This is a genomic window from Tamilnaduibacter salinus (assembly GCF_003096655.1).
GTDB classification, from domain to species: Bacteria; Pseudomonadota; Gammaproteobacteria; order Pseudomonadales; family Oleiphilaceae; genus Tamilnaduibacter; species Tamilnaduibacter salinus.
Genome location: NZ_QEKQ01000008.1, coordinates 172,260 through 219,306, shown reverse-complemented (window position 1 = coordinate 219,306; position 47,047 = coordinate 172,260). Strand labels below are relative to the sequence as shown.

Here is a 47,047-nt window from a genome sequence, read left to right as displayed (position 1 = left end):
CGCTTCAGTGATTAGGCAGGCGCGCGGCGAATCCTCATCAGGGCCAGAGGCGGCAACGCCGCCTCGTCAACAGGCCGGATATATGGCAGCAACCTATCCCTCATCAGACTCTGGAGCCTTGCAAACGGGGAGGAGACCATATATGGATTCCGTGGCCGAATCTTCTTTTTTCCGGGTCTTTCCGCGGTTTCCGCGGCAAAAAAAATCCCTCACTCCCGGTCATACGCATCCTCAAACCGCACAATGTCGTCTTCGCCGAGGTAGCTGCCGGTCTGGACCTCGATGAGCTCCAGTGGGGTCGTCTCCTGGTTGCTCAGCCGATGCATCTGGCCTTGGGGGATGTCGATGGACTGGTCGACGTCAAGCCGGAAGGACTCGCCTTCCCGTTCGACGGTGGCAATACCGCTCACGATGACCCAGTGCTCGGCGCGATGGTGGTGCTTCTGGAGAGAGAGCGACCCGCCGGGATGGACGGTGATGCGTTTGACCTGGAATCGCTCGCCACTGGCGATCTGATCATAGTATCCCCAGGGCCGATGAACATGCCGGTGCTGTCTGTGCTCCTCGCGTCCGTCCGCCCGCAGCCGCGCCACCAGTCCCTTGATGGACTGAACACGGGCGCGATCGGCGACCAGGACGACGTCGTCGGTTTCAACAATGACGTGATCCTCAACGCCTAATGCGGCGACCAGCCGCCCATCCGAGTGGATGTAGGAGCCCGTGACGGATTCGGTGATGACGTCTCCTCGGCAGACATTGCCGTTCGCATCTTTTTCCTGAAGATCCCAGAGCGCCTCCCACGAACCCACGTCACTCCACCCGGCATCCAGCGGAACAACCACCGCCTCTCCAGTATGCTCCATGATCGCGCAGTCGATGGAATCCGCCGGGCAGGTGTCGAATGCCTGGTGCTCGACCCGGATGAAATCCAGGTCGGCGGAACGCGCTTCCCACGCTTGGCGACACGCCGCCAGAATGTCCGGACGCCACTTGCCAAGCTCCTCCAGATACCGATCAGCGCGGAACAGGAACATACCGCTGTTCCAGTAGTACTCGCCGCTGTCCCGGTAACGCGCTGCCGTCTCGGCATCCGGCTTTTCCACGAAGGCATCGACCCGGGCACCCGCGCCTTCCTGGACACCGGCGCGAATATACCCGTACCCCGTTTCGGCACTGCGGGGCGTCACTCCGAAGGTCACCATCTTGCCCGCCCTGGCCAGTTCATCCCCTTCCCCGACCGCTTTCAGGAAAGCCTGGCTATCCGACATTGCATGATCCGACGGCAACACCAGTAACAGCTCACTGGGTGACCGGGCTGATGCGTCCAGAGCGGCCAGAGCAACGGCCGGCGCGGTGTTACGACTTTCCGGCTCCAGCAGCACGCTCCAGGACGTCGTCGGCATCTGTTGATTCAAATGCTCCGCCACCAGAAACCGGTGCGCTTCCGACGTCACCGCCAGCACGGATGGCTTTGGATCGAGCCGCTGCGAGCGTGCGACCGTTTCCTCCAGCAGCGACTGGCCGCCGGTCAGGGGCAGGAATTGCTTGGGAAACGTCTCCCGGGACATCGGCCATAGCCGTGTACCAGAGCCGCCGGCCAGTATGACGGCAATCATTGGATGTCAGTGTCCATTCCGGTTCCTGTTGTCTGTTGAGAATCAACGCCGCCAACCATTGAAAGGGCATTGCAAACGCTAACGTAGCCGAACATTTATGTTCGGAGCGGCCGACAGGCCGCCGAGCGCTACTCCACACCCCGTTGTTTGCAGGGAGCCTCACGGCTCCTCCGAACATAAATGTTCGGCTACATTAAAGAGGGCGGGACCTTTTACAACACCCTATGAATATTCGGCGACATTGACGACGGCGTCTTCACCACTCATCCGCCCGGTGAAGCGCCAACGAAAAAAGGCGCCACGCGGGCGCCTTTCTCGAAAACGATTCGTACCGGTGACGATCAGTCCTGACGCCAGCTCTGAACCGTTTCCTTGCCGTGCTTTTCCCGCCACTGTTTCAGGGTCTTGTGGTTGCCGCCGCGGGTCTTCACCACTTCCCCGGTATGCGGGTTCTTGTAAATCTGCAGCGGGCGCTTGGGGCCGGAGGCGCCGGCAGACGAGGCCTTACCCGGTACAACGGAAGGGTCAATCGCACCCAGAACCTGGAGCACGTCTTTCGCGGACTTGTTGTATTCGTCCATCAACCCACGAATCTTCTCTTCAAACTCCAACTCGCGCTTTAGCGTTTTGTCCGCTTCCATCTTGGTGATTTCCTCAGACAGCTGCTCCATCAGCTGTTTCTTCTGGTAGTAATCACTAATCTTTGCCATTGTTTCTTTGCCTTTTCAATCCGGTTTGATTGTCTGGAAATCCTGAACCCGTGATACCCGATCCGAATCCCTGGACCCGTCACGATGGAGACTTTTCAGAATACGGTCATTCATCGTATTTCACTGGTTTTTACAACGCCCCACAAACTTAAATAAAGTTACGTCGATTTTCAAATTAAAAAATAAAACGCTGTTAATCGAGGTGCATTATTGGCGGCGATCCGAGCAATGATTTCGGAAATTCAGACCCACATTGAACCCCACGCTCGCTATTATTCACCCGGAATCAAAACCCGACGATATCCAATAGTCTCCAAACGATCCCGAAGGGTCTCTTTGGCAGGACGCTCGCCATGAACAAGACGGATTTCTTCCGGTGGCCGTTTAATACCCTGAATAAAACGAATCAGATCGTCCTGCCCGGCATGGGCCGAATAACCACCGACCTGGTGAATACGTGCCCGGATCTCATAACGCTCACCATCCAGTTCAACCCAGCCACCCGACGGACCATACTCCAGAATGTCCCGCCCCGGCGTGCCGGCGGCCTGATAACCAACGAACAGGACATCGTTACGCGGCTCCGACAACATGGCCTTGAGGTAGTTCACCACCCGACCCCCCGCACACATCCCGGAGCCGGCCAGAACCACGCAGGGGCGGTGTGAGCCGGCCAGATAATCGACCGCTTTTAGATGGTCGTCGTGGTCATCAATCACCGTCAGCTGATCGAACGACAACGGGTGACGGCCGGACTGGACCAGCGTCTGGGCCTCGTTGTCCCAGAATGGTTTGAGTTGGCGATAGATCCGGGTGAAGTTGGCCGCCAGCGGTGAGTCAACGACGATCTCGAGTTCGTTCCAGTTCAGCGCGTCACCGCCCTCTTCCGTCATCACCGGCGATACGCCGAACTCCACAATCAGGCTCTCCAGCTCGTACAGCAACTCCTGGGTCCGGCCGATACTGAACGCCGGCACCAGCACCGTCCCGCCATCGGCCAGAGCGTTTTCCAGCACCGTTTTCAGACGATAACGCCGGGTCGCACGATCCTCGTGATTGCGGTCCCCGTAGGTGCTTTCAATCACCAACCGGTCGGCTCGCCCCGGGGCAGTCGGTTCGGGCAGCAACGGCGCATGCGGCGCGCCCAGGTCACCACTGAACACGACCCGCTCGCGTTGCTGGCCACTAAGGGCGTCACACTCCACATAGGCCGACCCGAGGATGTGGCCGGCCGGCTGCAACCGAACGTCCAGCTGTGCATCGGCTTCATCAAAAACCGTGTGCCACTGGCCATAGGACAACGGCACAGTGCGCTCCCGAATTCGGTCCAGCACGCGTTCAATCAAGTCCCGGTCGCGGGTGAAGCCGATCTTCAGGGCGTCTTCCAGAATTTCCGGCAACATGATCGCCGAGGGCTCCGAACACAGAATGGGCCCCTCAAAACCGGCTGCCAACAGGTAAGCAATGCGCCCCACATGGTCGATATGCACATGAGTGACCACCAGCGCACGGAGGTGCTCAATGGGAAAGTCAACGGCAAGGTCCGAAGCGCTGGCGCCACGTCCCTGCTCCTGGCCCTGGAACAGGCCGCAGTCGATGAGGATACCAGCCCCGTCGACCGTCAGTTCATGGCAGGAGCCGGTGACGCCGGTCGTGGCGCCGTGGTGGGAGATCTCTATCACAGGATGTCCTTATCGTTGTTTCCAAGGCGTGCTCAAAGTCGCTCCCAGTCATCAACTGGTCTTTCAAAACGCGTACTACAGTCGCAGGCGTCTTACCTTGGCTGAGTCCTCGGTCCCGGCGACCTGACCAGCCGCTAGTTTCTGATTGGCAACCAGATCGCAGGTATCCCCCGATGACACATAGCCCGTCGGCGCTTCCTGCAACAATTCGATGACCGTCTGGCACTCAAACTGTCGACTGGCCTGCTGAAGGCGCTCCAGAAGCAGATTCAGCTCGGACCAGGGCATTGAGACTTCACGTGCCTTCATGATCCGCGGGTGTGCCGTACCCTGAGGGTCATCGCCAATCAGCAATTCCTCGAACAGCTTTTCTCCGGGACGAAGGCCGGTGAAAACGATCTCAATGTCACCATCCGGACGCTCATCGGTTTTCTCGGTCAGCCCCATGAGGTGGATCATACGCGCTGCCAGATCCGCAATCCGAACAGGCTCGCCCATATCCAGAACAAACACCTCTCCGTCACGCCCCATACTGCCGGCCTGAAGAACCAGTTGGCTGGCCTCCGGGATGGTCATGAAATACCGGATGATGTCAGGGTGGGTGACGGTGACCGGCCCGCCATCCCGGATCTGATCCCGGAAAAGTGGTACGACCGACCCGGAAGAACCCAGCACATTGCCAAAACGCACCATGGAAAACCGGGTCTGCTTCTGACGCTCGGCCAACGCCTGTAACACCAGCTCGGCCAGACGTTTACTCGCTCCCATCACATTTGTCGGGCGCACCGCCTTGTCAGTCGAGATCAGGACGAACCGCTCAACCCCGGCCTCAATCGACGCCTCTGCGACACTCAACGTGCCGAAGACGTTGTTCTGAACGCCCTCGATCACGTTCTCCTCGACCAACGGGACATGCTTATAGGCCGCAGCATGATAGACCGTGCTGACGCTAAAGGCCCGCATCACCGCTTCACACCGACGCTGAAGCTTCACCGTACCGAGCACTGCGTGAAGATCGACACCCAGCCCTTCAACATGGTTAATGGTCGACAACTCCCGCTCGATGTCGTACAGGGCGTATTCCGAGCGCTCGAACAACACGAGGCACTGCGGGCGGTGTCGGAGTATCTGGCGGCAGAGCTCAGACCCGATCGACCCACCGGCTCCTGTGACCATGACGCTTTTGCCCTCGATATCCCTTGCGACAGACTCCGAATCAGTAATGACCGGGTCTCGCCCGAGAAGATCCTCTACGTCCAGATCTCGGATGTCATTGATGCGAGCCTGACCGGCAACAAGCTCCGACATTGAGGGAACCGTCTGGACAGGAACAGAGAGCGATTCAAGGCGGGTGATCAGAGAACGACGGCGACGGGCTTCGGTATCGTCCAGGGCCAGCAATATCCGGTCAACTGAGTGCTTACGAATTGCTGACTCGACGTGGTCAACGCTGAACACCGGAAGCGCATTGATGAGAGTTTTGTGCCCGCCTGGTTCAGTGGTCACAAAGAAAACTGGACGGTACTCAGTCCCTTGAGCGAGAGCTGAGGCCAACTGAAGCCCCGTTTCTCCCACACCAACGATCGCGACTCCCTCCAGATGCCGCCTCCGGGAGTGACTGACGAGCATGCGAACGCCCAGGCGAGTACCACCGACAAACGAGAAGGCCATGGCGCCATAGAGAACAGGGACTGAGCGCGGCAAAAGCGTCTGCGTTAAGTAACCAATGACAATCATCGATAGCGCGGAAACAAACACACCACCGATGATCGTTACGAGCGCGCGATCGCTCATGTAACGGATCACTGCCCGATAAAGTCCCAGCTTCACGAACGTTGCCAGCGTAACAATCAGCGTCAGGGCAAGAGTCATCGCCTGGCCGCGATCTGGCGTCCAGTTGAGATTCTCCAGACGCAAGGCGTATGCGCACCACATCGCCAGTGAAAGGAAGCAGGCGTCAGAGAGGAGAGAAATCAATCGTTTCTGGAAGCGGGGAAGCCTAAGAAAGAAATCAAACACGTCATTCATCCTGTTTTTGGCGCCGCCAAAACCACAGCGGCGCTATCGTCGTACCTGGTCACCGCTCCCTCTCCCCAACGCAGTCGCAATCAAATAGCGAAAGTAAGACCTTACGCTCAGGGATTCCAGCATCGTCGCGTCTGTCTCTGCCAGCCGGTCAGGAGTAGACATGTCAATACCACTAATCTGAGCGAGCCCGGTGATACCAGGGCGAGCCGCAAGGACACCCTTTTTGTTACGGCTTTCTAGTAACTCCACTTGATTGAAAAGGCAGGGACGTGGCCCCACCAAACTCATCTCCCCCTTTAAAACGTTCCAGAGTTGCGGCAACTCGTCGAGCTTCGTGCTACGAAGAAACTTTCCAAACCGAGTAATGGAGTTACCGCTAACCAAGTGGCTTGCAACGGATTCTGTATTCACAGGCATCGTCCTGAACTTGATCAGGATAAACACTCGTCCATCACGACCAACGCGCTCCTGACGAAACAGTGGAGCCCCGGTGTCAAATATCCCAACCAAATAAATGACAAGCATGACTGGACCGCCCAAAAGCAGGCCCATCGCTGAGAGAAGCACATCCCAAAACCGGATCAACTAAAAACCCCTCGTCTACTAAAGGAAACATCGCCTTAGGCTCTCCTCAACGGAATACGGGGGGACCCAACCAAGAGCCTCCTCCACGTCAACACCATCAACAACAAGGGAGTCAAGCAGCGACTGCGCAGCATTTTTCTGGCCAGTTGCAACAAGAATCGTACGCAGAACACTCACAGGGAATGGCATAAGCCTTGGCTTTCTCCCCATCGCATTCCCGATTCTGCGAATAAAATCAGTCGTTGAAAGGTCCTCACCGTCTTTTACAAGAAATACTTTCCCAACCGCATTCGGATGATCAAGGCACCGGACGATTACATCCGCGAGATTATACACCGAGATAAACGATCGTTTGTTCCGCACCGTTCCCAATGGCAAAGGGATGCCATTGCGAACCCAGCGCGCCAAACGATCAAAATTACCGGGTGCGCCAGGGCCGTACACTAGAGGTGGGCGAACAATCACAATTTCCATATCTGAGAACGCCCCGGCATCCCGCAACGCCTCTTCCGCCCAGAATTTTGAGCGCGCATAAGCCCCGTGGGGCTCAGGATTTTCATCGGCGATGAAGGGTGAACGCCCACGTGTACTGGCACCACTGACGCCGACAGAGCTGATGAAGATGAACCGCTTAACACCTGCTTCACTGGCCTGGACAGCAAGGCGCTTCGTTCCGAGGCCATTCACCTGATGCACCTCGTCCAAATCGCGCGATAAGTTGTGAGCACTGGCGGCGAGGTGAATAACGACGTCCTGCCCGGCGACAGCATCGGCCCAGTTTGTTCCTTCTCCAATCTCGCCGACAGTAATCTCATCATCACGTTCATCGCTTGTTGGAGTCCTTACTGCCCTCAACAGCTGTGTGTCAGGGCGTTCAGACCGAATCATCCGACAGACATGTCTACCCACAAAGCCTGAGCTTCCGGTTACTAAGACCTTCATGACAGAGACTCCGACTCGCCGTGCTGATACTTGTTGCGGGCGTTCATCGCGTAAGTCAGGCATCGCCATACGCTTTTCAGACGTCCGTAATGCAGCCGGTGGCGGTAGATATGCCAAAAATAAGTCAAAGTCCGCCATTTATTCGATGAGACCGAGCCTGACCTGACACGGTACTCCGCCAGGGGCTGGTCTACGCCGTGAACCTTGCCACCTTCAGAGAGGATATCGAGCCACAACGCGTAATCTTCATGCCCACATTCCGGGAAATACCGTTTACCCAATCTGGCGCGATCGTAAATGGCCGTCAGACAACCAATGGTATTGTGTCGAACCAACTCCGAGAACGATGCTTGCTGGGGCACAGAGAGCTTTCCGATTCTGTTCCCGGCGTCATTGATGACCCAGTATCCACAACAACCGAGAGGCGCACCACTCTCCGTAAGCGCCTCCACCTGAATCTCCAGCTTCTCTGGCAACCAAGCATCATCGGCATCGATAAATGCCACAAAACGCCCTTGAGCCCTCTCTGTCCCCACATTGCGAGGCTTGGCCGGGGATCCGGAATTCTCCGGAAGCTTGATGACGCTAATCCTCGAATTATTTTCGTATTCTTCGACAGCAGCAAGGGACTCATCAGAAGACGCATCATCAACGATTATCAACTCCCAGGCTGGGTAGGTCTGAGCAATCACGCTCTCCACTGCCTGACCCACGTATGCCTGCGCATTATGAAGCGGCATAATGATCGACACCAATGGCTTTTCTTCCAGCACAACCTATTTCTCCACTCTCGGCGACTTCCGGCATCCCTCCAGTCCCGACCTGACGTGCCGGAGCTGAAAATGCGGTCCTTCTTTACTGATCCTTTTGAGCAGCATAAAAACCAACAGAAGGACTCCTCCCTTCCAACCGAACATTCGCTTAAGCATTGCCCCCTTGGCGAACGCCAGCTGTTCCAGCCCGTTTTTACCTGTACCACTGGATACCGCCGGATGCGATACGACAACAACCGGATGCTGCGTTATGCGGACCCCCCGCTTCAGGTTGTCCAGCAGCATGATGTTTTCTCCCCCCGTGTTGAACGGAGTTCCAAGGCCAAAACGCTCGTCGAAGAGCCGAGGAAACCGATCACGAAGCGAAGCGCGAACGGCAATCTCAACCGAGCACACACTCATAATGGAACGAACAGAGTGCTGACGCGTGACCGAAATCGCGTTGCGCGGGTTCAGCAAGCAGCCCTGATCACTGTGCGCCTGAAACGTCATTATCTCCGATTCGGGGTTACGGTCAGCCTCTTCAATCACCCTTTCGCATGAACTCTCATAATACCGACAATCGTCGTCTGCCAGCAGCACCAACGGCGCTGAGGCATTTGCGAGAGCCAAATTTCGACTCAAAAGCAGTCCCACCGTATCGGAGACAACAACAGACACCTGAAAGTGGACCGCATGTTTCAGGAGCACCTCCTCAAGGCGGCTGGCAACCAGGTCATTGGAGTTTTGCAGTAGAATGAGAAGCTCAAAGTCACTTCTCGTCTGACTCTTCAGGTCGATCACTTGTTGTTCAAAGGACGCAATCCGTTTCCCGACAGTCGACAAGGCCACCGTCAACGACACATGACGCTGGTTGAATGTTCGACGCCGGACGACCGTTCTATCGCTCATTCAAATCACAACCCTGCGGCTTCGTTAGTCTCAACCAATCCCAAATATTGGCGATCGAAAACGCTGCAACCGGAATTAGAAAATAGAAAAGTCCTGACCGGTGCCGAACAGCAGCCCCCGCATGCACCTCAAAAAGGCCAATGAGCATGATGGCTCCAGCGACGTAAACCAAAATGCGAACGTTGCCTCTAGAAGAGAGCAGAGCCAGGAAAACAACTATCATTTCAAAGAAAAGGGACAAAACCAGAGAAAAATGAGCAGACCAAGACCAGCTCCCAAGAACCGGGAATGGCGACACAATCAGCTGGAGTGTCAGAACAGGCAAGTCCCGAAAAAGGTCAATCAGGCTTAACCATTCAACAAAACCGTAAGAGAGTTCCGAGTCACCCAACCTGGAATTCCTCACTGACTCAAGCATCGAAACAATGGACCCACCGCCCATAGCCAGCGAGGCAATTGCTATCGAGGCCAAGACCGAACACCATACGGCAAGACGAATACTCGGCATGTCTTTTGGTAAAAACAGAACCAGAAGTGGAAATGTGATCGACAAATAGTCGACACGAACAAGCCCAACAACAATGCTTCCTACAACAAACCATCCGATACCAAGGAACCGTGATGCGTTCACCAGCACTGCACCATAAAAAGCACCGGCCAGACCAAATACAATAAATGACTCCCTCAGAGGAACAGTCGCATAGAGGAGCGTCGCCGGGTACATAACAAAAAGCAGCACAAGAAATGGCGTAAATGCCGTCGGAATGCTGTGTCCGCTGTAGGACCACCACCTTCTGAAGGCACGATCAAAAAGCACGCCGGCCCAGATGAAAAAGAAACACTGAATCACCATGTAAGAGATGATGTTTTTGGCCGAAAGGAATGCGGGAACACTGGAAAAAACGTGAAAGAGCCTCAGGTCAAATGCTTTCTTTGGCTCACTGATGCCCTCAACAACGCTGGAATAATAAACGGCGTCCCTGAAAAACGGTCCCCAACCGCTCATCATCAGGAACGTAAGGAAGAGCAGGACCCAGAAACCGACAAGCCAATGAAGAGAATCGAGTTCCGACTTCCATGAAAAGCCAGTTCCAAGCGCCAGTAAACCAGAAAAAAGAACTACCAGAGCGGACGCGTAGATCAGACTGAGTGATGTTATGCTGTCGATCCAGTAATACTGCTCAATCATGCAAGTATCCGGGAGTACAGGTTAGAGAGATCAACCGGAACAACTTGCTGCCATGACGAAGCCTCAGCCTTTCGACGGGCATTCCCGGAGAGCACCTGGATATCGGAACCGGCAAGCTGAACCATGGCATCTGACAACGATTCAGTCGTCCCCTCAGGATCGAAAACCCCTTCGACACCGGCGCTCATCAACATCCGGTTTCCTCTCGTATCACTCGCCACGACTGGCAGTCCTGCCGCGAAGTACTCCAGAGTTTTCAATGGAGGACCAGAATCGTAGACGCTAGGGCCGATGTAAGACAAAGCACCATCATACACGGCCAGCATTTCTGCGATCTTAGAATGGGGGAAGCGGCCGAGAAACCGGACGCCATTAATGCCCTCGCGGCTAACAAGGTCCATCAGTGCTTCCGTATCATCCCCGTCTCCAATCAAGTCGAGCGTCAAATTCATCTTCTTCGATGCCAACGCGAACGCCCTCAGCATCGTCTCTAACTGGCGCCGACGGTCAATACCGCCAACGTAGACGAACCTGAAAGGGCCGCTCGTCAAGTGTGAACGTTGAGCGAATTGCTTGACATCAACGCCAATCCGGGTGTGACAGGCGCTTTTTGCCACCCACTTACCGAAAACTGTGTCGACAGAGCCAATGGAGTGCCCTGCGGTCGCATCATAACCCAGGCGTTCACAGTTATTGAGCAGGCGCGATACGCTTCGCCTTAGACCCGTTGCCAATAGAGGCCCACGCACATCAACCACCCACTTTGCTCCAAGATCACCACAGTGGTATCGGTACCAGCCGAACCCCCGGTGAAAAAACACGTGAACAACATCGGGGCAGAAGTTTCGGACCACTTCACGAACTTTCTTCGCTCGACATCGACCGCCGCCCGCCATCGAAACATCAAAAACCCGGATACCCCAGGGCATTTGCGGTGCAGCGCCGGACCAATCACCAACGACCGCGACCTTGGCACCCAATTGAGCCGCAATTACGGGATAGAAGTATTTCGAGGCTGTCCCCGTAGTCCCGATCGGGTCATGCCCAATGAACAGAATACGGATCCCATCAAATGCAAACGGAGGCTTACTTCCACTCATCAAAGGACCTTTGCGTCAACGCTTCCAACCGCCTCAAATCCTCAGAAAAGGTCTGCCGAAACCCTTTCATCCAATCCTCGTTGGGCTGTGCTGTGGAATCTGGCGAATTCTCGGGCACCTGGTTCAATTTCCGAAGTCGCTTGCGAAGTCGCTGACCCGCTTCGCCAAGCAGTTTCCGCGTGATCCATCGAGGAAGCGGAAGCGGAACATTTAGCAGTCGATTCAGCCACCGGAATCGCGGCTCACTCGCAGGATTCTGTGCGCCACCATCGAGCGCCTCCAGTGGCTGATCAATTGACAGAAAGCGCAACACACTATTGGTCGTTCCGAGTGGGTCCGCACGCAGTTGCTCCTGCTTGATCACCAAAAACTGATCAGCCCCAAACGCCCGGAACCAGGCTTCCAGTTGTTCTCCATAAAGACTGTCCGAACGATACCGCCACCATTCGTCCGGATCGTTATCTATTCGCTCGCTCTCTGCCTTAATGGCCTCCTCAAAAGACAAGACCTCTTTACCATTTCGAACCCGATGCTTGTAATGAGAGTAGCTGCGTTTCACGGGATCCCTTAGCACAACAACAAACCTTGGAGTGCTCTCACCGTAGCTCTCCTTGATTCGAGAAATGGTTTTCCCGTAGAGGTGCATATAGCCAGGCGTCGCGTCTATCCAGACCTTCTCTTGCTTCGCCTTAGAGAAAAACTGATCCCGAAAATACACCAGCCCTCTCGAATATCGCTCATCACTGTCAAAAAAATGCGCCTCTTTATCTTTTGCAAGCAGAACATCCGGATGCTGGGAAAGGTAGAATGCCAGGGAGGTTGTCCCGGACTTAGCGGCACCAATTAAAAGGCATTCGGGCAGTAGCTTTTCCATCTGACGCTCCTAATACCCGACAGCTAAAGTCGGAAAGCCATCGTTTCAATACCGAGTTTTCGAGCAGCTAACGTGCGAAGTATGAAGTTCCAGGTGACCATGGTGGCCGTCGTCGCACAGGCTGCTCCAATCACACCGTAAAGGGGGATGAGAGCTGCGTTGAGTACCACATTCACGACAACGGCTAACATCAGAACACGGGCAACCAGGCGCTCATAGCCACTCATACTCAGCAACATACCAACCGGCCCAAACACTGCGCTGACGAACCGGCCAAGGATCAGCACGCAAAGCGGCGCATAAGCACTCTCATATTCCGCGCCGAACAACCAGCGAATGATCGTATCGCCGAATGCCAGAAACAGAAGCGCCGGCAGCAGCGCAAGACCAGAGGACAACCTCGCACTCAGCGTCATCAGCATCTGTATTCGTGGGTAATCTGAACCCCGGTGAGCACGGGACAGGTAGGGCGCTACCACCAGATTAATGGCCTGCAAACCAAACGTAACGAGCAGCGCCCCCTGGGCCGCTACACGGTAGAGACCGACCTCTGTCTGCGCCGCAAGCACACCCAGGAGGATAATATCAGCGTAGCGATTGATCACATGGGACGTGGCAGTCACCCCCATGGGAAAAGCCGAACGCCACCAACCAATCTGCATTTGTCCTGAAACGGTCAAAGGCGGTTCTTCGGTAAGCCGCGCACGAGGAACCGACATCAGGAGCATCACCGCACCAATAAGAAAAGCGACCATCGCAGACAATGCGTGGCTGGCCATGGCGTCAGTTGCACTGACCTCTTTCCCCATTTGTAGCCAAAGAAACAGAACCAACACGATCAGGAAGGCTGGACGGAGTATCTCCTCTGGAAGCTGCCCCAGATAGACCCGTCTCAAGCCGCGCAACGCTCCGGCACGCAAACTTCCCAGAGAAAGCAGAGGAATCAGTAACGAACTCCAGAACACCAGCTCCGCGTTCTCCGAACTCAACGGCTGTTCGAACAGCAACGACGTCTCGAGACCAATCAGCCAATAGATACCCAGAACCAGGCCACCCGCGCACAGTATGGCCAGAGTCGCCCAGCGCCAAAGAGCACGAATCAGAGACCACGCGCCGTCCGACTCATACCGTGCCGTTTCCCGGACAATCAAGGTCGAGACTCCCATTTGAACGGGAATGATCAAAACGGAGACAACCGAAAAAACAAACGCATACGCGCCAAAGGCTTCCACCCCCAGCGACCGAGCCAACACAATAGAGAGCCCCAGGCCAAGCGCCATCGCGAGGATCTTCAATCCAACGCTGCCGAATCCTCTTTTGATAAAACGCCAACCCTCGGGTTGGGACGCTCGAAGCTGACTGAATAACGACAATATTGAAAGCCTTTCACAGAAACGAAAAGCTCGGGCATTTGGCCCGAGCTGATTCGCGATCACGCGTCGTGTTTGCGGATCACATTTACGTCAGGAGTCGGAGCGACTCTGCTCTTTATCGCCAGGCCAATAGCGCTGGTCTGTCGTTTCAGATGGCTCCGACAAAAGCCCCTTGTCCTGTAGAAGAGCGGCTATTTCTGATTGACTCAATGCGGGTTCGCTGGCGGAAACGTAGGCGTTATCGACATCTTGGCTGACGACGCCATCGTAGTTGTAGTCAATGTCCTGATAGATCCCCCGGAACGCAGGAACAACTGAGAAATAATCCTCCAGTTCAATGGCGCGCCGGGTTTCCTCATCGCTCATCAACTCTTCATAGAGCTTTTCGCCTGGCTTGGAACCGATCACATCAACCCGAATATCCTCAGGCCGGAATCCATAAACGGGCGCGAGGCGGTCAATCATAGATTGTGCTAGGTCGCTGATCCGAATCACAGGCATCTTGGTAATGAATACCTCTCCGCCCTTTGCCTGGATGGCTGAGTCTATGACCAGACGGACCGACTCCTCGATGCTCATAATAAAGCGCGTCATTTCCGGATCCGTCAGCGTGACGGGGCCACCCTTGGCAATCTGCTTATGGAAGATTGGTATGACCGAGCCACTTGATCCCAGAACATTTCCAAAACGGGTAGACGCGAAAACCGGCCCTTTTCCGGATCTCTTGTTACTGTTCGCCGCGGTAATCAGTCGCTCCCCCATAAGCTTGGAGGTTCCCATCACATTCGTCGGATTCACCGCTTTATCGGAACTTGTAAATATCACCCGATCGACATCGGTCTCGATCGCTGCACTAATGACATTCTGAACGCCAAGAACATTGGAATGAACGGCTTGGTCAGGCGACCGTTCACAGAGAATCACATGCTTGAGAGCGGCCGTGTGAAAGACGACATCCACGCCCTTCATCCGGCGCACCAGTTCGTCCTTGTCCCGCACATCCGCAATGAAGAAATAGGCCCTGTTATCATCGAGGTATCGCTGATCCTCGAAGAAAAGAGCGGTCTCCTGATTGTCAATCCCGATCACTTCAGCGGGTTGATACTCTTCGTTGGTCAGTAACTGCTGGATGAACTCAGAGCCAACCGTCCCGCAAGCACCCGTGACCAAAACCCGTTTACCTTCAAAAAACCCCATATTTCCGATGTCCTATACCGTCTGAGCTGACGTAATCGTTGAGCGAACGCGGGCGATGTACTCACCGATGAAGGCAGCCACGGCACCGCCCATCACGGCGAGTATCATTCCGAGAACAATGACATGTAACCAGGAGAGCCCAACAGGCTTGATGCTCCGGACCGCCTCAGCCATCTCACTGCCTTTCTTCAGTCCTGCTAGCTGTCTCCTGACATCCATTTCCTGCGCTCTAAGCTGATTGGCAGCACTCCCTCCTGATTCGCCGATCTGATTGAGAAGACGCCGAATCACAGTGAGCTCCTGTTTCAGTTGTGCCTCTCGCGCGGCAAACATCTGTTTCTGCTCACGGATCAGCCGAGACAGAAGAAAGCGATGTAGCTCTTCCACAGAGCTTTCCCTTTCCTCCGTTTCCTTAGACCGCAGAAAAACCACCTCACCCGATTTCGAAACCGATACACGGATATTCGGGATTCGCCCTTCGATACTTTTCGCAGCTTGGGGAACCCAATCTGACTTGGCACTGGCGACGACCATATCCGGCGACTCAAGGTAGGTGTCCGGCCCCGCTTTGCCTAGTCGGTACATGGATGTGTACTCGTAAGATCGTTCGCCCCAAAAAGCGAACACACAAGCCAACCCGAAAATCATCAGGAAACCGACGATAAAGATTCGAATGCGTCGAACAAAAATAACGCCGATATCAACCGGCGTCAGGCGCCCATTCGCTGAACCTGCGCTCGAAGTGTGATTCATCTATAACAACCTGTAACAATTAGCAACCGCTCTGCCGAGCATTTTCATTGCAAAAGGAAATAACGAACCGTGCTTGCAAGCCCCTCATTCAGGCCATACTCCGCAACCCACCCAAGCCGGTCTTTCGCCTTACGCGTGTCCGAATAGTTCCTGAGCACGTCTCCAACGCGCTTCTCGCCATTGAAAACCTCAACTCCTGAGACGCCCTGGTCTTCAAGGTGTTTCAACAACAGCGTGGTCATCTCACCCACGGTTGTTTCCTGGCTCGTCGCGATCTGGAATGTTTCCCCGCCAACCTCTGGCTGGCTCGCCGCCAAGCGAATTGCTCTGACCAGATCATCAATAAAAATGAAATCACGGGTCTGCAAGCCATCGCCAAAAATCTCGAGGCGCTCGCCATTAAGCGCCTGTTTGATGAACTTGGCCACGACACTACCTTTATGAACCGACCCAGGTCCGTAGACATTGCCAAATCGAAGTGCGACGGTCTCGACACCAAAGCTCCGGTAATAGGCCGAGCAATACCCCTCGCCGGCCAGCTTACTTGCTCCGTAGGGTGCCACTGGATGAGGTGGCAACTCCTCATGGATTGGCGGCTCCACTTCACCCGCAGGTGCACCACTCGAGGCAAAGACAAATCGGCTCACGCCGTTGTAGCGGACAGCCTCCAATGCATTGAAGGTCCCCACTACGTTCGTCAGGCAGTCATGGCGTGGGTCTTCAACCGACGGCCCAACACCGGTGTTTGCGGCCAGATGCACCAGGATATCCACATCCTCCGCAACCTTGCGAAGTGCCGCTTCTTCCATGATGTCACCAACAACAAGCTCAACCGGGTTGTCAGAAGACACACCTCGACCGACTTGGTCGACCGTGGACTCACTGAATTCACACACCAGACCAAGATCATCCCGCGTGCCAGTACTCAGATTGTCGAACACCCGAATCTGGTGACCACCCTCCGACAACAGGAACCGGATCAAACCGGTTCCAATAAAGCCGCAACCGCCGGTAACCAGCCACCTCATGTCCACTTGATCCCTTTGAAGATCACGTCTTTGCGGATGTTGTCGCGGTAGGACTCAACTAGGGAGAACAGCCTGTCCATCACCTCGTCCGTCAGGAAATGCGGCTCTACACCAATGTCCTGCAGCCCCTGATAGGTCGGGTTGTAGTAGTGTTCTTCCGCTTCCTTCCGCGGGTTCGCGATGGACTTGATCTCAACATCGTGTCCGCGTTTCTGCCCGACGCGCTGGGTGAGCGTCGCAACATCATTGACGCTGAGCGTTTCCATGATCTGGTTGAATATCCTCAGTTCGCTCTGCCTGGCAGGCGTCTCAGCCGCTTTCTGGATACACTGCAAAGTGTCTTTGATATTGAGATACCCGCGAGTCTGACCACCACCGCCGTAGACTGTCAGCGGATAACCGACAACCCCCTGAGTGACGAATCGGTTGACGATGGTTCCAAAAATCTCGTCGTAGTTGAAAATCGTCTTGAGGCGATCATCGATCATTGACTCGTCTGTTTCAAAGCCATAGACCGGCCCCTGCATCAGATCTGTCACGCGCAGATCCCACATCCGCACCGCGAACCAGATCAGGTCCGTGTCCATGACCTTCGTCGTGTGGTAGAGGCTGCCTGCCTGTCGTGGAAAGAGAAACGTGTCCTTACGCCCCTTGTGCTCAACATCAAGCCAACCTTCCTCGATATCGATATTGGGCGTACCATACTCACCCATTGTTCCCAGCTTAATAATGTGGGTATCCCGCGCATAATCGCGCACCGCCCAAAGCAGGTTATTCGTGACCCGGAGGTTGTTGACCAACGTAATATCGGCGTGCTGATAGTCCATCAGAGAGTAAGGCGCGGAAGGCTGCTCTGCGTAATGAACCACCGTCTCCGGAATGCCGGAAAAACTGCTGTTAACAGCCCACTGATAACGAACCCGACCGTCAAACAGGCTCCGCATGGTTTCCGGACTGGCAAGATCTCCGATCACCACCTTGATCTCACGGCCCGTCTTCTCGTACCAGATCTTCGCGCGCTCAATCAGGGTTGGAACGGGGTACAACATGCCCGTATCCAGCTCCGTGCACGCATTACGTCGGAAGTAGTTATCGACGACCGTGACGTCGTAACCGCGATTAGAGAAGTGCATGGCGGTGGGCCATCCCAGATAGCCATCACCACCCAGGATCAGAATGTGAGACAAGGCATACCTCCGAGGAGAACAGTGACTTCAAAATTCGACAATCGATGAAGAGCCAGAGCGAATACGCCCTGAACATAGAGGACCGCGAGTTTACCGGAATATTACCTATCGAGCCATTAACGGGCGGCAATCGCCACCGCCAGTCGCTCAGGTTCGGGTCAGCCGCTGTCGCGCCGCAACCGCCAATCGCCAGGCATGGCGAAGTGACCACTGATAAAGCAGAAACACACCGAGGAAACCACCGAACATCAGCCAACCGGGCACCGCCAGCCATTCGCCAATCAGGCCGATGGATGCCAGGAGAACCGCCATGAGCGTAATCACGACCAACGCCTGACGATCCGACAGACCGGCGCGCAGGAAGATGTGATGCAGGTGATCCCGGTCCGCCTTCATCACCGACAGCCCCTTACGGGCCCGGCGAACCATGATCGAGACCATATCCATGAGTGGAATGGCGATAATCCAGAGCGCCGTCACCGGGCGGAACGCGGCCTGCTCCATCTGGGCCCCTTTTGTCAGCAACCAGACGACAGAGAACCCAATAAACAGCGCCCCCGCGTCCCCCATAAAAATCCGTTTTTCAAACGGGGGCACTCGCAGGTTCGCCATCATGTAAGGCACCAACGCCAGAATGATCGCGATAGACAGCGTCGTTTCCGCGCCAAATCCCGGCGCTCCAACAAACAGGATCAGCAGCGACACCAGCCCGACCAGGGACATGCTGCCCGCGAGGCCATCGATGCCGTCCATCATATTGAAGGCATTTGTCGCGCCAATCACAGCGGCAATGGTGATCAACGGCCCCGTCCAGCCCAGCTCAATCGCGCCGAGGCCAAACAGGTTCCCGAAATGCTCCAACGAGACCCCGGACCCGTATACCAGAAGCGCACCAAGAGTAACCTGAGCCCAGAGCCGGAAGGCGGCCGGAAGATGCCGGGCATCATCCACCGCCCCCAGCAGGACCAACAACAGAGAACACAGCAGGAAGATACCGTACCCCCCTGAAAACGGCATGGCGATCAGCCAGGCCACAAACAGGCCAGCGAAGGCGCTGAGCCCGCCTATCAGCGGCACAGCCCCTTTGTGGGTCTTACGTTGATCCGGAATATCCAGCAGGCGTACGCGTTCGGCCAGGGGGCGAAACACGAGCAGCGAAAACAACGAAATCAAGCCCGCCATCAGGCCAGTGGTACCAGCCATTTCCATGGGTACGTTCATCCATCCATCCAGATTTTTTACACGCTGTTACAGACAAAACCCTAGCAGATTTCGGGTCCGATTGAAGTTTGCCTTTGGAGGTTTAACGGGATATGACAGGGGAAGGTTCCGGGGCAACAAGGCACTTTTACAGGATTTTCCATGCCGTTACGTCGTGCCCCTGGCCAAAACCGCCTCTCAAATGGGAGTGATGACCTGTGACTCATTGACAGGCGGGATTGCATTCCGGATTCCCGAAACAGTGGCTACAACTCGTGGACGAGCCGAAGCCCCAACAGGCCAGACTGGGCAGGATCCTCCGCATATTGGATCCAACAGTTTAAAAGACTACGTGAATTCGATCGCCGTCGCGGCCTCGCCGGAAGGGGCGATCCAGCAGCCCTTCGTGCGTCAAGCGTCCGATAATTGAGGGAAGTCCACCACTAAGACAAAACCCGCTCGGCGAGATGTGAGTCGGCGCAAAAGGGAAATGTCGGTACCGGGGGACAGTTTTGATTTAGCAACCGACCACCCCCAACGCAGGATATGACGAAATCACCCCTTCTTAACACGGTGTCGCGCGCATCAGGTATGCCTCGATCACCGCACTCTCATCAAACCCAGTTTCGGCTTTTTGACGCGAGAAGCGGCTCATTGCCCGAAGTTCGTGCTCATCAAGTGCCAGCACCTTTTCCATAGCTGAAACAAGCGAATCGACGGACTGTTCCTGGACGAAAAAGCCGTTCACCCCCTCGTCCAATGCATCCCGACACCCTGGACGGTCCGTTGTAACGATGAGCTTACCGGCTGCCAACCCTTCCAGCAGAGAGCGAGGCACTCCCTCCGGGTACGAGGAAGGCAACACAACTGCCGTAACCCCCGTAAGTACATCGCTCATTTCCTCAACGTGCCCAAGAAATCGAACCTGCGAGTCTTCACTACAGTAGGAACGGATCACATCCAGCGGTACCGCACGATCCGAGCCATCGGGAACGCCCGCCAAAAGGCATTCCACATTCGTATATCGGGCCACAACGCTTTTCGCCGCCCGCAGGTACTCAACAACGCCTTTGGGATAAATCAGACGAGAGGCCATCAGAAAGCGCACCGGCTCTCCATGGCCCTCAGCATTCTCGGCATCCGGGCTGAACCGTTCCAGATCCACGCCCGAGCCCGGCAACCTCAATGAGTTGGTACTGTCCGCAAGACCCAGCTCGCCAAACACCTCGCGGTCCTCCTCATTCTGGAAAAACAGAAACTCCGCGCGCCGATAAGCCACCTTGACCAAAGCGCTATAGATCCAGCCCGTCAGGCCACGCAATAACGCCGCACTACCGACCCCCGAAACATTCGGAATGCAACGAACACCCAGAAGCCTTGACGCCAGCAATCCATAAAGGTTGGTTTTAGGGTTAAAAGAATAAAGGCAATCGGGCCGAATACGGCGGATTACTCCAGCCAATTCAATCAGTGAACCTAATTCAACAAACGGATTGGTTCCCGCATTGTCCAGCCTGAATGTTTCACAGCGTACCCCCGCAACTGAAAGGTTCTCTTCGCCGGAGCCCTTCGGGCAGAGCACCACGACGTCGTGTCCTGCTTCCACAAATGCTCTTAGAGTATTCGCTCGGAAGTTTTGGAGGTACCAGCCAGTGTTGGCCAGAAAGCAGACCTTCATGCGGCATCCCACTGTTTGTCATTAGACACGGCTTCCAGCCATGCCTGGAACATCAACACCGTCCAAAGCTGCTCTTCAAAACGGCCCTTTCCAGCTAGGTGAGCTTGCCATATCGCGCGAATAGGCTCCGGCTTGAAAAACCCCTCATCACGCAACCTAGTCTCATCGAGCAGGTTTTCTGCCCACCCCTTCAAAGGCCCCCTGAGCCATTCGCCAATCGGCACAGCAAACCCCATCTTGGGACGCTCCATTAGAGACTCGGGGACATAGCGATACAAAACCTGCCGCAAAAGCCACTTGCCCTTACCATGCCGGTACTTGAGTGCCGTGGGCACCCTCCAGGCGAATTCCACGAGCCGATGATCCAGCAAAGGCACCCGAGTCTCAAGACTGACTCCCATGCTGGCTCGATCCACTTTTGTAAGGATGTCGTCCGGCAAGTAGGTTGTCATGTCGAGATACAGCATCTGCTCTCGCAGCCCCGGCAGATCTGGTAGCTTTCCCGGCTTATCCAGCAGCGTCTGCGGCTCCCGGGCTCCCAGGATCAGGCTCTCTGGACACTTCCAATGGGAGACGAGATCCCTATAGAACTCCGTGCCGCTATTGGCCTTCAACGCACTGGCCAGCTTCCCCAGCTTCAGTTCCAGATCAGAAACCTGCGCGCTCGCCGGCAACACCTTCATGAAACGCTGCAGTTCCATACCCGACAATTTGCCTATGACGCTGCCCAAAGCATGGCGAAGCGCTTTGGGCAGCCGGGAAGCTCTGCCCCAGACCGCCGGCCCCATCATGTGCCGGTTATAACCCGCAAAAAGCTCGTCACCACCGTCGCCAGAGAGGGCCACGGTTACGTGCTCACGCGACAGCTGACTGACCAAAAAGGTGGGAACCTGTGAGGCATCCGCAAAAGGTTCGTCATACAGCTCGGGAAGCCGGGGAATAACGGCCATTGCGTCCTCAGGCGTGATGTACCACTCGGTGTGATCCGTTCCAAGGTGATCCGCCACGAGACGAGCGTGATGGGCCTCGTCATTCGTGGAATGGGTGCCAATGGAAAACGTCCTGATTGGCTCCTCGCTCTGGGCCTGCATCAATGCCGCCACTATTGTGGAATCGTAACCACCTGAGAGGAAGGCGCCCAAAGGCACGTCAGAGACCATGCGGCTATTAACAGACTCATTCAGCCGCTCATCGAGCTCGCTCAGAAGATCGCATTCAGATGGCGCCGAATTACCCGGGCCACGCTGAGCGATCTTGCCTAGATCCCAATAGCAGACGGGATCACTGATTGAATTCCCGCTCTGCGAAATAACCACATAATGAGCCGGAGGCAGCTTGGCAATGCCCTTGTAGATACACCATGGCGCCGGAACGTTGCTGTAACGCATGTATAACGCCAGTACATCTCGGTCTACTTGCCCACACCAGTCCGGGTGCGCGGTCATTGCCTTCAGCTCCGAAGCGAACAGGAAGGTTTCACCGCTGCGGCCGTAGTACAGGGGCTTTTCGCCCATGCGGTCCCGCGCCAGGAACAGCTGACGCTCTCGGGTGTCCCAGAATCCGAAAGCGAACATGCCGTTCAGCCGAGTAAGAGTTGATTCCACCCCCCAGTGCAGCAGGGCGACCAGAAGAGTTTCGGTATCAGAGTGGCCGCGCCACTCGGAAGCACCACCTTCAGCTTCCAGTTGAGCCCGCAGATCTTGGTGATTATAGATTTCACCGTTATAGACCAGCGTATACCGCCCGCAGGGCGACACCATGGGCTGATGCCCTGCGGGGGAAAGGTCCAGGATGGCCAAGCGCCGATGGGCCAAGGCCAGACTCGTGCACCCATCCAGCCAGACCCCGGAATCATCCGGGCCGCGGCTGCTGATACGATCGGCAAGGCTCTCAGCTATGGCAGTGGTGTGCGTTGAGCCGCCCCAGTAGCCTGCTATACCGCACATGATCAGATTCCGCTACCAAGATGCTTGGCCAAGTTCAGGCCTGAACCAGGCTGCTGATAAACACACTTTATAGCGAGTTGGGTAATCACGAGCTATTGACCTCAAGGGCATACCGATACGGCCCTCCCTCACTCATTCGACTTCTCCATGCGAATCGCCCCGTAGCGCGAGTGCCCACTCTGGTGGCGCGTCGTCGAGCGCAGACGCGAGCCACTGGGCATCCGCGTCCGTAAGCGAGGGCAAAGCGTTCACACCGGGCCGACCAAAAAACACCCCTTTCAACCCCATGCGTTTGGCCAAATTCACTACGCCATAAAAACGTCTAGCCCGCAGAAAATGCGCCGTTCGATCGCCGGCCGCCGCCAGCCGGGGAAATCGCGGCAACGTTGCCTCATTACGTTTCTGCTGCAGCAACCCCGCTGGCGAGAAATACTCAATCCCCAGTCCATTGCACAACCCCCGCGTGTACGCCTCTGGCGCGACTGCAAGATCCTCTTGCCAAAGCACGAATAGCCGGTGTCGGCCAAAAACTGCTTGCCAGCGATTCAAACAAGCCCCATAACGGCTTGCTTCCAGTATCTCTGGAAACGCATCCGTGGCTTCTCGCAACGACGAGCGGGTGTAGCCGTAGCGACGCAAGTGTAAATAATGCGACCACGCCCTTCGCACGGGGTCGCGCAGCGTCACAACCAGCGGCACGTCTCCTAGCGTGTTACGCACCCTCTCAGGGGCTGACTCGGAATGAAAGTAGCTCGGCGCAACCTCTGCGACACACTGGTAATCAGCTCTATCCGCATAAGCAAAATGGCGCCGATACCACGAGCTACCCTTTTCATAGTACCGATCAAAAAAAAATGTCTCCTTCACGCCACCAGGCAAAGCAATATCGCCCCGTGCCTGCAGATAGTCATGGATCCAGCTCGTACCCGAACGCATCGGGCCAATAACCAAGGCGTCCGGCAACATCAAATTAACCTCCTTCAACTACAGCGTCCAAGTGCTCTTTCAACCGTTTCACATGCTGATCGATGTCATATCGCTCCAATGCCCGAGCACGAGCTGCCTGCCCAAACCGTTGCCTAGTCGGCGCGTCATCTGCCAGTTTCGAGATCTTCTTCGCCAACCCGATGGCATCACCCGCTTCGATCAAATAGCCTGTTTCCCCATCAACAATGGCTTCAGGAACACCGCCGATACGGCTACCGATAACTGGCCTAGCTGCAGCCATGGCCTCGATAATGCTGCGAGGCACGCCGTCTCGGCGTGTTGGATTCACCACCACCTGCGTCCACTCCAGCATACTTCGTATATCATCCCGCCATCCCAGCCATTCAACTTGAACACGTTCCAGTTGGTCACTTCTCGCCCGCAAATCAGCCGCCAGTCGTTCACAGCCTGGAGCCGTGGCCCCCACGATCCGCACATCTACCGACACATGGTGCTGATCAAGCCATTCGAGCGCCTCGATCAGGGTATCCGTCCCCTTGGCCTCACCGACAAACATAACTGCCAAAATACGCAGCGAGCCGCCCGCACCATATGAATCAGCCGTGTCCGCATTAATGTCGCTGAATTCATCCAGTCGCGTGCCAATCGGTTGAACATAGGATTTGTCCCGAAACCAATTCACAAGTCGTTGGCTCTTAACATCAAGACTCTGCGGAGCGATTGCAAGAACACGCCGTGCAAACAGAAAACACAAAAAATCACTCCAGCCGCCTCGGCGGAGATTCTTTACATGCCAAATCAGAGCAATCCGACGAGCCAAGGCTGCGGGCAGTACCGTTAATAGCGAGGCCTCGTTGTGGCACAAAATCACATCCGGCTTTGTCGATCGTATCTGCCGCCACAAGGCAAAAACACGGCTGGTCAAACCTTTGCACTCGAGCGCAACAACATCATCGTTCTGACAAACAGCCTGATAAAAAACGCCCTTGCTCGGCACTGCCAATACAACTTCTACCGCATTGCCATAGAGTTCGGCGAACCGTTCAATCAACAACATTAGATACCGCTGGTTGCCACCAATGCCAGTATCATAATGCTCATAGATAAAAACTTTCATTTCCTGGCTACCGGAATGCTAAGAAAGCTCGAAAGAAGATTTAGCAATAAAAATGATTAGGATAATTACTACTAAAAAAATAACCAAATACAATTTATTTAATCGCATCACTTAGTTGTTCGCCATGAGCTTAGATCACAACCAAGAATGCTCTCGGTTAATCTAATATCCGCTTCCAATTCACTCAATAAAATACGATGTGATTTCGCATCTATCGTCGGATAGACATAAGATTGCTCGTTAACCCTTCTCGCCCACCTAACTGTACGTCCTAAGTAATCATACGCCCAAGCTGGTGTTAAAGAACGCACAGTTTGTAAAAGACGGCGATTCCTCAACCCTCTCGCAACTAATTTTGATTTTGGCAGACCTGAATCATTGGCCCGTGTATACAAACCCAAATCAGGCACATCTGCTGAGACCTGAAGAAACTCAAGCACTTTCCAGACATATGCCTCCGGATCATCTTTAAGATCATCGAGAAATGTTACTAAAATATTTTCTTTAGAGAAATATGTAAAATAACGCTCCAAATGAGCCCCATAACGACTTACCCACAGCATTTCAAGAAACCGAGGATGACCGGACTCAATCATTTCCGAAAAAAGCGGCAGCTCTTTTCCGGCTTTTATCTCTTGCCAATAATTTGAATAAATTCGCTCTACCGGATTACGCAAAATAAAAATTAATGGTATATCCCCTAACTGTTCGCGGATCAACTTTGGTGATTCGGGGTCATACATATAAACAGTAGATGCTTCACCAATCCGTGTCTCGCTAGAAACTTCTTGAAAGTTCTTACGATACTGATGAACCCCGAATTTAAAATTTCCACGCTCCGGCCAAGCACTAAAATAAGCTGGCTCTTTCCCCGAGGGTATATATATATCGGGATGCTGAGACAAAATGCTAGCCAAATAAGTAGTACCGCTCTTACCGGCTCCCGGTATCAAAAAATTTGGACATCCGCTAAACAACATCAAAGGCTTCCATTATAAGAAATGTTATTTATAACACCAAGCAGCCTATTCTTTTCGATCTCGCCACTATATTCATATTTGACAATTTCTCGCATATTATTCCCAGCAAGCCTAACAGACTCTTTATTTCTCAAAACATATTCCATTAAATAAGTCAATTCGCTTTTATTTCCGCACTCGAAAAGCCAACCATTTTCATGGTGGACTATCAGGTCAGGAACGCCACCAACATTTGTTGCAATATAGGGCACCCCCAAACTTCCAGCCTCTAAAATGCTTCGTGGCAGCCCTTCTGACTCACTCGCCAAAATACCACAATCAATCGAACCAAAGGCTACCTCAGGCTTTTCGTAACCATGGAAGGTTATCACGTTAGTTAAAGACAAGTCCTTTACTAGTTGGCGTGCTAGCGCTTCCTCAGGCCCCGAGCCATAAATTCGAAACTGCGCGTCGCCCTTGAATTTCATGTTGTTAAATGCGTGTATTGCCAAGCTGATACCTTTACTCGCTGTCAACCTAGAGACAATACCAAAAACAAAGGGCCTTTGATGTAATACCTCGCTATGATCAGGATCGTAGCGTACAGATATTGGTATCACTTGTATTCTATTCTCAGATATCCCCTGTTGATGCAAATAACGCTTTAAGGAAGGAGTTATCGCTATAATCATCTCACTGGTACAGTATGCCCAGCGTATCAAGAGACGATACAGCCTCCCTTTCATTCTTCCTTTGTACGCGATAGGCGGCATATTTTCACCAGCGCAGCAGCTCACGAACCCTGGCCTTTTTCTTTTAAGTCGATCGCGTAACTTTATAATGCCCGCGGTGATTGTTTCCGAGTCTCCCCTCATTGGTATGACAATATCATGGTCTCCGGAGCCAAACTCATCCCATGCTTTTTTTGCCGCCTTCAACCTTACCAGCCCACCTCTCAAATACGGCGGTGCTGATATGCTGATCAATGTTATATTTTGCTCGATACCGAGCTCCCTACGAACCACATCATTAGTTATCGAGTTATCCGGTGCGCCATACAGTATGGTAATATGACAAGAATCTTTCAGCATTCTTGCCCAGTGCTGCAATCGCCTAATAGTTCCGCCTTTACTTGGTAGATAGGCACTAAAAAATAACACTCGCGGCATTTTATTGTGGTTTATCATTTCAGACTCATATGAGTTGCCCGCCTCTCTCGTATTTACTATCGACGCTCGAAATAACGCCAGAACAAAGAGATTTGACTAGATAACAGATATGCCAATCGATTATTTGAGCACACACGTTGGTTATGACCTACCTGCGCCCCCACTAGCTTCCGCCCGGGCGCGGAGAACCTAGAAATCCGCTATTAGCAACTCGATCACATTTGAAAGAAACACCTCTCCGCATCCGGATAATATCAGCAACGAGTAGCCCAACAAAAACCCAGAACATATTCGTTTGATATCCTCTAAACAGTGACATTTCCACAATCACTCCAAATAGCCCACTTAGCCAAACAGCAGCCCTCAAACGATTTTCATAATAACTGTCAACCAGTGCAATTTTTATTAAATCTTTTATCAACCACGCATGCAAAGCCACAAAAAATATAAGCGGGAAAATGCCTATTTCGAGTAAAACTGCTAACATCGAATTATGCAACACATGCTCAGAAAACAAACGCTCCATCTGGCTACTCGACAAACCGAATATCGGGGCATTGACCGACAAATCCAGAGCGGCTTGATATTGTGACCAACGACTCTCCACCGAACGTTCCCGGATAGAGACCATCAAATTATAACTATCCGAAACACTCGACGGCACACCATATAGAGCCAACCACATTCCAATGAATGCTACTACTACCGCGATAATGACACCGCGATTCAAGCGGTTGTATCGACTGGTTCCCGCGACCATCCAACGTAATGGAATATAAGCGAACATGGTTATTCCGATCGCTAACCAGGTACTGCGAGACAGGCTAAGTGCAACTGAGAAAATTATCGCCAATATCGATGATAAAGCGACTAGTTTTCTTGGTATTGAACCGCACCTCCACCACCACAAACCAACGACTATCCCCAGAATACACAATATACCGTATGATCCACGAGTACCGATAAGACCGGTATAGCCTTGTTTCAAATCAATTGGTAGTATTTTACCTCGATGTGGAACTGGTCCTTCGAATCCAAAAAGAGGGATAAGGTTAGCAGAATGTCCGATCGCGAAGATTACTGCTAGAACGGCCGAAAGTAGAATTGCAGCTTCCCAGTATCTAATATTGATTTCTCTTATGCTTGCCACAATGAGTAAAGTCAACAACATTGAGCTCGCAATAGGAGCAACAACCTCAAACCTTGCATGCCAAATGCACGATAGCACCGCCAATGCACCAAACCCTGAAAGAATTGCCACATATGGCATTTGATATCTACCAATTACGATCTTTTCTTTACGAGCCACATAAGTCAGCAACACTACCAAGTTAATCAACAGGAATAAGTTTGTGATACTCAAGACCAGCGGCCCTAAAAATAACAACCTTATATTCTGAAAAGAAATGGTTGCGATTAATAGAAGCGATATCAATTTTGACAATTGCACTAATGAAATTTTCACTTGCAATTTTTCACATATTTGCTAGATGTAATCACAATTAACAGGCTAGACTTCGCTCAACAAAACTAAAATGCAAAAAGCCTCAGCCATATATGACATGGCCGACGCAGCCCTATAAATACTGCGATATCAGCTTTTTTTTGATTTTAGCCTTTTGAAGTAATATACAGGGAAAAGGCTTTCGATTCCTAGCCGGTTGCGCACTGATCGCCAAAGCAAAAAGTTCCAGATTGCCAAAGCTAATGATGTTGCGGATGCGGCTCCGGCCAAACCAAAATGGGGAATCAGTGATAGATTTAATAAGATATTAACGGTGGCCGCAACGGCCATCGCTTGCAAAGGCGCGCGCTCATTTTGTGTCATATTCAACAAAAACGCGACAGGACCAAATGTAGAATTAAACACTTGGCCTATAGATAATATGACTAGTGGAATGTACGCTTGCTTAAAGGCCTCTCCAAATACCGTGACCAAAAGGGTTTTGCCGAAAAAAATAAATATACTTACCCCAACTATGGCAATAATTGATGCAATCTTCGCGACAATTAAAGTGAGGTCCTGTAGCTTTAGAGAGTCATTACGCTCATACAACCTTACTATATAAGGAGAGATAACTAGCTCGGCGCATTGGAGACCAAAAGCTACTAGAAGCGAGCCCTGAACTGCTACACGATAGGAGCCAACGTTTTCTGCGTCTTTAAAAAGACCGAGTATTAATATATCCGAATATTGATTAATTTTAAACAATCCAGCCGTCAGAGCCAGCGGTAGTATTGCCGTAATCCAACGCCTAGATTGGTATTGTGGCACCGGTTTGTCTCGCAGAGCTACCGGGCGGTTCTGCCGCAACCACAAGGCGCCGAAACCAAATGCTACTGCCGCGGCGACAGCGTGAATCGCCATAGCACGTGAAGCACTAAGCTCTTCGCCCAAATAGGCAAGTACAAGGATAACTGCTACAAGCAACACCGGACGAACCGTTGTCTCCGGCAGTTTTCCTATAATAACCCGACGCAATCCCTGAAGGGCGGCTCCGCGCAACGCACCGAATGCAATCAACGGGACCAAGGCTATGCCCCAATAAAATGTGTGAAGCTGTACCGGTGCGAAACGACTTTGGAACAACCAGGCTGTGCCGAGTGCAATCAGTGCTAGAGCGATTGTCATCGCTAGCGTCATCAACGATGACCATCGCCAAACGCCACGCATCAGGCTCCATTGCTCGCGCACTTGAGCACGCGCGGTTTCTCTTAGGACAAGTTTTGGCAGCCCGAACTGTGCAGGAATCGCAAGAATGGAAATCAGAGAAAAAACGTAGGCGTAGGTGCCATAGCCTTCAGCGCCGAGTACGCGCGCAAGCACAATTGCCAACGTAAATCCTAGGCAGACATTAGTAACCTTTAATAGCAGGCTCCCAAACGCAGTCCTGCCGAATTGCCCCGTCAAGCCACTGATCGAAAACCTGCGTATAAGTCTCACCAAGTTTGGCTTTTCGGTACCATCATGGATTGTCATGAATTTACGAGTGCTATTCCTCTAAATTGTACTTCCAAGAAGCCGCCCGTGCCCTCAAGCAACGAAAAAGTCAGCGGTTTGCTGTAGAAAAGTTGAGTGGAAGCGATGCTGTCCAACAGGTTGGGGCAGGTCATCTCTGCTGTTTGAGAGCCGAAATGCTCTGTTGTCTTTTCTTCCGCTGGTAGTGAAATCAGCTCCTCAATTCAGCTTGCAAACTCAGAGCCTCCTTGATCAGGGTTGCTCTCAATGAAAGAACGGATGAAAACGACAAAAACCGCCAGCATGCCGCCCAATATTGTGATTACAACACAGATCAATGCTCGGCTTGGCTCGCTCTCTTCCTCCGGGATCACGGCCGGATCTACGGTCTCGAACACGTACTCATCACTTGCATTGGCCAACATGACTGTACGGGTTTCGCTTTCGATAAGCTGGTAGAACACTTGTTGCATGCCGGTGATATTGGTTTCTTGGAGTTTGTCGCGCAGGTAGTCAATGCGTTTATTGGCTTCGCGCACGTCCTGCTCACGCATGTGTTCGTTGATGTCTTCGACTAACCACTCCGTCCACTGCTGCGCCGCAACAGGCGACTTGCTGTCAATACTGACCGTGATCATTCCGGTATCTTCGGACTGGCTGACACTTAAAAGCTCCTGGCGAAACCGTTTGACCAAGTCCCAGTCCGAGGGCTTCATGCTTTCTCCCTCATCATCGTTCAACCATGTGTTTGTCTCGGGGTTGTACACCTCACGGTCGATGATCCACTCGCCCTTCTCCACGTTCCACCCCTCAGTCGCCATCAGAGGTACCTCCAGGTTGTGGCGACGAATAAAATCAGCGAGGAAAGCTCGGGATTTCAACGTTTCCTTGGCGATCACAACCTTGCTGGAGCCATCCTCGCCAATGTTCACGCCCGCAAGACTGGCCAAACTTCCAAGCTGACCGCCCAGTTGCCGACTTTGTTCGCCATTCGCAGGCGCAAGCAGGGCTTCGGATTTATAGATGTCTGGGAGCCAGAGAGCGTATGCGACGCCGCCGACGGCGAAGACAAAGGTGATGGCCATGATGAGCCATTTGCCGTCCCATAAGGTCCGGAAGAGGTCCCGGAGGTCGATTTCGTCGTCGGGGTAATATGCCTGTTCAGTTCTTTCGTTCATGTTTTATTCGCCGCGGAATCCGCGGAAGGACGCGGAAGATGGTGAGTTTCAATGTTTTAAGGTTTGAGAGTTTTAACAGCTTTAGCGAGCGGGCTTGTCTTTTTCGCCGCGGAATCCGCCTAAGGACGCGGAAACAAATATAAGATCAGTAAAGATCTCGTATTTGGCGTTGGAGCTCGTCTGCTAACTTTTCCAGTACGCCTACGTTGCTGTGGGCGGTGGTCAGCGCGTCAAACAGAGTCCGGGCATCTTCGATGTATTCGTGAATCATCTGATTACGCAACTGCCGGAGCGCGATCCACTGTTCAGCCGAATCCAGCCAACCAAACTTTTCGGCTTTCTCAAGGTTGATCAACAAGGCCCTGTCGGGTTCTCCCAGCGCTTTAAGCAGCACCGGCAAAAGTTTGTCTCCCAGGGTGTCTTGTAGGCGGCAGAAACGGCTTGTGAAGGCCTCTACCTTAAGCGCCAGTTCAGGGTTGGCATCCAACGCCTCTACCGCCTCAAAGGTAAAGGCATCGACAAAGACCTGACTTGCCGCGTAATCGAGGTGTTTTATTTCTTTGCTCACTACACGACTCAGAAATCTGAGCCTTTCTTCCATTTCCCGGGTAGTCTTCACAGAGCGATCCCTTGCGAGCTGGCGACCTGATGGATACCGGCTTTGGGGATATTCGGTGCGTCCAGCAATATATCGACTTTCCGGTCACCCAGCTGTTTGATGATTTTCGCCTGAAGCTTTGCGGTATCCCAGGCGGGATGTGCGACGGGATCAGGCGTTTTCACCAACAGGTCAATGTCCCCACCCCTGGCCTCGTCGTCGGTGCGAGAGCCAAACAGTGACACCTCCGCCTTGTTGCCGAAGACTTCCTTGACGGAATTTTTGATGACTTTGATCTCAATGGGGCTTAGTCGCATGGTGCACCTGCTGATTGGCTTACCTGTCCTATAGGTTAACTGATTTTTCTGTCAGGTTTCGCTGCTTCTCGGGGTTCGCCGCGGAACCCGCGGAAGGACGCGGAAGTTTTTGGTTTTAAAGCATTAAAGTTTGAAAGTTTTAAGGTCTTAAAGCTTCTAGCTTCCTTGCTCGATGCTTTTAGAGAGCCTGTGGAGCATTGAGCTGATCAGCTTGGTTTTCTCGATCAGGTCCTTTGCCTGCCTACCCTCAATGATCTTCAGTCGCTTCGCCAGATAGAGCAGGCTTCTCTTTTCGCCGCAGAATCCGCGGAAGGGCGCGGAAATGAATGAATTATTGGTTCTCTAAAATGATTCGTTTGACGTATGTTTTTGGGTACGTGAAGTTGGCCAGGAGGCCAAGCTTTATTCCTGTTGCTTTCAAGTAATTGAGCAGTTGTGTCTCCGCTCCTCGCGGTAACGTTTTTTGCGCCTTTAGCTCCAGAATCACTCGACGCTCGACAACCAGATCTAACCTGAACTCGCCAACATCGGTTCCTTTATAGAAGATCTGTACGGGCCATTCCTGCTCCACGGCAAGGCCTTGTCGCCCTAACTCTGCCACCAGCGCCTTTTGATAAACGCTTTCCAGAAACCCGTGGCCAAGCTGCCGATAAACCTCATAGATACAACCCCGTATCCGATAGGTCAGCTCCTCATCCCTGAGCATGTACCTCCCTCTTTGTTCTCTATGTTTTTTCTTCCGCGTCCCTCCGCGGTTTCCGCGGCGAATCTTTTACAAGTTACCCACTGCCGCTGCGCCCAATGCAATTTGATAAACGATCTGGCTGACGTTGGTCCACAGTTTCAGCTGGCTGATTCGGTCGACGTCGATGGGCATGATGATGGTGTCGCCGGGGCCGAGGTTGGTTGGGGTGCCGCCGAACCAGTTGCTGTCTTCCGGGAGGATGACGGAGCCGTCGGCTTTGACGACGTAGACGCGGTCTTCGTCGGCCTGGGCCGTTGGGCCGCCGCTGCGGTCGATATAGTCTTCGGCGGTCAGGCCCGGCTTATGCAAGTGGCTGGTGGGGAACTGGACTTCGCCGAAAACCGACACGGACTGCGGGATCTCCGGAACCGTGAGGGTGTCGCCATCCTGCAGTCGGATGGACTGATATTCCCCCTCATTGAGGACTGCCTGAAGGTCGATCACCATTCGTCCGACAGGACGGGCATCCTGGACTTGGTCCAGCAGATCCTCCAATGTGCTCTCTGAATCGGCATTCGCCTGATTCCCGAAGTCTTCACCCTGGAGTTGCTGCCCCAACAGGTCACCCTTGAGGCGCTCCTCCGCTTCCTTCAGGCGCTGAGCCTCCCGACGCTTGAGGTCTTCGCGCGTGAACACAGCGCCTCTGGGGAACGCGTTGTCGGTCAGTCCACCCGCGCGCCGAATCACGCTCTGGAGACTCTCTCCCTTGCGGAACGTGTATTCGCCCGGGTACTCAATTTCGCCCTCCAGAGAAACCGTGCGCTGCCGTGCATACTCCGGGATGCGTTTAACGAGCAGCCGGTCCCGGCTCTGAAGACGCTCAGCGCCGTTGCCGTTCATTGCTGTTTTGAGGTTGATTTCAATGATTCGGGTTTCGGTGCTGCCCTGCTCGGGCGTTTCATAACGGGCGATTTCGGCGGCGTACAGGGAAGCGGAGTCCTTGAGCCCCCCGGCCACCCAAATGGCATCCCGCACAGCGTGGGACGCTGGCATGGGATATTCACCCGGGTATCGCACGGGGCCGGAAATACTCACGGTCTGCTGCGGATGGCCCGGGCCGGCCTGGGCTTTCAGGCGACGCAGAACGGGGTTAAACAGTTGCTCGCGAGTGAAGTTGCGACCTTCCTCACCGCCCTTCACCTTCCCGGCATCCGAGAAAACCAGGAGCTGGTCCTTTTCCTGAAGCTGGATATCGGCGGCACTGCCCGGATTCTGGACCGCGTTCCGTAGGCGAACGTTGATGACGGAAATGGTGTCATCGTCCGGATCAGTCCGTACTACGGCGGCGTAGCGCTTGTCGGCCACCGGCATGAGGCTGGCGTCCAGCGAGGTGAACAGGGAACTGATGCGCATGCCCGGCACCCAGGCGAAGCGGCCGGTGCGGGTGGCGGCACCCTTCACTTCCACGTACTGGCCGGTGATGTCGGAAATGGCCGCAATACTGATGCGATCACCGGGCTGAACGGCCATTTGCCGGCCGGCCGCTTTCGTCAGATTGGCTTCGGCGATAACCCGGAGATAGTCGTCGTTGGTCCGTTCGATACGGGTGATCTGCGGGTAGGCCTGTGCGGTCATCCCCCCGGCAAGCTGAACCGCCTGTTCGACCGTGGTGGCACCGTCCAGCTCGTAGAGCGCCGGGCGGTAGACCTCGCCGCTGATGCCGACCCTCGGTCCAACCGGGGGTATGAAGATGACGTCGCCCGGCTGAAGGCGAGCGTCGTCGGAGGTGTCCCCGTCCAGAAGCAGGTCGTACAGGTCGAGCTCACCAATGACCTCACCATCGCGCTTGTGTTTAATGCGTCGCAAGGAGCCGGAACGCTGAACACCACCGGAGACAAACAGAGCGTTGGTAATGGTCGACAGCGAGCTGACGGTGTAAGCGCCCGGAGTCCGCGCCTCGCCCAGCACAAAGATGCGCATGCTGCGCAGCTCACCCAGGCTGACACTCGCACGCACGCCGATGAAGCTTTCTGAGATGAGGTTCTTGATGTTGGCCTGAAGCTCACGGAACGTCTGGCCAGCCACGTTGTGAGGGCCGATCTCGGGGATCTCGATATTCCCATCCCGGTTAACCGCCAACTCAAACTGGGCGTTTTTCTTGCCATACAGCTGAACCCGAACCACATCCCCCGGCCCGATCACGTAATCCGACGGCATAGGAATTTCGGTCACCGGTGCGAAGGTACTGGGCGCGCCCGCAAAGAGTTCGTAGCCATACGGCTCCAGCGAGTCTTCACCGCTGCCCTGTGCTTCCCCCTGGTCGTCGGTTGATGGCTTCGACGAGTCCGATCTTCCCGATTCCTCCTCGCTTTCCGCCTCAGCAAGCGGTTTGACCACCGGTTGAGGGGGCTCCTCGGGCTGGTCGGACCCACCGGTCTGCTCGCGCAGGTTCTCCAGATCCACTCCATATTGCTCCGCCAGCGCTTCCTGCTGGGCCTGGGGGAGCGACATGAAGCGGTCGATCTGGGATTGGGAGAGGGATTGCGCTCCCGCAAAGGGAGCCGTGACCGTTACGGAAAGAGCAACAAGGTTTCTGACAAGTCGGTTCATGCGTTCTCGTTATTGCTGCGTTCAGATCGTTGTTTCGCCGCGGAAACCTCGGAAGGACGCGGAAAAAGAGATTGTATTTGCCACGGAAGAACACCGAAAAACACGGAAGCGCCCTCCGGGCGTGAGAAAAGTGGCATATTGAACATGTTCACGCTCATTTTCCGTGTTCTTCAGTGGATTCCGTGGCTGACCATTCACTCTTCCGCACTATTCTGAGGATTCCGCGGCCATATCAAAATCGGTACGTCCACTCTGCCCCTGCTGTCCAGTTCTCGCCGCTCTGGGTGTCGAGGTCGTCGTCGGCGATCTGGGCGTTGAGGGTGAGCCAGCCTGCCAGTAGTTGGTGGCCGTAGGTGATTCGGGCGACGTTGAGGTTGTCGGTTGTCGGGTTGTTCCGGTGCTGGAGGACGAGGCCGGTGTTCCAGCCGGTGCCGGCGTAGTGATGGACGCCGAGGCTGGTGGTCCGGTCCTGTTGGGCGCCGAACTGGTTGATCGGGTCGCCGTGATGGCTCGGTGCGTTTGCCCGGGCATCGTCGTCGTGGGTTTCGTATTCGGTGAACCAGCGTTGTTCGCCGTGCCAGGCGGTGGTGACCCAGTCCAGGCCGGCCAGCCAGCCGTTGCTGTCGGTTTGATCAACGGTCTGTCGTGCCAGTTGGCCATAAATGCCAATCATGTTCGTGCCGATGGCATGGGCGTATCGGGCGTCCAGTGCCATCGTGTCGATGTCGTCTCGATTTCGCCCGGCGGCGTCCTGTTTGTGGGCACCAGCGCCGAGGGTAAGGCCGGCGGTCGGCTTGATGGTCCAGCGGGCACCGTAGAGCGTTTCTGACAGGCTGAAGTCGTCGCTCGGGCCGTCCTGTCTGTCGGCCAGTCGCGCGCCCATGATCGTGACGGACCAGGGACCGGTCATGCTGGCCAGTGGGCTGCGCGAGTCGGCATGACGCCGTAGGCTCACGGCTGGTATTGGTCGGCTCTGGCTTTCAAAGAGGAAGCTGCTTTGCTGTCCCGGCCCCCACCACCGGTCCGTGGCGCCTGCGGCCAGTGTCCAGCCCCGCTGATTAACGGCGACGTAGGTGCCGTCATAGCGCCATTCGGTATTGTCATCCGGTGATGGGGCGTAGCCTGGGGCCAGGCCCAATGCCAGCCATTCGCCCAGGTATTCGATGCGGAGTTGCGCCAGCCCATCCTGTTCCGGGAGCCGTTCCGCCCGCCCTCGGGAGACGCCATTGCCAATCTGCCCACCCAGGCTCAGGTCGCCCCGCCAGCCCATTGGGGCCCGTTCGGCTCTCTCGAAGCGGAGGTAAGCGCGGGATAGCGCCGTCGTCTTTGATGCGGATGCCCCGCTTAGGCGCCAGGAAACCGGCCATGTGGTGGCCGGCGGGAGGTCCGCGTCAAGATCACTCAGAAGTGTCGCCGCATGGTTGAGGCGCTGGTCTTCCGGCGATACCCAGGGGGCGGCGTGGGCCGTTGCTGCTACGAGCAGAAGAGGAACGGCTGCTTTTCGCCGCGGAATCCTCGGAAGGACGCGGAAAGGGGGTTGCCACGGAAGAACACGGAATGACACGGAAAGGGGGCCGATCAAGGTTTTAAGGTTTTAAGGTTTTAAGGTTTTAAGGTCAGGGTGCTGGCGGATGCGCTGTCGGACAACTCCGAAGTTGGAGATGTCGGCGACATTGAGCCCGAGACACATTTTTTGCCTGACTATTTCGCTGCGTTTTCTCGAGTGCACAGGAAAGAAGCGACCATCAGAATCTCGTCTTTCCGGTGAACTCGTTTGGGAGGGATGGCACACCCCGGGGTTCGGGGTGTGCCCTGCCATCATGGTTTTATGATGTGCCGGAACCGCCGGTGCCGCCGGTTGCGCCAGTGCCGCCGGTTTCTTCTTCAACTGCCTTGTCGTAGTTGTTTTTCAGCGTCTGCTGTTCCTGCTCAGCCTGCTGGATCTCCTGCTGACTCGGAACCGCCGGTTGTGCTTCGCTGGTCACCTGTTCGGCAACGGCTGTGGCGATGTCGGCCAGAGCCAGGCCACTCGTGTCGTTCTCAACGGCGTTGCGCACATCCTGGGCGTTCAGCTTCTTGATGGACGCGTTGAACCCGGCCGTGGTACCGCCAGTGTTGCCATTCAGCGTTGCGACCTGACGGCTCAGGACTTTGTTGACCAGATGCGTCTTGGCAGCAATCAGTCGATCCGCGTCGCTTGCGGACTCGTCGTTCTTCGCGGCAATCGGGTCGTAGCTGAGCGGGTCGTCAAAGCCGGAAGGCAGGCCTAGATCAGTCGCCAATTGCGTGGAAAACTTTTGTTTCAGCTGAGAGATCGTTTCTGACGAGCCACTGGCCAAAGCGGTTTCAACCCGGCTCTGAACGATGGTCGACAGTGCGCTAACGGCTTCGGACTTCGGCGGTGCTGAGAACTTCAGGTTCGGATCAACGGCATTGCCATTGTCAGCATCGGTCGTACCGGCACCGACGACGGCCAGCAGCGGGCGCAGTGCCTGGTCTTCGTTCAGCCCGGCGATCGAGAATTTGCCGTCTGCATCCGTGGCGCTAATGGGTTCCCCGTCGTCACACTGCTTATTGAGGTTCACGTCCACACAGACACGGGCGTTCTGGAGGTACCCGTCGTATACGACGCCAGAGGCGGTCGCGCCGGATGTGTCCGAGCTGGAGCTGCTCGTGCAGGCCGTCAGGCCGGCCAGCGGCGCCAGCAATGCCATGGTGGCAAGTTTTGATGCGGTTTTCCTTTCTGTTACGTGAGTCATAATCAGCCTCAGTTCTCCTGGTTTTGCTTTATTGGCAACGCATTGTTGGCACGGGTTATTGTCTGGACGGCCCATCCCAAAACCCTACACGTACTATAAGTTAGGTCTGTTAAAACGCAAGGATAGGGAGTGGAGTCCTCCTATTTTCGTTATTTCTCTCTTACAGTTCGATTAATGGCTGGTCAGCCGACCGCGATTGAGATGCCGCTCCCGGATCGGATGGGCGGACTCAAGCACCTGAGCACCGCCGAATGAGACGTCATTACGGTCTTCATTAACGCGGGTCTGAACACTGTAGTTCCAATCCGCATCGCCTTTGATCTGACCATAGCGGAAATTGGCGTCCCGCGTTGGTGTCAGGGGAATGGTCCAGCCCAGGCTGACGAACTGCGCGTCGGTGTCCTTGTAGGACAGGGTAATGGCATAGTCGCCGAACCAGAACCGGCTGTCCACGCGGAATCCCTGATCTTCAGCGAAGAACCGACCGCCGTAGACCGTCACATCGGCATTGTAGTCCGGATTGAAGTAGCTGTAGCGCGCGAGCGTCTGGGTCCGGCTGATGTCCTCGAACTTTTTATGCTGGAACCGGCCGACAATCCACCCCAGCGTGTGGCGACCGTTTGGTGACAACCACAGGCTCTCGTTGAGGCCACCATTGTAGTCCAGCGCATAACGTCCGCCGTGAAAGCTCGTATACACCTGCGGATGCGGTTTCAGTGTCTGCTGCACTTCCGCCTCGATGAAATCCGTCCGCTGGCGGCTGTCATAGAACACACCGTCCTCGTCGAAATCCTCCGACCGGGCCACTTCGGCGTTGTAGCTGGCACTGGCGAGCGCCCCGGGCCATAGGGAAGCCGACAGGCTGGCATTGACGGCCAGTGAGTAGTCCCACACCCCGTATTCCGTTGCCACGCCGGTGCTCAGGTTCGGGCGCAGGGTCAGGCGCGGTTTGTGATCCCAGCCGTAACTGCCCTCAAAGTCCCAGTCCTGATCCGTCTGGGGCTGCCACTCGGGGAAGTCGGTCTCGGTGGCGTACAACGCCGCTTCGTCGCCCGACAGCGGCACCGTGTGACGAATGACCGGAATGCGCTGATTCGTCAGCACCAGCCGCGCCGTCTCATGGGTTTCCGCTCTGGACTGAACCAGGCGGGCCACATCATAGATCGAATCCCGCTCGTCCCGGTTGTACAGATTGTTCTCCCAGCGGACGGTCAGCACCTTACCCTCTGAGCGAACGCGGACGTGTTCATAGCCTTCGCCCACGAGCGCAGCACCAATGCCAGCGGCTTCCTCAATGCGCTTTTCTTCCGTGTTTCCGTGTTTTTCAGTGTCTTTCCGTGGCTGATACGACTCATTTGGGCTGCCCTCCCGGGCAGCTCCGAAGTCGGAGACATCGGCTACAGGTGCCGTCTCATCCCCTCTTGCCACTTGTAACTTGTCACTTGCAACTGATTTCAGGTGCGTCTTAGACGCCTCGTTGCCAAACGGGATGCTGATGCCAACGGAGAAAAACCGCCGGTCACTCTCGGAATCGCCCTCGTTCCAGAGCAGCACCTTGCTTTTCACCTGCGCACCAAATGGCAACAGGCCCTTGGGGCTGTTCAGCCTCAGGCCCGCGCGAGCATCCTGTGCGTCATGTTCGGCGATCACGCCAGCCCACTCGACGGGGCTGTACTGGATGGCGCCGAAGGCCCCGTCGAGGTAGCGCCCCTCGATATCAGGGTCTCCATAGCCGGCCGACAGGTCCACAGGGCCGAGGGAACGACCGGCGACGATGTAGGTGGCATCAAAGAAATTGGCTTCCCCGCCAAGATCCTGTACACCGGCGGCAAGCGAGAACCACTCTTCCGGAATCAATGGCGCCTGAAGCTTGATGTTGGCCGAGAGATCCCGGATGTCGCACCCCACGCGGAAGCAGTTCGTCTGAGTCCGATTCCATGCCACGCGCCCCCCGACCTCCACCTTTGGGAACACGCCGAAGCCACCGGAGACGTTTTTGTAATGCCCGTAGCGCCCCCGCATATAGCCCTGATCGGAAAACTGAACGTCGGCCTGACCATGCGGCAGCGCCGTCGCCGACGGCACATTCAGATAGCCACTGTATCCAGGAAAGGCGATATCCGCTGCCAGGAGGGAGGGAGACACCGCGAGAAACGGCATCGCGAGGAGGGGACGTAACCGATGTTTGATGCTCAACCTCATAAGTCTATGGACGATTCAGGCACGCTACCGCCCCACCGACCGGTTCTGGTGCGTTCAGGGCCTGGCGACGGCGCAATGCGATTTCGAGTCAGGGACGGAGGAAAGGAGTACAAGGTTCCAGCTCGTCCCTGGCTGGCATTCTCTAACACGTTTTATGACAACGATAGTAATCGGTAAACCCCGATTCTAGGCGCTTACCGTCCATTCACAACGGCAGCGCCGTTAAACCCTGTGAAATCAGCGGCTTTCGAGAACAACGCCGTGTTCGAGAAGGTAGCCAATGAGCTGATCGATGCAGTCTTCAACCGACTGCCGGGACGTGTCCAGCACGACTTCGGCATGCTCCGGGGGTTCGTAGGGGGAATCGATGCCCGTGAAGTGCTTGATCTTTCCTTCCCGGGCCTTCTCATAAAGCCCCTTGGGATCACGGTCTTCGCAGGTTTCAAGCGGCGTATCCATGAACACTTCAATGAACTCGCCGGAGGGAAAGAGGTTACGCACCATGCGACGGTCGCTGGTGAATGGCGAGATGAAGGCACTGAGCACGATCAGGCCGGCGTCCGTGAACAGCTTGCTGACCTCGCCGATGCGACGGATGTTCTCAACACGGTCCGAGTCACTGAAGCCAAGGTCTTTGTTGAGACCATGGCGCACGTTGTCACCGTCCAGCAAAAAGGTGTGGTAGCCCCGTCGATAGAGGGCAACGTCCAGAGCGTTGGCAATGGTGGACTTACCAGACCCGCTCAGGCCGGTGAACCAGAGCAGACAGGGGCGTTGATGCTTGGGCTCGGCGCGCTCCGCGCGGGTGATCTTGTGGTCGTGCCAGACGATGTCCATTCGTGCGTCGTACCGTTGTGTGCCAGATTTGAAATAAGTTTATAACGATAGCATGGGGTGGCTGGTTCGCGAAGAGCAGAGATTAGCCACGGAAAAACACAGAAAGCACGGAAAGCGCCCTTCGGGCGCGAAACCTACAAGACAATTCTTTTCACGTTTGCCTTGGGATAGGAAAAGTTTGACCAGGAGACCGATCTGGAACCGAGTTGCTCTTAAATAGTTGATCAACTGCGCTTCTGCACCGACAGGCATCCTGCTCTGCGCTTTGAGCTCTATGATGACCTGATTCTCGACCAAGAGATCCAAACGGAAGTCCGCTACCTCTTTCCCTTTGTACCGAACGTTGACTGGATACTCCTGCTCCACACTCAAACCTCTCGAGAGAAGCTCTTCAACCAGGGCCTTTTGGTAGACCCTCTCCAAAAAACCGTACCCCAGCTCACGGGACACCTCGAATATTGCACCTTTGATCGAATAAGTAAGCTCTGAAGCCAATAAATTGCGGTGATTCATGCCCATTTCCTTCCATGGAGATCTGTTTCTCTGTCCTTTCCGTGCCTTCCGTGTATTTCCGTGGCTAAAACCCCCAAATCAACGGCACCAACCCAACCACCGTCGAACCGACTGCCAGCGTCATGGGCAGGCCGGTGCGGAGGTAGTCGGTGAAGTGGTAACCGCCGGGGCCCATCACCATCAGGTTGGTCTGGTAGCCGATGGGGCTGAGGAAGCTGGCTGAGGCGGCGAACATGACGGTGATGGCGTAGGGCATGAAGCTGACGTCCAGCTGGTTCGCCAGAGCCACGGCAATGGGGAACATCAACACAGCGGCGGCATTGTTGGTGATCAGCTCGGTCATGATGGCGGTGATCAGGTACACCAGTGCCAGCGCTACCCAGGGATGGAGGCTGGCGTCGCCGAGTATCAGGCCGGCAATGCTGTCCGCAGCGCCGGAGACCTGCATGGCCTGCCCGAGCGCAAACGAGGCGGCTATAACCGTGAGTACCTGATAGTCGATGGCGCGCCGGGCCTGGGTGCTGGTGACGCAACGGGTGGCCAGCATTGCGCCGGCGGCAACCAGTGCCGATTCGAACACGCTGAGCAGCCCAACAACGTTCAAAAGCACCATCCCGACGAGGATCAGGGCGGACAGTGGTGCTTTACGGTGATCAATGCGCCCGGCGTCGTTCAGTAGGCTGACCAGCAGGAAGTCACGGCGAAAACGGTATTGATCCACGAAATCCGGACTGCCTTCCAGCAGCAGCGTATCGCCAACCTGAAGGCGGATATCACCGATCTTGCCCTTCAGGCGCTCACCGCGGCGGGAAATCGCGAGAATGGCGGCGCCGTAGTTGGACCGGAAGCGGGCGTCTCGCACGTTCTTCCCCAACCCCGGGAAGTCCGGCCCCAGAACGACTTCAATCAGACAACGGCGATGGCTTTCCAGCGCCAGTTTTTCGGAGCCGCCATTGGCCGGCGCCAACCCCCGGATGGAGCGCACCTCGTCGGCGCAGCGCGGTTCCCCGATAAAACGAAGCAGGTCGCCGGCCTCAAGCACTGTCTCCGGGCCAACAGCGGACATGAGTCGCCCGCCACGCTCAATTTCCATCAGATAGCCGTAGGCCAGGTTCCGCAGGCCGGCCTCGACGATGGTTTTCCCGGCCAGGAAACTGGCCTCCGGAACCCGCATGTCAACGCTGTACTCGCGGGCGCTCTCCATCTGTTGCATCAGCCCGCCACGGTCGGGCAGAAACCGGTGGGCAATCAGAAGAAACACAATAGACCCGACGAGAATCAGCGGCACCCCCACCCAGGCCAGCTCAAACAGACCCAGCGCGTCACCGGAGGTGGACTGGATCAGACCGTCCACAACCAGGTTGGTGCTGGTTCCGATCAGCGTGCAGGTGCCGCCAAGGATGGCGAAATAGGACAGTGGCATAAGCAGGCGCGACGCAGACAGCCCCAGGCGGCGGCTCCACTCCTGCACCGCCGGGATGAACATGGCCACAACCGCCGTGTTGTTCATGAATGCACTGAGCCCTGCCGTTGGGGCGATCAGCCGGAACTGCGCACCGCGGGCACTACGAGGGACGCCGAGCAGCTGATCCGCCAACCACCGCACGGCCCCGGTCTGTTTCAGGCCCGCAGCAATCACATAAAGCACGGCCACGGTCAGCACGCCGGGGTTGCTGAATCCCACCAGAGCCTGCTCGGGCGTGAGCACTCCCAGCACCAGCAGGACCGCCATGGCGGCCGCCAGGACCAGGTCCGCTGACACGCGGGTAAAAATCAGAGTGGCAAACACAGCGCCGATAGTCAGGAGGGTGAGGTGTGCGTCGGGTGACATAGATTGGGTTCACATCCTTGGATGGCGACAGGATAGCGGCGACACGGCGAAGTTGCTACAGCCTTTATGGATTCGCCGCGAAACCCGAGAAGGAACGAGGAAAGGACTATATTGGCCACGGAAAGACACAGAAAGCACGGAAACGCCCTTCGGGCGGAAAGAAGTTAGAAGAAACGACCTGCAGATACTGATGCTCCGAACCCCTTACGTCTCTGGCTTCTATCGACCGACAACATGACCAAATGTCGTTTTCGAATCTCATTTTTCCGTGCTTTCTGTGTTTTTCCGTGGCCCACACTATTCGGTTACAATCCGTAACCCGCTTTAAAGGAGTTGAAGCCATGCCGTGGTACGCGATCCAGCACAAGCCGGCGCAGGGGGATCGGGCGTTGGCGAATCTGCAGAACCAGGGTGCGTCGTGCTTCTATCCGAAGATCGAAGTGGAACGCATTCGGGGCAATAAGCGGCAGAAGCGGCTGGAGCCGTTATTTCCCGGGTATCTGTTCATCAACATCGAGCAGACCGACCCGCTCTGGGCCAAGCTACGCTCGACCCGGGGCGTGGGCCGCGTGGTGAGCTTCGCCGGCAAACCCGCTCCGATTGACGATGCGGTGATCGATCATATCCGGGACAGCCTGGACAAAGTGGCCGACGCCGGCGGCATTCAGCCAGGCCAGCCCGTTGAAGTGGATAACGGGCCATTCCAGGGTATTCAGGCTGTTTTTGAGGCCTACGACGGTGAGGAGCGAGCCATTGTGTTGATGAACTTCATGCACACGCAGCAACGGGTGTCGGTGCCGGTGGCTGGGGTTCGGAAGAGGGAGTGATTCGCCGCTGAAACGCCAACAAAGGTCTGAACGTTTTAAAGTCTGAAGGTTTTAAAGTCGGTGACGGTTGGCAACTGTAGCCGATGTCTCCGGCTTCGGAGTTGCCTGCGAAGGCAACCTGTTTTCGCCGCGGAATCCACGGAATGACTCGGAAAAGACGGTGTTTGCCACCGAAGGACACGGAAAACACGGACGAAAAACAAGCGACAAGAAGTGCTGGTCTTCAAGCTGAGGGGTGACACACTCGAGCAACTTGTGACTTGCACTTCTTCTTCGCCCGGAGGGCGTTTCCGTGTCGTTCCGTGTTCTTCCGTGGCAAACAACCTTCCTCAGTTACCCAGACTCAGTACCAGCTGCCGGACGCCACGAAGTAGGGATTTTTCACGTTTTCCTTGCCGTAAACGACCGGGTCGCCGTCGAGGGTGCGGACTTTTCCGCCGGCGGCGTTGAGGATGGCGTGGGCGGCGCCGGTGTCCCACTCGCAGGTGGGGCCAAGGCGTGGGTAGATGTCGGCGTGGCCTTCGGCGACGCGGCAGAACTTGAGGGAGCTGCCGGCCTGTACCAACTGGTGGGGGCCGAGGTTGTCAATGAACGCCCGAGTTTCCTCGTTGAGGTGGCTCTTGCTGGCCACAACCCGCTTCTCTTCCGGCGGCACCACAACGTGGAGACGACGGGTGCGGCCGTTGCGCTCACGCTTCCAGGCGCCCTCGCGTTTTGTGCCGTAATACACTTCATGCTTCGCCGGCACGGTCACAACGCCCATGACCGGTTCCCCGCCCTCAATCAAGGCGATGTTGACCGTGAATTCGCCGGTGCGGTTGGTGAAATCCTTGGTCCCGTCGATCGGGTCCACCAGCCAGAACTGGTGCCAGTGGCGCCGCTCGCTCCAGGGCGCACTGGCGGACTCCTCGGACAGAATCGGAATGTCCGGAGTCAGGTTGCGCAGGGCCCGGGAGATGATGTCGTGGGACGCGATATCGGCCGCGGTAATGGGCGACTCGTCGTCCTTGAACTGCACCGAAAAGTCCGTCTGGTAGATGGAGAGGACTTTCTCGCTGGCCTGTTCGGCAATCCGGATGACATCCGGGATGAGTGAGGAATAGTGCATACAATCCGTCTTAAGGTTTGAAAGTTTTAAGGTCGGAGTTACGAATGGCAAGTCTCAAGTGACAAAAGGGGCGGGAACCGCTGGGCCGCGCGGGAAGACCGGAACTTGCTACTTGCTACTTGCTACTTGCTACTTGCTACTTGCTACTTACGGAAGCCTGCATTCTCTCGATAACCGCATCAAATTCAGGCTGAAACGTGTTGGATGCCGGTTTTACGCCCAATGCTTTTTCCGAACAATCCATCAGGTTGGCAGCCGTCTGATAAAGCATGGGTTCGAGTTCGTGCAGCGCGTTGAAATGTTCTGCAATCAGCTGGTAATCCGTCTCATAGTCATGGGCCGCCATATTGCGGACGACTCTCCCCTCTTGCCACGCCTCACGCGAACTGATGACGCCCAGTTTTTCAAATAAAACGATCACCTTGAGGAAGTAATCCACCGGCTCACCCAACAACTCCGCAGCATGCCTCATCGACAGGGCCAGTGTGTCCTGTAGTTTTGCAAACCGCTCGTTGACCGCCGACAACGTCTCGAAAAACTCGGCATCCTTGTTCCTTTGCTCCAGAATCGAAGAATCCAGAGGCCAGAGGATTTTTGATGACGACGACGAAAGAAAAAAAACGCATCGCTGACAGGCTTCCAGCAACTGCGACAGATAGCGCATTTCCTGTTCGGTGACCGTCATTGCGCACCGCTCTCCTGAATCGCCACGGCAGACTCTCTCGCAATGTTCTCAAATGGGGTGAACGATTGCCCTTTCTGGTGAAACACGGCGTCGACAGGCAGTTGCAAAGCGTTTTCCAGAGCCATTTTGAGACGCGCACGCACTCGGACTGAGGCGTGATCCGCAGTTTCAATGTAGAGATCCAGGTCACCGCCACGGCGACTGTCATCAACGCGTGAGCCGAAGACGCTGACTTCTGCCTGCGTTCCGAGATGCTTTTCCACAATCCGCACTATGGTTTTCTGCTCTTCGTTGGTCAGTCGCATACCACCAAGCCGCGTTCAACCTGAACTCTGCTCCAGCAACTCTTCCAGAGTGACCGATGCCCCGCCATGACGTTCCCTCAGCTTTCTGTCGTTCGTCACCAGTACCCCATCAGCCAGTTGCGCGGAGGCTGAAACAATACTGTCCGGCAACTTCAGCGACGTTGCTTTTCGAATCTCAATCGCTCGATCCTTCACGTCCGAGGTCAATCCGATTACATGGATTCCAGTGAGAATATCTCGAAGAACACGCTCCTCAGATGCCGTGAGAGCGGGCCAGGACAGAAGCTCCATTTCCGTAATCACGGATGTGAAATAACGATAGCCTGGGAGCTTGACACGACCGTTGATCGCGTAAATCCACGCGTTCGTGTCCAGAAAATATCTACCAGTCATCCCGCATCGTTCTCTGCACCTGAAGGCCATCCTGGCCTTCAAACGAATGAATCACACAACCAGAGAAATCCAGACCCACTTCATCCGCTGCTTCTGCCACATTCTCGTCGACCATGACAACCACTTTCGCGTGGCTATTCTTGAGACGCTCATACTGTTCCGGAATCCTGACAATTCCGTTCTCAATATTCGCCTCAAATTCGATTGCGTACATCACCAACCTCCATCAAGAAAGCGTGTGGTGACCAGACAATAGTCACGGACCCACCCCGTCGAGAACCCGCCCTTTGACATC

Annotated in this window: 43 protein-coding genes (1 of these 43 running past the window's edge); 1 reads left to right on the top strand and 42 read right to left on the bottom strand. The window is 55.1% G+C overall.

Annotation, left to right across the window (positions count from 1 at the left end; all coding sequences use genetic code 11):
• Positions 1-209: 209 nt before the first annotated feature.
• From C8D92_RS13110 to C8D92_RS12935, 36 genes are all read right to left on the bottom strand, one after another.
• Positions 210-1,616: a mannose-1-phosphate guanylyltransferase/mannose-6-phosphate isomerase gene (locus tag C8D92_RS13110; RefSeq protein ID WP_116919609.1), complete on the bottom strand. Its 1,407-nt coding sequence runs from the start codon at positions 1,614-1,616 to the stop codon at positions 210-212.
• 341 nt (positions 1,617-1,957) lie between these two features.
• Positions 1,958-2,326, bottom strand: coding sequence for a histone-like nucleoid-structuring protein, MvaT/MvaU family (locus C8D92_RS13105; RefSeq protein WP_095611937.1), 369 nt, complete (start codon positions 2,324-2,326; stop codon positions 1,958-1,960).
• A gap of 272 nt (positions 2,327-2,598) precedes the next feature.
• Positions 2,599-4,008: an MBL fold metallo-hydrolase RNA specificity domain-containing protein gene (locus C8D92_RS13100; RefSeq protein ID WP_116919608.1), complete on the bottom strand. Its 1,410-nt coding sequence runs from the start codon at positions 4,006-4,008 to the stop codon at positions 2,599-2,601.
• 75 nt (positions 4,009-4,083) lie between these two features.
• A complete protein-coding gene (locus tag C8D92_RS13095) occupies positions 4,084-6,036 on the bottom strand; it encodes a polysaccharide biosynthesis protein (RefSeq protein WP_409456183.1) in 1,953 nt (650 codons plus the stop codon).
• A 33-nt stretch (positions 6,037-6,069) separates the two neighbouring features.
• The gene (locus tag C8D92_RS13090; RefSeq protein ID WP_095611940.1) at positions 6,070-6,621 is read right to left on the bottom strand and encodes a sugar transferase; all 552 of its coding nucleotides are present in this window, start codon (positions 6,619-6,621) and stop codon (positions 6,070-6,072) included.
• Between the two features lie 18 nt (positions 6,622-6,639).
• Positions 6,640-7,563 carry an NAD-dependent epimerase/dehydratase family protein gene (locus C8D92_RS13085; protein WP_207775183.1) on the bottom strand — a complete coding sequence of 308 codons (924 nt, stop codon included), beginning with the start codon at positions 7,561-7,563 and terminating at the stop codon, positions 6,640-6,642.
• On the bottom strand, positions 7,560-8,336 hold the full coding sequence (locus tag C8D92_RS13080) for a glycosyltransferase family 2 protein (protein WP_207775182.1): 777 nt from the start codon (positions 8,334-8,336) through the stop codon (positions 7,560-7,562). The genes C8D92_RS13085 and C8D92_RS13080 overlap by 4 nt, the downstream gene beginning before the upstream one ends.
• Before the next feature lie 3 nt (positions 8,337-8,339).
• Positions 8,340-9,227, bottom strand: coding sequence for a glycosyltransferase family A protein (locus C8D92_RS13075; RefSeq protein ID WP_095611941.1), 888 nt, complete (start codon positions 9,225-9,227; stop codon positions 8,340-8,342).
• A complete protein-coding gene (locus C8D92_RS13070; protein WP_095611942.1) occupies positions 9,217-10,416 on the bottom strand; it encodes a hypothetical protein in 1,200 nt (399 codons plus the stop codon). The genes C8D92_RS13075 and C8D92_RS13070 overlap by 11 nt, the downstream gene beginning before the upstream one ends.
• On the bottom strand, positions 10,413-11,516 hold the full coding sequence (locus tag C8D92_RS13065; RefSeq protein ID WP_095611943.1) for a glycosyltransferase family 4 protein: 1,104 nt from the start codon (positions 11,514-11,516) through the stop codon (positions 10,413-10,415). The genes C8D92_RS13070 and C8D92_RS13065 overlap by 4 nt, the downstream gene beginning before the upstream one ends.
• Positions 11,503-12,390 carry a sulfotransferase family protein gene (locus C8D92_RS13060; RefSeq protein ID WP_095611944.1) on the bottom strand — a complete coding sequence of 296 codons (888 nt, stop codon included), beginning with the start codon at positions 12,388-12,390 and terminating at the stop codon, positions 11,503-11,505. Before C8D92_RS13060 ends, C8D92_RS13065 begins: the two co-directional genes overlap by 14 nt.
• A gap of 23 nt (positions 12,391-12,413) precedes the next feature.
• Entirely contained in the window at positions 12,414-13,685 is a 1,272-nt protein-coding gene (locus C8D92_RS13055) for an oligosaccharide flippase family protein (protein ID WP_095611945.1), read from the bottom strand.
• 168 nt (positions 13,686-13,853) lie between these two features.
• Complete coding sequence (locus tag C8D92_RS13050; protein ID WP_095611946.1) at positions 13,854-14,960, bottom strand: polysaccharide biosynthesis protein; 1,107 nt, start codon at positions 14,958-14,960, stop codon at positions 13,854-13,856.
• Positions 14,961-14,972: 12 nt separating this feature from the next.
• Entirely contained in the window at positions 14,973-15,713 is a 741-nt protein-coding gene (locus C8D92_RS13045; protein WP_095611947.1) for a hypothetical protein, read from the bottom strand.
• 44 nt (positions 15,714-15,757) lie between these two features.
• A complete protein-coding gene (locus tag C8D92_RS13040; protein ID WP_095611948.1) occupies positions 15,758-16,741 on the bottom strand; it encodes an NAD-dependent epimerase/dehydratase family protein in 984 nt (327 codons plus the stop codon).
• Positions 16,738-17,928, bottom strand: a complete 1,191-nt coding sequence (locus tag C8D92_RS13035; RefSeq protein WP_116919607.1) for an NAD-dependent epimerase/dehydratase family protein — start codon at positions 17,926-17,928, stop codon at positions 16,738-16,740. Before C8D92_RS13035 ends, C8D92_RS13040 begins: the two co-directional genes overlap by 4 nt.
• Positions 17,929-18,075: 147 nt before the next feature.
• Complete coding sequence (gene wecA / locus C8D92_RS13030) at positions 18,076-19,149, bottom strand: UDP-N-acetylglucosamine--undecaprenyl-phosphate N-acetylglucosaminephosphotransferase (RefSeq protein WP_243402445.1); 1,074 nt, start codon at positions 19,147-19,149, stop codon at positions 18,076-18,078.
• 544 nt (positions 19,150-19,693) lie between these two features.
• Positions 19,694-20,806, bottom strand: coding sequence for a glycosyltransferase family 4 protein (locus C8D92_RS13025; RefSeq protein ID WP_116919605.1), 1,113 nt, complete (start codon positions 20,804-20,806; stop codon positions 19,694-19,696).
• Positions 20,803-22,752, bottom strand: coding sequence for an asparagine synthase (glutamine-hydrolyzing) (gene asnB, locus C8D92_RS13020; RefSeq protein WP_116919604.1), 1,950 nt, complete (start codon positions 22,750-22,752; stop codon positions 20,803-20,805). The genes C8D92_RS13025 and asnB overlap by 4 nt, the downstream gene beginning before the upstream one ends.
• Positions 22,753-22,884: 132 nt before the next feature.
• Positions 22,885-23,718 (bottom strand): sulfotransferase family protein, encoded by an 834-nt coding sequence (locus C8D92_RS13015; RefSeq protein WP_116919603.1) that lies wholly within the window; start codon positions 23,716-23,718, stop codon positions 22,885-22,887.
• A 4-nt stretch (positions 23,719-23,722) separates the two neighbouring features.
• On the bottom strand, positions 23,723-24,817 hold the full coding sequence (locus C8D92_RS13010) for a glycosyltransferase family 4 protein (RefSeq protein ID WP_116919602.1): 1,095 nt from the start codon (positions 24,815-24,817) through the stop codon (positions 23,723-23,725).
• A 107-nt stretch (positions 24,818-24,924) separates the two neighbouring features.
• Entirely contained in the window at positions 24,925-25,797 is an 873-nt protein-coding gene (locus C8D92_RS13005) for a sulfotransferase domain-containing protein (RefSeq protein ID WP_116919601.1), read from the bottom strand.
• On the bottom strand, positions 25,797-26,963 hold the full coding sequence (locus C8D92_RS13000; protein WP_116919600.1) for a glycosyltransferase family 4 protein: 1,167 nt from the start codon (positions 26,961-26,963) through the stop codon (positions 25,797-25,799). Before C8D92_RS13000 ends, C8D92_RS13005 begins: the two co-directional genes overlap by 1 nt.
• A gap of 145 nt (positions 26,964-27,108) precedes the next feature.
• Complete coding sequence (locus C8D92_RS12995) at positions 27,109-28,416, bottom strand: O-antigen ligase family protein (protein ID WP_207775180.1); 1,308 nt, start codon at positions 28,414-28,416, stop codon at positions 27,109-27,111.
• Positions 28,417-28,539: 123 nt separating this feature from the next.
• Positions 28,540-29,925 (bottom strand): oligosaccharide flippase family protein, encoded by a 1,386-nt coding sequence (locus C8D92_RS12990; protein WP_116919598.1) that lies wholly within the window; start codon positions 29,923-29,925, stop codon positions 28,540-28,542.
• Between the two features lie 203 nt (positions 29,926-30,128).
• Entirely contained in the window at positions 30,129-31,082 is a 954-nt protein-coding gene (locus tag C8D92_RS12985) for a Wzz/FepE/Etk N-terminal domain-containing protein (RefSeq protein ID WP_116919597.1), read from the bottom strand.
• Positions 31,083-31,227: 145 nt separating this feature from the next.
• Positions 31,228-31,650, bottom strand: a complete 423-nt coding sequence (locus C8D92_RS12980; RefSeq protein WP_243402444.1) for a hypothetical protein — start codon at positions 31,648-31,650, stop codon at positions 31,228-31,230.
• A 47-nt stretch (positions 31,651-31,697) separates the two neighbouring features.
• Entirely contained in the window at positions 31,698-31,997 is a 300-nt protein-coding gene (locus C8D92_RS12975; protein WP_116919595.1) for a nucleotidyltransferase domain-containing protein, read from the bottom strand.
• Between the two features lie 331 nt (positions 31,998-32,328).
• The gene (locus tag C8D92_RS12970) at positions 32,329-32,703 is read right to left on the bottom strand and encodes a GxxExxY protein (protein WP_116919594.1); all 375 of its coding nucleotides are present in this window, start codon (positions 32,701-32,703) and stop codon (positions 32,329-32,331) included.
• Positions 32,704-32,769: 66 nt separating this feature from the next.
• Complete coding sequence (locus tag C8D92_RS12965) at positions 32,770-35,292, bottom strand: SLBB domain-containing protein (RefSeq protein WP_116919593.1); 2,523 nt, start codon at positions 35,290-35,292, stop codon at positions 32,770-32,772.
• A 232-nt stretch (positions 35,293-35,524) separates the two neighbouring features.
• A complete protein-coding gene (locus C8D92_RS12960; RefSeq protein WP_116919592.1) occupies positions 35,525-36,562 on the bottom strand; it encodes a capsule assembly Wzi family protein in 1,038 nt (345 codons plus the stop codon).
• A gap of 556 nt (positions 36,563-37,118) precedes the next feature.
• Positions 37,119-38,051, bottom strand: coding sequence for a hypothetical protein (locus C8D92_RS12955; protein ID WP_133243129.1), 933 nt, complete (start codon positions 38,049-38,051; stop codon positions 37,119-37,121).
• Between the two features lie 171 nt (positions 38,052-38,222).
• Complete coding sequence (locus tag C8D92_RS12950; RefSeq protein ID WP_165819277.1) at positions 38,223-40,247, bottom strand: YjbH domain-containing protein; 2,025 nt, start codon at positions 40,245-40,247, stop codon at positions 38,223-38,225.
• Positions 40,248-40,490: 243 nt separating this feature from the next.
• A complete protein-coding gene (cysC, locus tag C8D92_RS12945) occupies positions 40,491-41,090 on the bottom strand; it encodes an adenylyl-sulfate kinase (RefSeq protein ID WP_116919589.1) in 600 nt (199 codons plus the stop codon).
• 39 nt (positions 41,091-41,129) lie between these two features.
• Positions 41,130-41,603, bottom strand: a complete 474-nt coding sequence (locus C8D92_RS12940; protein ID WP_207775179.1) for a GxxExxY protein — start codon at positions 41,601-41,603, stop codon at positions 41,130-41,132.
• 64 nt (positions 41,604-41,667) lie between these two features.
• Positions 41,668-43,434, bottom strand: coding sequence for an SLC13 family permease (locus C8D92_RS12935; RefSeq protein WP_116919588.1), 1,767 nt, complete (start codon positions 43,432-43,434; stop codon positions 41,668-41,670).
• 341 nt (positions 43,435-43,775) lie between these two features.
• On the opposite strand from C8D92_RS12935, the gene rfaH reads away from it, so the two are divergent.
• Positions 43,776-44,261: a transcription/translation regulatory transformer protein RfaH gene (gene rfaH / locus C8D92_RS12930; protein WP_116919587.1), complete on the top strand. Its 486-nt coding sequence runs from the start codon at positions 43,776-43,778 to the stop codon at positions 44,259-44,261.
• Between the two features lie 343 nt (positions 44,262-44,604).
• On the opposite strand, the gene cysQ is transcribed toward rfaH, so the two are convergent.
• The 6 genes from cysQ to C8D92_RS12900 all read right to left on the bottom strand — a co-directional run.
• The gene (gene cysQ, locus C8D92_RS12925; RefSeq protein ID WP_116919586.1) at positions 44,605-45,369 is read right to left on the bottom strand and encodes a 3'(2'),5'-bisphosphate nucleotidase CysQ; all 765 of its coding nucleotides are present in this window, start codon (positions 45,367-45,369) and stop codon (positions 44,605-44,607) included.
• A gap of 136 nt (positions 45,370-45,505) precedes the next feature.
• Positions 45,506-46,054, bottom strand: coding sequence for a hypothetical protein (locus tag C8D92_RS12920; RefSeq protein ID WP_116919585.1), 549 nt, complete (start codon positions 46,052-46,054; stop codon positions 45,506-45,508).
• Positions 46,051-46,359, bottom strand: a complete 309-nt coding sequence (locus tag C8D92_RS12915) for a nucleotidyltransferase domain-containing protein (RefSeq protein ID WP_116919584.1) — start codon at positions 46,357-46,359, stop codon at positions 46,051-46,053. Before C8D92_RS12915 ends, C8D92_RS12920 begins: the two co-directional genes overlap by 4 nt.
• A 15-nt stretch (positions 46,360-46,374) precedes the next feature.
• A complete protein-coding gene (locus tag C8D92_RS12910) occupies positions 46,375-46,752 on the bottom strand; it encodes a type II toxin-antitoxin system VapC family toxin (RefSeq protein WP_116919583.1) in 378 nt (125 codons plus the stop codon).
• A complete protein-coding gene (locus C8D92_RS12905; protein ID WP_116919582.1) occupies positions 46,742-46,966 on the bottom strand; it encodes a hypothetical protein in 225 nt (74 codons plus the stop codon). The genes C8D92_RS12910 and C8D92_RS12905 overlap by 11 nt, the downstream gene beginning before the upstream one ends.
• A 42-nt stretch (positions 46,967-47,008) precedes the next feature.
• On the bottom strand, positions 47,009-47,047 hold the 3' portion of the coding sequence (locus C8D92_RS12900; protein ID WP_116919581.1) for a helix-turn-helix domain-containing protein. Its footprint extends 381 nt past the window's final position; 39 of the gene's 420 nt are visible here — the last part of the coding sequence; its start codon lies off the right edge, out of view; it ends in the stop codon at positions 47,009-47,011.

Bases quoted from the DNA above. Each gene is read 5' to 3' on its own strand.
- C8D92_RS13110 (WP_116919609.1), bottom strand. From the start codon at position 1,616: ATGATTGCCGTCATACTGGCCGGCGGCTCTGGTACACGGCTATGGCCG.
- C8D92_RS13105 (WP_095611937.1), bottom strand. From the start codon at position 2,326: ATGGCAAAGATTAGTGATTACTACCAGAAGAAACAGCTGATGGAGCAG.
- C8D92_RS13095 (WP_409456183.1), bottom strand. From the start codon at position 6,036: ATGAATGACGTGTTTGATTTCTTTCTTAGGCTTCCCCGCTTCCAGAAA.
- C8D92_RS13085 (WP_207775183.1), bottom strand. From the start codon at position 7,563: ATGAAGGTCTTAGTAACCGGAAGCTCAGGCTTTGTGGGTAGACATGTC.
- C8D92_RS13075 (WP_095611941.1), bottom strand. From the start codon at position 9,227: ATGAGCGATAGAACGGTCGTCCGGCGTCGAACATTCAACCAGCGTCAT.
- C8D92_RS13070 (WP_095611942.1), bottom strand. From the start codon at position 10,416: ATGATTGAGCAGTATTACTGGATCGACAGCATAACATCACTCAGTCTG.
- C8D92_RS13065 (WP_095611943.1), bottom strand. From the start codon at position 11,516: ATGAGTGGAAGTAAGCCTCCGTTTGCATTTGATGGGATCCGTATTCTG.
- C8D92_RS13060 (WP_095611944.1), bottom strand. From the start codon at position 12,390: ATGGAAAAGCTACTGCCCGAATGCCTTTTAATTGGTGCCGCTAAGTCC.
- C8D92_RS13050 (WP_095611946.1), bottom strand. From the start codon at position 14,960: ATGGGGTTTTTTGAAGGTAAACGGGTTTTGGTCACGGGTGCTTGCGGG.
- C8D92_RS13045 (WP_095611947.1), bottom strand. From the start codon at position 15,713: ATGAATCACACTTCGAGCGCAGGTTCAGCGAATGGGCGCCTGACGCCG.
- C8D92_RS13040 (WP_095611948.1), bottom strand. From the start codon at position 16,741: ATGAGGTGGCTGGTTACCGGCGGTTGCGGCTTTATTGGAACCGGTTTG.
- wecA (WP_243402445.1), bottom strand. From the start codon at position 19,149: ATGAACGTACCCATGGAAATGGCTGGTACCACTGGCCTGATGGCGGGC.
- C8D92_RS13025 (WP_116919605.1), bottom strand. From the start codon at position 20,806: ATGAAGGTCTGCTTTCTGGCCAACACTGGCTGGTACCTCCAAAACTTC.
- asnB (WP_116919604.1), bottom strand. From the start codon at position 22,752: ATGTGCGGTATAGCAGGCTACTGGGGCGGCTCAACGCACACCACTGCC.
- C8D92_RS13015 (WP_116919603.1), bottom strand. From the start codon at position 23,718: ATGTTGCCGGACGCCTTGGTTATTGGCCCGATGCGTTCGGGTACGAGC.
- C8D92_RS13010 (WP_116919602.1), bottom strand. From the start codon at position 24,817: ATGAAAGTTTTTATCTATGAGCATTATGATACTGGCATTGGTGGCAAC.
- C8D92_RS13005 (WP_116919601.1), bottom strand. From the start codon at position 25,797: ATGTTGTTTAGCGGATGTCCAAATTTTTTGATACCGGGAGCCGGTAAG.
- C8D92_RS13000 (WP_116919600.1), bottom strand. From the start codon at position 26,963: ATGATAAACCACAATAAAATGCCGCGAGTGTTATTTTTTAGTGCCTAT.
- C8D92_RS12990 (WP_116919598.1), bottom strand. From the start codon at position 29,925: ATGACAATCCATGATGGTACCGAAAAGCCAAACTTGGTGAGACTTATA.
- C8D92_RS12985 (WP_116919597.1), bottom strand. From the start codon at position 31,082: ATGAACGAAAGAACTGAACAGGCATATTACCCCGACGACGAAATCGAC.
- C8D92_RS12975 (WP_116919595.1), bottom strand. From the start codon at position 31,997: ATGCGACTAAGCCCCATTGAGATCAAAGTCATCAAAAATTCCGTCAAG.
- C8D92_RS12970 (WP_116919594.1), bottom strand. From the start codon at position 32,703: ATGCTCAGGGATGAGGAGCTGACCTATCGGATACGGGGTTGTATCTAT.
- C8D92_RS12965 (WP_116919593.1), bottom strand. From the start codon at position 35,292: ATGAACCGACTTGTCAGAAACCTTGTTGCTCTTTCCGTAACGGTCACG.
- C8D92_RS12960 (WP_116919592.1), bottom strand. From the start codon at position 36,562: ATGGGCTGGCGGGGCGACCTGAGCCTGGGTGGGCAGATTGGCAATGGC.
- C8D92_RS12955 (WP_133243129.1), bottom strand. From the start codon at position 38,051: ATGACTCACGTAACAGAAAGGAAAACCGCATCAAAACTTGCCACCATG.
- cysC (WP_116919589.1), bottom strand. From the start codon at position 41,090: ATGGACATCGTCTGGCACGACCACAAGATCACCCGCGCGGAGCGCGCC.
- C8D92_RS12940 (WP_207775179.1), bottom strand. From the start codon at position 41,603: ATGAATCACCGCAATTTATTGGCTTCAGAGCTTACTTATTCGATCAAA.
- C8D92_RS12935 (WP_116919588.1), bottom strand. From the start codon at position 43,434: ATGTCACCCGACGCACACCTCACCCTCCTGACTATCGGCGCTGTGTTT.
- rfaH (WP_116919587.1), top strand. From the start codon at position 43,776: ATGCCGTGGTACGCGATCCAGCACAAGCCGGCGCAGGGGGATCGGGCG.
- cysQ (WP_116919586.1), bottom strand. From the start codon at position 45,369: ATGCACTATTCCTCACTCATCCCGGATGTCATCCGGATTGCCGAACAG.
- C8D92_RS12920 (WP_116919585.1), bottom strand. From the start codon at position 46,054: ATGACGGTCACCGAACAGGAAATGCGCTATCTGTCGCAGTTGCTGGAA.
- C8D92_RS12915 (WP_116919584.1), bottom strand. From the start codon at position 46,359: ATGCGACTGACCAACGAAGAGCAGAAAACCATAGTGCGGATTGTGGAA.
- C8D92_RS12910 (WP_116919583.1), bottom strand. From the start codon at position 46,752: ATGACTGGTAGATATTTTCTGGACACGAACGCGTGGATTTACGCGATC.
- C8D92_RS12905 (WP_116919582.1), bottom strand. From the start codon at position 46,966: ATGTACGCAATCGAATTTGAGGCGAATATTGAGAACGGAATTGTCAGG.